This is a genomic window from Deinococcus sp. YIM 134068, from assembly GCF_036543075.1.
Lineage (GTDB): Bacteria > Deinococcota > Deinococci > Deinococcales > Deinococcaceae > Deinococcus > Deinococcus lichenicola.
Map to the genome: position 1 here is coordinate 54,550 of NZ_JAZHPF010000010.1, position 56,003 is coordinate 110,552.

At 68.9% G+C, this 56,003-nt stretch carries 53 protein-coding genes, 1 tRNA gene and 1 pseudogene (2 of these 55 only partly in view); 30 read left to right on the forward strand and 25 right to left on the reverse strand.

Going from position 1 to position 56,003, the window contains the following annotated elements:
* The 3 genes from V3W47_RS11340 to V3W47_RS11350 form a co-directional block, all read left to right on the forward strand.
* Window positions 1-635 carry the 3' portion of a phage holin family protein gene (locus V3W47_RS11340; RefSeq protein ID WP_331825319.1) on the forward strand. Its footprint begins 520 nt before the window's first position, so the window shows 635 of its 1,155 coding nt (coding positions 521-1,155); its start codon lies beyond the left edge, outside the window; it ends in the stop codon at window positions 633-635.
* 1 nt (window position 636) lies between these two features.
* Window positions 637-1,467, forward strand: a complete 831-nt coding sequence (locus tag V3W47_RS11345; RefSeq protein WP_331825320.1) for a hypothetical protein — start codon at window positions 637-639, stop codon at window positions 1,465-1,467.
* A gap of 143 nt (window positions 1,468-1,610) precedes the next feature.
* Complete coding sequence (locus tag V3W47_RS11350; RefSeq protein ID WP_331825321.1) at window positions 1,611-1,997, forward strand: Fur family transcriptional regulator; 387 nt, start codon at window positions 1,611-1,613, stop codon at window positions 1,995-1,997.
* 22 nt (window positions 1,998-2,019) lie between these two features.
* On the opposite strand, the gene V3W47_RS11355 is transcribed toward V3W47_RS11350, so the two are convergent.
* Entirely contained in the window at window positions 2,020-2,688 is a 669-nt protein-coding gene (locus V3W47_RS11355) for a response regulator transcription factor (protein ID WP_102127617.1), read from the reverse strand.
* Between the two features lie 196 nt (window positions 2,689-2,884).
* On the opposite strand from V3W47_RS11355, the gene V3W47_RS11360 reads away from it, so the two are divergent.
* Window positions 2,885-3,244 carry an MmcQ/YjbR family DNA-binding protein gene (locus tag V3W47_RS11360; protein ID WP_331825322.1) on the forward strand — a complete coding sequence of 120 codons (360 nt, stop codon included), beginning with the start codon at window positions 2,885-2,887 and terminating at the stop codon, window positions 3,242-3,244.
* A 108-nt stretch (window positions 3,245-3,352) separates the two neighbouring features.
* Here the strand turns inward: V3W47_RS11360 and alaS are convergent, their stop codons facing one another.
* Both alaS and V3W47_RS11370 read right to left on the reverse strand, forming a co-directional pair.
* Window positions 3,353-6,013 carry an alanine--tRNA ligase gene (gene alaS / locus V3W47_RS11365; RefSeq protein ID WP_331825323.1) on the reverse strand — a complete coding sequence of 887 codons (2,661 nt, stop codon included), beginning with the start codon at window positions 6,011-6,013 and terminating at the stop codon, window positions 3,353-3,355.
* A gap of 365 nt (window positions 6,014-6,378) precedes the next feature.
* Entirely contained in the window at window positions 6,379-7,413 is a 1,035-nt protein-coding gene (locus V3W47_RS11370) for an AfsR/SARP family transcriptional regulator (protein WP_331825324.1), read from the reverse strand.
* On the opposite strand from V3W47_RS11370, the gene V3W47_RS11375 reads away from it, so the two are divergent.
* From V3W47_RS11375 to V3W47_RS11385, 3 genes are all read left to right on the forward strand, one after another.
* Window positions 7,414-7,647 (forward strand): hypothetical protein, encoded by a 234-nt coding sequence (locus V3W47_RS11375; RefSeq protein WP_331825325.1) that lies wholly within the window; start codon window positions 7,414-7,416, stop codon window positions 7,645-7,647. It abuts the gene before it with no gap.
* A gap of 88 nt (window positions 7,648-7,735) precedes the next feature.
* Window positions 7,736-9,256 (forward strand): amidohydrolase, encoded by a 1,521-nt coding sequence (locus V3W47_RS11380; RefSeq protein WP_331825326.1) that lies wholly within the window; start codon window positions 7,736-7,738, stop codon window positions 9,254-9,256.
* Between the two features lie 170 nt (window positions 9,257-9,426).
* Window positions 9,427-9,960 (forward strand): GNAT family N-acetyltransferase, encoded by a 534-nt coding sequence (locus V3W47_RS11385; RefSeq protein WP_331825327.1) that lies wholly within the window; start codon window positions 9,427-9,429, stop codon window positions 9,958-9,960.
* 111 nt (window positions 9,961-10,071) lie between these two features.
* Here V3W47_RS11385 and V3W47_RS11390 read toward each other — a convergent pair whose 3' ends face one another.
* From V3W47_RS11390 to V3W47_RS11420, 7 genes are all read right to left on the reverse strand, one after another.
* Window positions 10,072-10,422, reverse strand: coding sequence for a hypothetical protein (locus tag V3W47_RS11390; protein WP_331825328.1), 351 nt, complete (start codon window positions 10,420-10,422; stop codon window positions 10,072-10,074).
* Between the two features lie 81 nt (window positions 10,423-10,503).
* Entirely contained in the window at window positions 10,504-11,238 is a 735-nt protein-coding gene (locus V3W47_RS11395; protein ID WP_331825329.1) for a YebC/PmpR family DNA-binding transcriptional regulator, read from the reverse strand.
* 155 nt (window positions 11,239-11,393) lie between these two features.
* Window positions 11,394-11,876: a P-loop nucleotide/nucleoside kinase family protein gene (locus V3W47_RS11400; protein WP_331825330.1), complete on the reverse strand. Its 483-nt coding sequence runs from the start codon at window positions 11,874-11,876 to the stop codon at window positions 11,394-11,396.
* Between the two features lie 10 nt (window positions 11,877-11,886).
* Window positions 11,887-12,372, reverse strand: a complete 486-nt coding sequence (locus tag V3W47_RS11405; protein ID WP_331825331.1) for a hypothetical protein — start codon at window positions 12,370-12,372, stop codon at window positions 11,887-11,889.
* Window positions 12,373-12,464: 92 nt separating this feature from the next.
* Window positions 12,465-15,236, reverse strand: coding sequence for a valine--tRNA ligase (locus tag V3W47_RS11410; RefSeq protein ID WP_331825332.1), 2,772 nt, complete (start codon window positions 15,234-15,236; stop codon window positions 12,465-12,467).
* A 430-nt stretch (window positions 15,237-15,666) separates the two neighbouring features.
* On the reverse strand, window positions 15,667-16,188 hold the full coding sequence (locus V3W47_RS11415; protein WP_331825333.1) for a DUF4388 domain-containing protein: 522 nt from the start codon (window positions 16,186-16,188) through the stop codon (window positions 15,667-15,669).
* Between the two features lie 167 nt (window positions 16,189-16,355).
* A complete protein-coding gene (locus V3W47_RS11420; RefSeq protein ID WP_331825334.1) occupies window positions 16,356-17,495 on the reverse strand; it encodes an NAD(P)/FAD-dependent oxidoreductase in 1,140 nt (379 codons plus the stop codon).
* Between the two features lie 536 nt (window positions 17,496-18,031).
* Here V3W47_RS11420 and V3W47_RS11425 point away from each other — a divergent pair.
* The 3 genes from V3W47_RS11425 (at window position 18,032) to V3W47_RS11435 (ending at window position 21,923) form a co-directional block, all read left to right on the forward strand.
* Window positions 18,032-18,532 (forward strand): (2Fe-2S)-binding protein, encoded by a 501-nt coding sequence (locus V3W47_RS11425; RefSeq protein ID WP_331825335.1) that lies wholly within the window; start codon window positions 18,032-18,034, stop codon window positions 18,530-18,532.
* 108 nt (window positions 18,533-18,640) lie between these two features.
* A complete protein-coding gene (locus tag V3W47_RS11430) occupies window positions 18,641-21,034 on the forward strand; it encodes a xanthine dehydrogenase family protein molybdopterin-binding subunit (RefSeq protein ID WP_331825336.1) in 2,394 nt (797 codons plus the stop codon).
* Between the two features lie 97 nt (window positions 21,035-21,131).
* The gene (locus V3W47_RS11435; RefSeq protein ID WP_331825337.1) at window positions 21,132-21,923 is read left to right on the forward strand and encodes an FAD binding domain-containing protein; all 792 of its coding nucleotides are present in this window, start codon (window positions 21,132-21,134) and stop codon (window positions 21,921-21,923) included.
* Window positions 21,924-22,034: 111 nt separating this feature from the next.
* On the opposite strand, the gene V3W47_RS11440 is transcribed toward V3W47_RS11435, so the two are convergent.
* A complete protein-coding gene (locus V3W47_RS11440) occupies window positions 22,035-22,514 on the reverse strand; it encodes an FKBP-type peptidyl-prolyl cis-trans isomerase (protein ID WP_331825338.1) in 480 nt (159 codons plus the stop codon).
* A 131-nt stretch (window positions 22,515-22,645) separates the two neighbouring features.
* Between V3W47_RS11440 and V3W47_RS11445 the strand changes: the two genes are divergently transcribed.
* Window positions 22,646-23,842, forward strand: a complete 1,197-nt coding sequence (locus V3W47_RS11445; RefSeq protein ID WP_331825339.1) for a molybdopterin molybdotransferase MoeA — start codon at window positions 22,646-22,648, stop codon at window positions 23,840-23,842.
* A gap of 10 nt (window positions 23,843-23,852) precedes the next feature.
* On the opposite strand, the gene V3W47_RS11450 is transcribed toward V3W47_RS11445, so the two are convergent.
* Window positions 23,853-24,017, reverse strand: coding sequence for a glycine zipper domain-containing protein (locus V3W47_RS11450; protein WP_331825340.1), 165 nt, complete (start codon window positions 24,015-24,017; stop codon window positions 23,853-23,855).
* Between the two features lie 123 nt (window positions 24,018-24,140).
* Window positions 24,141-24,998 carry a DUF1206 domain-containing protein gene (locus V3W47_RS11455; protein ID WP_331825341.1) on the reverse strand — a complete coding sequence of 286 codons (858 nt, stop codon included), beginning with the start codon at window positions 24,996-24,998 and terminating at the stop codon, window positions 24,141-24,143.
* A gap of 175 nt (window positions 24,999-25,173) precedes the next feature.
* On the opposite strand from V3W47_RS11455, the gene V3W47_RS11460 reads away from it, so the two are divergent.
* From V3W47_RS11460 to V3W47_RS11480, 6 genes and pseudogenes are all read left to right on the forward strand, one after another.
* A complete protein-coding gene (locus tag V3W47_RS11460) occupies window positions 25,174-26,100 on the forward strand; it encodes a helix-turn-helix domain-containing protein (RefSeq protein ID WP_331825342.1) in 927 nt (308 codons plus the stop codon).
* Window positions 26,097-27,005: an SDR family oxidoreductase gene (locus tag V3W47_RS11465; RefSeq protein ID WP_331825343.1), complete on the forward strand. Its 909-nt coding sequence runs from the start codon at window positions 26,097-26,099 to the stop codon at window positions 27,003-27,005. The genes V3W47_RS11460 and V3W47_RS11465 overlap by 4 nt, the downstream gene beginning before the upstream one ends.
* Before the next feature lie 33 nt (window positions 27,006-27,038).
* The gene (locus V3W47_RS11470) at window positions 27,039-27,818 is read left to right on the forward strand and encodes a DUF429 domain-containing protein (protein WP_331825344.1); all 780 of its coding nucleotides are present in this window, start codon (window positions 27,039-27,041) and stop codon (window positions 27,816-27,818) included.
* Window positions 27,815-28,075: pseudogene (locus V3W47_RS19745) on the forward strand (YdeI/OmpD-associated family protein); the annotation flags it as partial. The gene V3W47_RS11470 and the pseudogene V3W47_RS19745, both read left to right, overlap by 4 nt.
* Window positions 28,076-28,221: 146 nt before the next feature.
* Complete coding sequence (locus V3W47_RS19750) at window positions 28,222-28,398, forward strand: YdeI/OmpD-associated family protein (protein ID WP_503623868.1); 177 nt, start codon at window positions 28,222-28,224, stop codon at window positions 28,396-28,398.
* 69 nt (window positions 28,399-28,467) lie between these two features.
* A complete protein-coding gene (locus V3W47_RS11480) occupies window positions 28,468-29,412 on the forward strand; it encodes an aldo/keto reductase family protein (protein WP_331825346.1) in 945 nt (314 codons plus the stop codon).
* Between the two features lie 7 nt (window positions 29,413-29,419).
* On the opposite strand, the gene V3W47_RS11485 is transcribed toward V3W47_RS11480, so the two are convergent.
* From V3W47_RS11485 to V3W47_RS11495, 3 genes are all read right to left on the reverse strand, one after another.
* Window positions 29,420-29,635, reverse strand: a complete 216-nt coding sequence (locus tag V3W47_RS11485; RefSeq protein WP_331825347.1) for a DUF2795 domain-containing protein — start codon at window positions 29,633-29,635, stop codon at window positions 29,420-29,422.
* A 113-nt stretch (window positions 29,636-29,748) separates the two neighbouring features.
* On the reverse strand, window positions 29,749-31,566 hold the full coding sequence (locus tag V3W47_RS11490; RefSeq protein ID WP_331825348.1) for a RecQ family ATP-dependent DNA helicase: 1,818 nt from the start codon (window positions 31,564-31,566) through the stop codon (window positions 29,749-29,751).
* A gap of 314 nt (window positions 31,567-31,880) precedes the next feature.
* Complete coding sequence (locus tag V3W47_RS11495; RefSeq protein WP_331825349.1) at window positions 31,881-33,593, reverse strand: beta strand repeat-containing protein; 1,713 nt, start codon at window positions 33,591-33,593, stop codon at window positions 31,881-31,883.
* A gap of 337 nt (window positions 33,594-33,930) precedes the next feature.
* Between V3W47_RS11495 and V3W47_RS11500 the strand changes: the two genes are divergently transcribed.
* The 7 genes from V3W47_RS11500 to V3W47_RS11530 all read left to right on the forward strand — a co-directional run bounded on the left by V3W47_RS11500 (window position 33,931) and on the right by V3W47_RS11530 (window position 39,342).
* Complete coding sequence (locus V3W47_RS11500; RefSeq protein WP_331825350.1) at window positions 33,931-34,812, forward strand: RIO1 family regulatory kinase/ATPase domain-containing protein; 882 nt, start codon at window positions 33,931-33,933, stop codon at window positions 34,810-34,812.
* A gap of 83 nt (window positions 34,813-34,895) precedes the next feature.
* Window positions 34,896-35,477, forward strand: coding sequence for a hypothetical protein (locus tag V3W47_RS11505; protein ID WP_331825351.1), 582 nt, complete (start codon window positions 34,896-34,898; stop codon window positions 35,475-35,477).
* 9 nt (window positions 35,478-35,486) lie between these two features.
* On the forward strand, window positions 35,487-35,870 hold the full coding sequence (locus V3W47_RS11510) for a VOC family protein (protein WP_331825352.1): 384 nt from the start codon (window positions 35,487-35,489) through the stop codon (window positions 35,868-35,870).
* Window positions 35,867-36,112 carry a hypothetical protein gene (locus V3W47_RS11515; protein WP_331825353.1) on the forward strand — a complete coding sequence of 82 codons (246 nt, stop codon included), beginning with the start codon at window positions 35,867-35,869 and terminating at the stop codon, window positions 36,110-36,112. Before V3W47_RS11510 ends, V3W47_RS11515 begins: the two co-directional genes overlap by 4 nt.
* Window positions 36,113-36,204: 92 nt before the next feature.
* Entirely contained in the window at window positions 36,205-37,026 is an 822-nt protein-coding gene (locus tag V3W47_RS11520; RefSeq protein WP_331825354.1) for an HpcH/HpaI aldolase/citrate lyase family protein, read from the forward strand.
* Window positions 37,027-37,415: 389 nt separating this feature from the next.
* Window positions 37,416-38,357 (forward strand): carbohydrate kinase family protein, encoded by a 942-nt coding sequence (locus V3W47_RS11525; protein ID WP_331825355.1) that lies wholly within the window; start codon window positions 37,416-37,418, stop codon window positions 38,355-38,357.
* A gap of 37 nt (window positions 38,358-38,394) precedes the next feature.
* Entirely contained in the window at window positions 38,395-39,342 is a 948-nt protein-coding gene (locus V3W47_RS11530; protein WP_331825356.1) for a pseudouridine-5'-phosphate glycosidase, read from the forward strand.
* A gap of 56 nt (window positions 39,343-39,398) precedes the next feature.
* On the opposite strand, the gene V3W47_RS11535 is transcribed toward V3W47_RS11530, so the two are convergent.
* The gene (locus V3W47_RS11535; RefSeq protein WP_331825357.1) at window positions 39,399-40,727 is read right to left on the reverse strand and encodes a dicarboxylate/amino acid:cation symporter; all 1,329 of its coding nucleotides are present in this window, start codon (window positions 40,725-40,727) and stop codon (window positions 39,399-39,401) included.
* 308 nt (window positions 40,728-41,035) lie between these two features.
* Between V3W47_RS11535 and V3W47_RS11540 the strand changes: the two genes are divergently transcribed.
* The 6 genes from V3W47_RS11540 (at window position 41,036) to V3W47_RS11565 (ending at window position 47,657) form a co-directional block, all read left to right on the forward strand.
* Window positions 41,036-42,676, forward strand: coding sequence for an ATP-binding protein (locus V3W47_RS11540; RefSeq protein WP_331825358.1), 1,641 nt, complete (start codon window positions 41,036-41,038; stop codon window positions 42,674-42,676).
* 187 nt (window positions 42,677-42,863) lie between these two features.
* A complete protein-coding gene (locus V3W47_RS11545) occupies window positions 42,864-43,532 on the forward strand; it encodes a response regulator (RefSeq protein WP_331825359.1) in 669 nt (222 codons plus the stop codon).
* Between the two features lie 82 nt (window positions 43,533-43,614).
* On the forward strand, window positions 43,615-45,021 hold the full coding sequence (gene lpdA, locus V3W47_RS11550) for a dihydrolipoyl dehydrogenase (RefSeq protein ID WP_331825360.1): 1,407 nt from the start codon (window positions 43,615-43,617) through the stop codon (window positions 45,019-45,021).
* A gap of 137 nt (window positions 45,022-45,158) precedes the next feature.
* Window positions 45,159-45,233: transfer RNA gene (locus V3W47_RS11555), tRNA-Glu, on the forward strand.
* Between the two features lie 70 nt (window positions 45,234-45,303).
* Window positions 45,304-46,827 (forward strand): O-antigen ligase family protein, encoded by a 1,524-nt coding sequence (locus tag V3W47_RS11560; protein ID WP_331825361.1) that lies wholly within the window; start codon window positions 45,304-45,306, stop codon window positions 46,825-46,827.
* Entirely contained in the window at window positions 46,824-47,657 is an 834-nt protein-coding gene (locus V3W47_RS11565; protein WP_331825362.1) for a hypothetical protein, read from the forward strand. The genes V3W47_RS11560 and V3W47_RS11565 overlap by 4 nt, the downstream gene beginning before the upstream one ends.
* Here V3W47_RS11565 and V3W47_RS11570 read toward each other — a convergent pair.
* The 8 genes from V3W47_RS11570 to V3W47_RS11605 form a co-directional block, all read right to left on the reverse strand.
* Window positions 47,608-48,366: an SDR family oxidoreductase gene (locus tag V3W47_RS11570; protein ID WP_331825363.1), complete on the reverse strand. Its 759-nt coding sequence runs from the start codon at window positions 48,364-48,366 to the stop codon at window positions 47,608-47,610. The two genes, V3W47_RS11565 and V3W47_RS11570, sit on opposite strands and share 50 nt — an antisense overlap.
* Window positions 48,363-50,192 carry a polysaccharide biosynthesis protein gene (locus tag V3W47_RS11575; protein ID WP_331825364.1) on the reverse strand — a complete coding sequence of 610 codons (1,830 nt, stop codon included), beginning with the start codon at window positions 50,190-50,192 and terminating at the stop codon, window positions 48,363-48,365. Before V3W47_RS11575 ends, V3W47_RS11570 begins: the two co-directional genes overlap by 4 nt.
* A gap of 65 nt (window positions 50,193-50,257) precedes the next feature.
* Window positions 50,258-50,893, reverse strand: coding sequence for a sugar transferase (locus tag V3W47_RS11580; protein ID WP_331825365.1), 636 nt, complete (start codon window positions 50,891-50,893; stop codon window positions 50,258-50,260).
* Window positions 50,890-51,768, reverse strand: a complete 879-nt coding sequence (locus tag V3W47_RS11585; protein ID WP_331825366.1) for an NAD-dependent epimerase/dehydratase family protein — start codon at window positions 51,766-51,768, stop codon at window positions 50,890-50,892. The genes V3W47_RS11580 and V3W47_RS11585 overlap by 4 nt, the downstream gene beginning before the upstream one ends.
* A complete protein-coding gene (locus tag V3W47_RS11590; protein WP_331825367.1) occupies window positions 51,765-53,024 on the reverse strand; it encodes a glycosyltransferase family 4 protein in 1,260 nt (419 codons plus the stop codon). Before V3W47_RS11590 ends, V3W47_RS11585 begins: the two co-directional genes overlap by 4 nt.
* On the reverse strand, window positions 53,021-54,037 hold the full coding sequence (gene galE / locus V3W47_RS11595) for a UDP-glucose 4-epimerase GalE (protein ID WP_331825368.1): 1,017 nt from the start codon (window positions 54,035-54,037) through the stop codon (window positions 53,021-53,023). Before galE ends, V3W47_RS11590 begins: the two co-directional genes overlap by 4 nt.
* 81 nt (window positions 54,038-54,118) lie before the next feature.
* A complete protein-coding gene (locus tag V3W47_RS11600) occupies window positions 54,119-55,201 on the reverse strand; it encodes a glycosyltransferase (protein WP_331825369.1) in 1,083 nt (360 codons plus the stop codon).
* Window positions 55,198-56,003 carry the 3' portion of a glycosyltransferase gene (locus tag V3W47_RS11605; RefSeq protein WP_331825370.1) on the reverse strand. The gene runs 229 nt beyond the window's last position, so only the last 806 of its 1,035 coding nucleotides appear in the window; its start codon lies beyond the right edge, outside the window; its stop codon occupies window positions 55,198-55,200. Before V3W47_RS11605 ends, V3W47_RS11600 begins: the two co-directional genes overlap by 4 nt.

The window sequence follows — 56,003 nt, forward strand, 5'->3', positions numbered from 1 at the left end:
GGCAGGTCGGTGCGGCCTCCGGGGCCGTTATCTCCAGTGCCGTCGCCTCCGGTTCCGTCTCCCCCGGCGCGGCCTCCGACCGTCCGGTCCCGACGACCATGCCCCGCCGGGTCAGCACGACGGGCGAACTGGCGGCGGGCACCCAGGACACGCCCGATCAGAGCGACAACATGCGGAGTTCCGGCCTGCCCGATACCGGCACGCGTGGCAACGCCATCCAGCGGCAGATGGAGGAGGACCGTCAGCGCAACGTCTCCCGGCCCGGCCTGAGCACCTCTGGCTTCACCTCGGGGGAGGGCGGCGTCAACGCCAGCGACCGGGGCGAGGGGATCAAGACGCCCCTGACCGAGCAGGAGGCCGTCTCCAGCGGCACCGAGCTGCGCGGCACGGACGGGGGACAGGTGCGCCTCCCCGTGTACGAGGCCACCGAGGACGGCGAGGCGCAGGTCTACGGCAGCGGCCTGAACAAGAAGCTCGACGGCACCGAGACCCACAATGCGGGCGCGGGCGGACACGGCGGGCACGACAAGCCCGACCCCAACATCCGGAATCCGGTGGTCCTCAAGGACGCGCCCGGCATCAGCGTGAGCACCCAGCCCACGTTCCAGGACGACATGAAGAAGGAGGGGTACTGAGATGACGGGCGATTCCTACCGCAGCGAGCGCGAGGAGGCCCGCGAGCGGCTGCGCGAGAGCCTCGACGCCCTCGCCGAGCGCACCAACCTTCAGGTGCAGATGCAAAAGGAGCCGCTGAAGATGCTCGGCGGTGCCTCGGCGGTCGGTGCCCTCATCGGCGTGGTCGCCGGGCGGCAACTGCGCCGCAGCAAGAAGATTTACGTGGACGCGGGCAGCCCGGTCAAGGACCAGAAGGCCTTCCTCAAGGCCCAGCAGCGGCATCAGGGCAAGGGCGGCGGCGTCGGCGGGGCGCTCGTGGCGACGCTGGGCACGCTCGCCTTCAAGGCCCTTCAGGACCGCGTGATCACGCCGAGGCTGGAGGAACTGGCGAACAACCTGATGGAGCGTGCGGGGCAGCAGCAGGGGCAGGCTGGAACGGTACAGTCCAAGCCTACTGAGTCCAAACCCGCTCAGGCCCGTCCGGCGCTATCCCGACCCGCCCAGACTCAGGCGGCGCAGCCCCAGACGACGTCATTCCAGACATCGGGGAGCCGCCCCGCTCCCGATTGGGCCGGGAAGCCCACCCAGGGTGGCAAGGCCAACGTGCAGCCCGTCATCCCGGCCCGTCCGCCCGAGGGGGGCACGGTGAAGCCCGTCAGCACGGGCGGCGCGGCGAGCTTCCTCAAGAACCCGGCCCCGGCGGGCGGTCCTCCCGACCCGGCGAGCGCCACGGGCAGTCAGGCCCTCAACGTGACGGCGAGCGACCTGCCCAAACCGGCGGGCACGGTGGAGGCCAAAGCCCAGGGCAGCGCCATCGCCCCGGAGGAGAAGGTCAACCCGAACATCTCTTGAGCTGGCGGAGTTGCCAGTCGCCAGCCTCCAGTCGCCAGCCTCCAGTCGCCAGGAAGAGCATCAGTTCCCAACTCCCCGGAACCCACCGCGCAAAGGTGGGTTTTTTTGCTTGGGCGGCCCACGGCTCTGCTAGGTTGGGGGACATGACCGCGACCCGCAGCACCCGCCAGCGCGACGTGATCGCCCGCGTCCTCGACGGCGCGGAGGGGCCGCTCGCGGTGGGGGACGTGCTCGCGCGGGCGCAGGCGGACCTGCCGGGGCTGGGCGTCGCCACGGTGTACCGCACCCTCAAGCTCCTGACCGAGCAGGGGCGCATCCACCCCGTCACGCTGGACGGCGAGACCCGCTATGAACCCGCCGGGCGCGGCCACCACCACCACTTCTCCTGTACGGCGTGCGGGCGCGTCTACACCCTCCACACCTGCCCGGTCGCCCTGCCCAACGGCACGGTCTATCCCGGCGGTTTCATCGTGGAGGCGCACGAGGTCACGCTGTACGGACGGTGCCCGGCGTGCGCGGCCCCCGCGTGAATCAGGTTGGTGAGCGGGTTTCTCAGGGCGTCTTCAACGCGTAGCCGATACCGCGCACCGTGCGGATGATGCCGTAGCCGTCGAGGTCGCGCAGCTTGGCGCGCATGTTCGCCATATGCACGTCCACGACGTTGGAGTTGCTCGGCAGCTCGCCGTTCCAGACCTCGCGCTCGATCTCGGCGCGCGAGTAGACGCGGCCCGGCTGCCGGGCGAGGAAGGTCAGGAGGTCGAACTCCTTCGGTGAGAGCCGGACCTCGTGGCCGTTGTAGTGGCACAGCCTCTTTTGCGGGTGGATTTCCAGCGCCCCGATGGAGATGACCTCGCCGTGCTGCTGGTGCCGAAGCTGCACCTTGACGCGGGCGACCAACTCCTCCGGGTGGAAGGGCTTGGTCATGTAGTCGTCGGCACCCGCCTCCAGCAGATTCACCTTGCGGTCCACGGCGTCCATCGCGGTCAGGATGATGATGGGCACGCTGCTCGTCTTGCGGAGTCTCCGGGCGATCTCCGCCCCGTCGAAGTCGGGCAGGCCGAGGTCGAGGATGACGAGTTCGGGGCTGTTCTCGCGGGCGCTGGTCAGGCCCGTCACCCCGTCCGGGGCGGTGAGGACCTTGTACCCGGCCTGCTCCAGCTCGTACTGGACGACGCGGGTGATGTCGGGGTTGTCTTCGATCAGCAGGATACGTTGGTCCATGAGGTGTGCCTTCTCCTAGGGGGTGAGACCCGTTTCCCGCCATCGTAGGGGCGAGGGTGAGGCGGGCGGGAACTGACGCGGTTTATGTTCCTTTAATGCCAATCTGGAAAAAGAACGGTTGAGCGCGGGTTTTTTTGTTTATGAGCACAGACTTTTTCCATTGCCAACTTTGGAAAGCCGTTGGGTATGCTGCCCCATGCGTTCCATCGGCGACCTGCGGACGGCGGCGGCGGGCCTGCCGCACTCGCGCGAGACCTTCCCCTTCGACGCGACTACGCTCGTCTTCAAGGTGGGCGGCAAAATGTACGCCCTGACGAACATCCTCGCGGACCCACCGGGTCTGTCGGTCAAGGTGGCCCCGGAGCGCGGCGAGGAGTTGCGCGCCGAGTACGACGCCATCCAGCCCGGCTTCCACCTCAACAAACGCCACTGGGCCACGGTCACGCTGGACGGCACGGTGCCGGATGCGCTGCTGCGGGAGTTGCTGGCGGGCAGCCACGCGCTCGTCGTGCGCGGGATGACGCGGGCCGAGCGCGCGGAGCTGGGGCTGTCCTGAGCGGTGGGTCAGAGGCCTTCCCCGAAGAAGCGCCGCTCGGCAGGGCAGGAACAAGAGAGAAGCCGGAGCGTCCAGCCCCGGCCCCTCGCTCCGGTCGAGCCGGTACGCCTAGAACGCCGTCTCCAACGCCGAGAGCGCCGCCTCGGGGTTCTGAATGCCCGCCTGCGCCATATCGGGCCTGCCCCCGCCCTTGCCCCCGGCGGCGGCGGCGAGCCTGCCCACGAGTTGCCCCGCGTGCGCGCCCCGGCCCACCGCGTCCTTCGTCGCCTTGACCACCAATCCCCTATCGCTGGCGATCACGGCGAGATCGGCCCCGCTGCCGTCGAGGAGCTTGTCGGCGGCACCGCGTAGCTCGTTGCCCTCGATGCCGGAGAGCCGCAGCGCCGCGACCCGGAAGCCGCCCAGCTCGCGCACCTGCTGGGCCGCCCCACCCCCGCCCATCTGCGCCTCGGCGAGTTGACGACGGGCCTGGGCCGCCTTGAGCTGTGCCTGCAAGCCCGACACGCGCCCCTCCAGCCCGTCCAGACCCGTGTTGAGCAGCCCGGCCACCCGGCCCGCCGTGGTCAGCCGCTCGCGCACCCACGCGGTCGCCGCCTCGCCCGCCAGCGCTTCGATGCGCCGCACGCCCGCCGCCACGTTCTCGTCGGACACGATCACGAAGGCCCCGATGTCCCCGGTGCGGGTGACGTGCGCGCCGCCGCACAGCTCCTTGCTCGTCACGGTCTGCTCTCCGAAGGGCACGCCGCCCTCCACGCTCACGACGCGCACGGTGTCGCCGTACTTCTCCCCGAAGAGGGCCGTCGCGCCCGCCGCCCGCGCCTCCTCCAGCGGCATCTCGCGCCACGTCACGGGGAAGTTGGCGATGACCCAGCGGTTCACCAGCCGCTCGACCGACGCCACCTCGTCCGCGCTCAGGGCCGCGCCGTGCGAGAAGTCGAAGCGCAACCGGTCCGGCGCGACGAGCGACCCCGCCTGCCGCACGCCCGACCCCAGCACCGCCCGCAGCGCCGCGTGGAGGAGGTGCGTGGCCGTGTGGTGCCGCTCGGTCGCCTGACGGTCGGGGGCGACCACCGCGCGCACGCTCACGCCGGGGGTCAGGGTCCCCTCCTCCACCAGCACGTCATGGAGGAAGACGCCGCCCGCCGTCTTGCGGGTGTCGCGCACCACGCCGAGGCCGCCCTCCCACTCCAGCCGCCCCGTGTCGCCGACCTCGCCGCCGCCTTCCGCGTAGAAGGGCGTGCGGGAGAGAACGACGGTCGCCTCGCTGCCCGCCGTCAGGTGGTTCAGCCGCTCGCCCGCGCCGACGAGGGCCAGCACCTCGCCCGACGTATCCAACTCGTCATAGCCGACAAATTGAGTGGGAGCCAGCCCCTCCAGCGCCTCCTCGCCCCCGCCGAACAGCTCGGACTTGCCGTACTTGCTCCCGGCCCGCGCGAGTTCCTGCGCCTTTTCCAGGCTCTCGGCGTACCCGGCCTCGTCCACGGAGACGCCGTACTCCTCGGCGATCTCTTTGGTCAGGTCGAGGGGGAAGCCGTAGGTGTCGGAGAGGATGAAGGCTTCCTCACCGGAGAGGACCGAGCCACGCTCCAACCCTTCCAGGAGTCCGCCGATGCGACCTATCCCACTTTCCAGCGTCTTGAGGAACCGCTCCTCCTCCGCCCGGATCGCTGCCGTCACCCGCCCCTCCTCCTGCACGAGTTCGGGGTACGCGCCGCCCATGCCCTGCACGACGAGGGGCACGAGCTGGTAGAGCGTCGGCTCGCGCAGGCCGAGGAGGTAGGCGTGACGGCTCGCCCGGCGCAGAATCTTGCGGATGACGTACCCACGCCCGGTGTTGCTCAGGGCCACCCCGTCCGCCACCGTCATGCTCACGCTGCGGATGTGCTCGGCGACGACACGGTGAGAGACGCTGACCTCGCCCTCGTACGGCTTGCCGCTGAGTTCGGCCACCCGCTCCACGATGGGTTTGAAGACATCGTTGGAGTAGAAGTCGGGCACATCCTGAACGACGCTCGCCACGCGCTCCAGCCCCATGCCGGTGTCGATGTTCTTGAAGGGGAGGTCAAGCAGGACGGGCGTGCCGTCTTCCTTCGGGTCCTGGCGGTCGTACTGCGGGAAGACGAGGTTCCAGACCTCCAGAAAGCGGGCGCTCTCGCGGGTCCGCGCGTAGTCGGCCCAGGTGTCATCGCCGTAACTCGGTCCCCGGTCGTAATAAATCTCCGAGCACGGCCCACACGGCCCGTTCGGTCCCTTGAGGGGCGCGTCGGCGGGCCAGAAGTTCTCGTCCGCGCCGAAGCGGTGGATGTGGCCCTCGGGCAGGCCAATCTCGCGCGTCCAGTACCCATGCGCCTCGTCGTCGTCCTCGTAGATGGTGACGTACATGCGGGCCGGGTCCATGCCCATCCACTCGGGGCCGGTCAGGAACTCCCACGCCCAGAGAATCGCCTCGCGCTTGAAGTAGTCCCCGAACGAGAAGTTGCCCATCATCTCGAAGAGGCTGAGGTGCCGCCGCGTGCGCCCCACGTTCTCGATGTCGCCCACGCGGATGCACTTCTGCGCGGTCGTCACCCGCCTGTTCTCGCCGTGGCCGGGGAACTTGGCAGCGGCTCCCATGAACTGCGGCTTGAAGGGCTGCATCCCCGCCACCGTGAAGAGGGTCGTGGGGTCGGGGGCGATCAGCGAGTGGCTTGGCAGGCGCAGATGCCCCTTGCTCTCGAAGAATTGCAGGTACTTCTCCCGAATTTCAAAGGTGGTGAGGGGCGCGGTCATGGCGGAAAGTATAGGGGTGGGGGTCGGCGGCGAATCCGCCGGGAGCACGGTGGGGAGGGAGAGGGAGGCGAGATGATGGAGTTGGCCGCCTGGGTGTCCGCCTTCGCCTGATTGAATGACGGCGGGGATTGGAAGATTGCGTTTTTTGGGGGCCAGGCCCGCTTCACCCCCTCCCGGCCTCCCCCCTCAAGGGGGAGGAGCTAAGAAAGCCGGAGCCTCCGCTCTTTTGCTCCCTCTCCCCCGGTGGGAGAGGGCCGGGGTGAGGGGGCGACGTGACGACTCAACTGCCCAACTCCCCGCCCACAGCCAACAAGGCGGCCCGCCCACTGGCAAGCCGCCCCACCTCAACTCCTCACAACTCCTGCTCAGTCCAAGTCCACCGCCCACCACGCTTCCCTCTGCGCGGCGAGGCGGGAGCGCGGGTCGCCGAGGGTGCCGAGGGCGTGGGTGAGGCCCTGCCAGTCGGTTTCGCTCATGGGATCGATGGCGAGGGCGCGCTGGTGGAACATGGCGGCGTCCTTCGGGCGTCCGGCCTGCGTGGCGGCGCGGGCGGCGAGGCCGAGGATGCTGAACTGCTTTTGCTCCAGCCGGGCACGCACGTCGTCCACCCACGGGCTGTCGGCACCGGGGAGGAAGTTGCCGTACATGCCCACGAGTTCGCGCAGTTCCTCTAGGCCCAGGGCACCCTGCTCGGCCTGCGCGGTGAGGAGTTCGTAGCGTGACACGTCGTAGGTGGGCGTCAGGTCGGCGGCGAGGGCGTAGCGGCGGTTGGTGCTCACCACGGCCTCGTTGCTCAGGCTGCGGCGCAGGCGGTGGAGGGTGGTGTGGAAGAGGCTGCTCGCGCGGGCCTCGTCCTTTTCCGGCCACAGCGCCTCGGCGGCCTCCCAGGAGGTGACTTCCCTGTGCTCCAGCAGGTAGAAGAACAGCTCCAGCGCCTTGCGCGACACCCAGGAGACGGCGGTCCCCTGCCACATGACCTGCGCGGTGCCCAGACCCCTGGCCTCCATCACGCTCTCGCTCTGGAGGGTCAGGCCCGCGCGGCGCAAGCGGGCGTCCACGGCGGTCGTCAGGTCCTGCGGGGTGAAGGGCTTGGGAAGGTAGTCGTCGGCCCCCAGATTCATGCCCCGGCGCACGTCGCCGCGCTCGGCATGGCTGGAGAGCAGCACGAAGGGCAGGGCGTTGAGCTGCGCGTGCGTCCGCACCTGCTCCAGAAACTCCAGGCCCGTCATGTACGGCATCACCACATCGCTGATGACGAGTTCGGGGGTGAACACCTTCAGGAGATCGAGGGCCTCGACGGGATGGCGGCTGGTGCGGACCTCATGCCCGGCACGAGTGAGAATGACGCTGATGAGTTTGAGGATGGCGGCGTCGTCATCCACCACGAGGATGCGCGGCATATGCACCAACTCTACCCGGCATGTGAGAACCGTGTATGGAAAACCCGTCATTTCTCACTCGACCTTGTGTTCGGCTTTATGAGCGGTCTAGAGAACTTCTGCCCAGAGTTGCAGATGTGGCGAAAAAACCTCGTCTATGAGCCGTTCTACACCCCACTTCCGCAGAGTGAGAAGATCGTCCCCAGAAGACCCCAGCCCCCTCCCCTTGATGAGAGAAACGACACGGGCGTTTGAAGGCTCCTCCCCTCCAACCCAGGCCAAGTCTTCGTGGCGCTCGCCTGGGAAGGAGGAAGTCCCGCCACGGGTGCTCTAGGCTGAGAGGGTGACTGCACGTCCTGACCTGACCGTAATTCACGCGCGCACGCTGACCCTCGACGATGCCCAGCCGGAGGCCAGGGCCGTGCTCGTCGGGGGGGGGCGGGTGCTGGCGGTGGGCACGCGCGAGGAGGTGGCCGCCCTCGCGCCGCGCGCCGGGGTGCTCGACCACCGCGACCTGCTGCTGACGCCGGGGCTTTCGGACGCCCACATCCACCTTGTCGGGTACGGCTTCTCCCTGTCCGAACTCGGGCTACAGGGGGCGAGAAGCGTCTCCGAGGTGCAGGCGAAGCTCCTTCAGCGCACGATGAACACGCCCGCCGGAACGTGGATTCGCGGTGGCGGCTTCCTGCTCGGCGAGCTGGGCCTGAACGACTACCCGGCGGCACAGGCACTCGATGAGGTCAGCCCTCACCACCCGGTCTTGCTGTACTCGCGCGACCTGCACCTCGCCTGGGCGAACTCGCTGGCGCTGCGGTTGGCGGGCGTGACGGGGGCGACCCCGGACCCCGAGGGCGGGCGGATCGTGCGGCCCCTCGGCACCCTGCTGGAGAACGCGACCGACCTCGTGGCGCGGGCCATGCCTGCCCCCAGCGAGGCGGAGTACCTGCGGGCGGCGAGGGCCGGGGCAGATGATCTCGCCGCGCGGGGCTATGTCAGCGCGCACACGATGGCGTCGGAGGACGCTCAGGCCCCCCGCGCCCTGCAAGCGCTCGCCGCGCGGGGGGAACTGCCGCTGCGGGTGTGGGCCTCCCTCCCCCACGAGCGGCTGGACCATGCCCGAGAGCTGGGGCTGGGGCAGAGTGTTTCCAGAGAGGGGCCGGGTGGCCTCTTCCAGTGGGGCGGGGTCAAGTTCTTCGCGGACGGGGCGCTGGGCAGTCGCACCGCCTGGCTGCACGCCCCCGGCTTCGCGGACGGCAGCGGCACGGGCATTCCGCTCGACTCGCCCGCCCTCATCCGCGAGCGGGGGGCGGAGGCGCTGCGGCTGGGCCTCTCCCCCGTCACGCACGCCATCGGCGACCGGGCGAACACGGAGGTGCTGGACGCCTACGACGGCCTGCGCGACCTCGCGGCGCGGAGGGGCGTCCCCCTGCGGATCGAACACGCCCAGCACCTCCGCCCCGAGGACCTGCCGCGCTTCCGGGGCATCGCGGCGGGGGTACAGCCCATTCACCTGCTCGCGGACGGCCCCCTCATCCGCTCGCTGCTGCCGCATCTGGAGGGGGAGAGCTACGCCTTCCGCCGCCTGCGGGACGCCGGGGCCATCCTCGCCTTCGGGTCGGACGCGCCCGTCGCGCCACCGGAGTACCGCGCCAACTTCGCCGCCGCGATCACCCGCCGCGACGACGAGGGCCAGCCCCTCGCGTCGGGGGAGGCGCTGACCGAGATGGACGTGCTGTGGGCGCACACACGCGGCCCCGCCCTCGCCGCCGGGTGGGACGACGAGGGCGTTATCCGTCCCGGTGCCCGCGCGGCCTTCACGCTCTGGGACCGACTGGGGGGGAATGCGCGGGCGCTGGTGCTGTAGGCGGAGGGCCTGCCAGAGCTGGTCTTCCTGCTTCATCCGGCGCTCTGCCCTCCGGGGGACTACCCTCCGCCTGAGGTGATCTTGATGACGGTGCTGCCTCTCCTTGACGTTCCCCTCCGTTCTGCCCGCGCGGCCCGGTGGCGGCGCGGCGACTCTCAAGGATGCACCGCATGTTCAAGCTCGAAACCGCCAGGCTGGTCCTGGTCGCCACATCCCTGCAAGTGATCGAAACGCGCCTGGAGCGTGAGACCTTCACCATGCCCATCGAAGTCGGCCCGGAGACGTGGGACGTGACCTTTCCCGCCGAGTGGCCGGGCGACTCACTGGACCTCTTCCCGATGCTCGCCGAACAGCTTCGGACCGCTCCCGAGACGGTCCCGTGGGGCGGCCTCCTGATCGGGAAGGCCGACCGCGCCGTGGTCGGTGGGATAGGTTGCAAGAGCCTGCCCGACGCCTCCGGCACGGTCGAGATCGGCTACGGACTCAACCCCTCGGCCTGGGGACGCGGCCTCGCCACCGAAGCGGCGCACGCGCTGACCGACTGGGCGCTCACCCAGCCGAACGTGCGGCGCGTCACCGCCGAACGCCTGGACACGAACATCGGCCCGGTGCGAGTGCTGGAGAAGTCGGGCTTCCGGCGCGTCGGCGAGCGCCACGACGAGGAAGAGGGCGGCCTCCTGATCCTGTGGGAGCGGACGCGGTAAGCCGTTGCCGACGCGCCGCGCTCGACCCCCACATTCGAAGGAAAAGGGCGACCCAGATCAATTCCCCAGACTGCCCCCTGTTTTGGTTCGCCTCAATTCCGACCGGCGACCCTACTCGTCCTCTCCCAGCGGCTTCATCGGCTCCATCGGTTTCATCCCACCTATGCCGCCGCCATCTTCGACCTCGCTCAGCTCGATCTTCGCAGCACCGCTCAGGTCGGGGGCCTGTTCCAGCGAGCGCACCCCCTGGCGGCTGATCTCGATGTACGTCTTCCCGTCGCCCTCGATCTCCAGCACAGCACGCCCGGAGATTTGCCACAACGTCGGCGCGGCCTTCCACGCCCCGGTGGTCAGGCCGCTGCCCTGATTCTGCCCGCCCTTGTGGACCTGAACCTGGGTCTGCCCGCCCTCGTTCTCCACCGTCACCGTCGCGCCGTCGCCGAGCGTTCCCTGGTAGGCCATGCCGCAGGGTAAGGCGCAGGACCGAGCAAAGAGAAGGGCGGCGGCCTGGGAAGTCCCTTAAGCCGCCGCCCTCTGCTTGCCCTACGCCTCCACGTCCTCCGGCAGCTCCGCGTTGGAGTACACGTTCTGCACGTCGTCGAGGTCCTCGAGCGAGTCGATCAGGGTCATGAGCTTTCGCACGTCATCCCCGCTCACCGCGACCGTGTTGCTGGGGATCATGGTGATCTGCCCGCTCTCGGCCCGGAAGCCCGCCGACGCCAGCGCGTCCTGCACGGCGTAGAGGTCGTTGGGCGCGGTGCTGATCTCCAGGCCGTCCTCGGACTCCTGAATGTCGTCGGCCCCATGCTCGATGGCGGCCTCCTGGGCGGCCTCCGAGGCGTCGGGGAGGAGGATCACGCCCTTCTTCTCGAACTGCCACGCGACCGAGCCGCTGGTGCCCAGGCTTCCACCGCGCTTGTTGAACACGGCGCGAATGTCGGCCACCGTGCGGTTCACGTTGTCGGTCAGGGTCTCGATGAAGATCGCCGTGCCGCCGGGGCCGTAGCCCTCGTAGGTCACTTCCTTGTACTCGGCGGCTCCCTCGGCGGCCCCCACCGCGCGCTTGATCGCGTTCTCGATGTTGTCGGCGGGCACGGTGTCGGCCTTCGCCGCCGCGATGGCGTTTTTCAGGCTGAGGTTCGCCGCCGGGTCGCCGCTGCCGCCCGACCGCACCGCCGCCTGAATCGCGCGGATGTGTTTGGAGTACATCGCGCTCCGCTTCTTGTCGTTCGCGCCCTTCTTGCGCTTGATCTGCGCCCATTTGCTGTGACCGGCCATGTTCAATGTCTCCTTGCTGTGTCCCCTACGGGCTGTGTCCTCAAGGGCTGTGTCCCTCATGGGAAACGCGCTCTCCCGGGACGGCGGGGGCGCGTGATGCAAAGCATTCTACCGCGTCCCTCTCAGGTCGATGGCAAGCGTTCGGCAGCCTGCGCTCACTCCCCCTGCCCCCCTCCCCCATTCGCGTACCGTGCCCGCTCCTCCCCCGTCGGCGGCTCGTACCAGCCCAGCCACTCGTCCAGTTCCGCCCGCGTGACGGGGAAGGTGTTCGGCGGCAGGGCCCGGTTTCTCGCCTCCAGCCGCCGCCACAACTCCTCCAGCGGTACGTCCAGCACGTGCAATTCCACCCGGACGCCCAGCGCCTCGCCACGTGCCCGGAACTCCTCGCGCTCTGCCCGCGACCACAGCCCGTAGTCCAGCACCACGCTTACGCCGAGGGTCAGGGTCCGCGCCGCCACGCCCCACAGGAGCTGGCCCTCCAGCACGTCCCGCTTCCCGTCCGCCTCACCCGCGCCGAAGAGGGGCGTCATCCACTCGTCGGGTGTGAGGCGCAGGGCCGCGTGTTCCTCCTCCAGCCGCCGCGCCAGCGTGGTCTTGCCGGAGCCGGGCAGCCCGACGAGGAGGTGGAGGGTGGGCACATGCAGAATCCTAGAACGGCAGAAGCCCCGTCATGAGGTAGACGCTGCCCCTCCTGCCGTTCAACCCCTCCAACTTGTTGAAGCCCTCGATTCCGCCGTCAATCCGGCACAGCTCCGTACCCCCCTCCAACCGACACTCGACGGTATGTGTCTTACCGTCCAACGTCTGCATCTGACCTGATCGCAATTCGGAGGCGAGGAAGATATTGGCACGGGCGTACTCCTCCGCCTCCACCGAGGTCAGGAAGTCGTTGAGGCTGACTCCCTTTCCGGCCAGTGACTCGGTGATCTCTGGCTCATCCTCTCCGTTGACGAGCAGAACAGTCACCTCTCCTTGCACCGTGCTCAGAACGGGCAGGATGGCTTGGCAGCCCAATGCCCTCTCACGGGCACAGAGCGCCACGTAGTCCCGCGCATCCGGCGGCGTGTAGAGGTCGAGGCCGGGGCTGCACGCCGACAACAGGGCAGCGGTGAGAACGGCGTGCCTGAGCTTCATAACCCCAGGATAGGACTGCGAATCAACGGAAGGCCCCCGCCACCCTCTCCGGGCACAGGGGCCTCCTCTCCCTCACTCCTAACCCCTTCCCCTCACGCGAACTGCCCCAGCACCTCCTCCAACCGCGCCTTCTGTGCCCCGAAGTCCGCCACCCGCCGCCGCTCCTCCTCGATGACCTCGGCGGGGGCGCGGGCCACGAAACCCTCGTTGCCCAGCTTGCCCTGCGCCTGCCTGATCTGCTTGTCGAACTCGGCGAGGCGCTTGCGCTGCTTGGCGAGCCAGTCCTGCACGTCCACGGTGCCCTCCAGCGGCGCGCGGACGGTCACGCCCCGCTCCACGGCGGAGAGGGTGCGGCCCTCCAGCGTGTCCTCCAGCGTCACGCGGGCGATGCCCTCCACCACGCGGGCGTTCTGCCGCACCACGGCGGCGAGGTCGCCCTCCACCACCACGCCGAGGCGGTCTTGCGGCGCGAGGCCGAGTTCGCTCTTGAGGCTGCGGGCGGAGGCCACGGCGGCGCGCAGGGCGTCGAAGGCGCGGGTGGCCTCCGCGTCGTGCAGGGCCGGGTCGGGCTGCGGCCACGAGTGCAGGGCGAGTTGACGGCGGTGCCCCAGCGCGGCGTACAGCTCCGACGTGATGAAGGGCATGAAGGGATGCAGCAGCTTGAGGATGTGTTCCAGCACCGCCTTGAGGGTCGCCAGCGTGCCGAGCCTTCCCTCCGCGAGCGCGGGCTTGGCCGCCTCGATGTACCAGTCGCAGAACTCGTCCCAGGTGAACGAGTACAGGGTGCGGATCGCGGCCCCGATGTCGTACTCCTCAAGCTGGGCGGTCGCCTCGGCGGTCACGGCGTCCAGGCGGCTGATGATCCAGCGGTCGGCCAGCGTGGTGAGGTCGGGACGGGTGCGGAGGTGGGCGAGGGCGTCGCGGCTGCGGAGCATTTCGCCCTCCTGCGGGTCCACGGCGGCGCGCACGTAGCGGGTCAGGGCGTCGTCTCCGGTGAGGTTGGGCACCCCCTCCGCCAAACGCAGCAGGGCGAAGCGGGCCGCGTTCCACAGCTTGTTGGTGAAGTTACGCCCCTGCTCGAAGCGGCGGGGGTCGTGCCGGATGTCCTGCCCGCCCGTCGAGAGGCTGGTGAAGGCGAAGCGGCAGGCGTCCACCCCGTAGGTGTCGAAGAGTTCGAGGGGGTCGATGCCGTTGCCCTTGCTCTTGGACATCTTCTGGCCCTTCGCGTCGAGGTACAGGCCGTGAAGCATCACCGTGGAGAAGGGGACCTGCCCTGTGAAGTGATACCCCGCCATCTCCATGCGCGCCACCCAGAAGAACAGGATGTCGTACCCCGTCACGAGCACCTGCGTCGGGTAGAACTTGCGGAAGTCCTCGGCGTCGGTGTCCGGCCACCCCAGCGTCGAGAAGGGCCAGAGGTTGGAGGAAAACCACGTGTCGAACACGTCGGGGTCACGCCGGAGGGTGAGGTGCGCGTACCGGGGGTCCTGATCGCAGTCGAGGTCGGGGGTCTCGGGGTCGGGCACGTAGACGCGGCCCTCGTCGTCGTACCACGCGGGAATCTGGTGTCCCCACCAGAGCTGGCGGCTGATGTTCCAGTCGCGGATGTTCTCCAGCCAGTCGCGGTTGACCTTCGTGTACCGCTCGGGCGTGAGCCGAACCTCTCCCGCGTCCAGCCCGGCGAGCACCTGCTCGGCCATCGGCTTCATGTGGACGAACCACTGCGTAGACACGATGGGTTCCACGGGCACCTTCGTCCGCTCCGAGAGGCCGATGGCGGTGTCGTGGTCCCTCTCCTCGATGAGGTCGCCGGACTCGGTGAGGGCCGCCACCACCGCCTTGCGCGCGGCGAAGCGTTCCATGCCCCGGAAGGCTTCGGGCACGAGGTCGCCAGCGAGGTTGCCGTGCAGGTCGATCACACTGGGCCGCGCGAGGCCGTGCCGCTCCCCGATCTCGAAGTCGGTCGGGTCGTGGGCAGGCGTGATCTTCAGCGCCCCGACGCCGAACTCCCGCTCCACCGCCTCGTCCGCGATGATGGGGATGGAGCGGTCGGTGAGAGGGATGCGTGCCTGCTTGCCGATGAGGTGCGTGAAGCGCTCGTCCCCCGGATGCACGGCGATGGCCTGATCCGCGAAGATCGTCTCCGGGCGCACGGTGGCGATGCGGATTTCGCCGGGGTCTCCGTTGCTGGCGGGCGTGGTCGGGTCCTCCAGCCTGTAGCTGAGGGTCGTCATCTTCCCCTTCCGCACTTCCCGGTCGATCTCCAGTTCCGAGAGGGTCGTCTGCGCCGCCGGGTCCCAGTTCACGATGCGCTCGCCCCGGTAGGCCAGCCCCTCGTGGTACAGCCGCACGAACTGGGCGCGCACGGCGCGGGAGAGGCCCTCGTCCATCGTGAAGCGTTCGCGCGTCCAGTCCACGCTCACGCCGAGGCGAGTGAGCTGGTTCAGGATCATGCCGCCCGACTCGGCCTTCCAGTCCCACACGCGGTTCAGAAAGCCCTCGCGCCCCAGGTCGAAGCGGGTCAGGCCCTCGTTCCCCAGTTGCCGCTCCACCACCACCTGCGTGCTGATGCCCGCGTGGTCCATGCCGGGGAGGTACAGCGCCTCGAAGCCCGCCATGCGCTTGAAGCGGATCAGCGTGTCGATGAGGGTGTTGTCGAGCGCGTGCCCGAGGTGCAGGTTGCCCGTCACGTTGGGCGGCGGAATGACGATGGTGAAGGGTTCCCGACCGCTGCTCGCGTCCGCCCGGAACGGCTCGGTGCGCCAGCGGGCGGCCCACGCGGGTTCGATGGCGATGGGGTCGAAGGCTTTGGCAAGGGTGCCGGAGTTGGCCTCGGTGGTGGGGTCGTGGGTCGTGTCAGTCATGGTCGTTGTTCCTCGGCAGGAGCGGAACTCTGGGAAGGTGGAAGCGGGGGGCGTGAACGGCCAGGGTAGGGATCATGGCAACCTCCAAACGAAAACGCCTCGTCCGCCGGAACTTTCGCTCCGAGTGCGGACGAGACGAGGCACATGCCCTGATCCCGTGGTACCACCGCCGTTCCGGCCCGTATGCGGGCGCGGCGCTCGTGTGCGCGCTGACGGGCGCTCCCGGACGGCTCTACACACCCCCAGGGGGCTTCTGCCGTCACGCTCGCGGGCGACTTTCCCCGGCGGCCCTCCCGACCCCGCTCTCAGTCACGGCGCGGTCTTCCTGTGGGCGCACCTTCCGGGTACTCCTCCCGGTCACTGCAAGGCTCAGTATAGGAAAAGCCGTCCGGCGAGACTATGGGCCAGGTGGCGCAGTGGTGGGGGGCCTCTACCCCAGCTCGATCAGGCCCGCCGTCAGGAAGGGGCGCAGGGTCTCCAGTGTGGCCTGGGGCGAGCCGCCCGCCCGCTCCAGCACGGCGCGCAGGGACAGACCGTCCCCGATGTGGCTCAGGGCGACGAACTGGGCGCGCGTCACGGGTTGCGCCTGCGTCCAGCGCGGCGTGAAGCGCAGGGGCCGCTCCCAGTCGGGAAAGACGCGCAGGAGTGCGCCCCAGCCGTCCGAGTCCACGATGAGCTGGCGCAACGCCGCGTCCCGCCGCAGCGCGAGGGTCTGCTCGGGGGCCACGCCCGCCGGGTCGAAGGTGAAGGTGCCCCCGTCGAGGCTGCTCAGCAGTTGGAGCGCCGCCTCGCCCGAGAGCGCCCCCGCCCGCGCGTGAACGAGTTCGCCCGGCCCCAGCCACAGGTCGCCCCCCCGCACGTGCGTCACGCTCAGCCGCCCGCTCCGCCCGCTGGACAGCAGCATCTGCATCACCGACAGGAAGGGGAATACCGCGAGGTCGCCGCGTACCATGAGACGAGTCTAAAGGCTGATGGGCCAAAGGTCTAACCGTCTGACCGTCTAACCGTCGAAGGCCGAAAAGGTTCTGCCCACGGAGAGAAAGGCAAAAGGAGCCACGCGAACGCAGCTCCCCATAGACCGTTAGACCTTTTGACGGTTGGACAGGCGCGAGCAGCGCCTCAGTCGATGCTCGCCCGCCAGCGCCACTCGGAGGCGCGCTTCATGACGTGGGCGAGGCCGCCCGTGATGGCGAGCTTCTGGTTCCACGGAAGTTTCATCCAGCCCACGGCCATCAGGCCGCCGAGGGAGACGAACTCGCCGAGAGTGGTCGGCTCGTAGGGTTCCAGCTCCTCGCCGCGCGCCAGGCGCATGACGTTCTTGCCCGTCAGGCGGCCCTGCTGCCCGGCGTGCTGGGCGGTCGTGGGCACGGGCTTGCCGTCCTGATTGAGCGCCAGGCCCATGTCACCGATCACGAACACGTCGGGGTAGCCCTTGGCGCGCAGGGTGGCGTCCACGGCGATGCGCCCGCCCGGCCCCTTCTCCAGCCGCTCGCCCTTCACGATGTCGCGCGCCTGGATGCCGCCGGTCCAGATGATCTTGCCCGCCTGCAAGACCTTCTGCTCGCCCTCCTGCGTCTGTACCGTCACGCTGTCGGCGGTGGCCGCCATGATGCGGTGGCCGACGAGAATCTGGATGCCGTACTCGCGCAGGGTATTCTCGGCCTTCATCCGCAGGGCGTCGTCGAGGATGGGCAGAATCTTCGGCCCCGCCTCCACGAGATAAATCTGGAAGGGCGGCAGCCCGCGCTCCTTGCTCAGCAGCTCGGCCCTCTGCGCGAGTTCGGTCACGAGTTCCACGCCCGTCAGGCCCGCGCCGCCCACCACGATGTCGCGGTTGCCCGCGTAGTCGCTCGCGTAAGCGCGGTTCACGAAGGAGAAAATCTCGTCCGCGTCGGTGAGCTGCTTGAGTTCGGCGGCGTTCTCGGCGAGGCCGGGGATGCGGTAGAAGTTCGTCACCGACCCCAGGCCCACCACGAGCGTGTCGTAGGTCAGCACGCGCCCGTCCTTGAGGGTCACTTCCTTCTCGTCCACGTCCACGCCCTCCACCTGCGCCTGCTCCAGATGGACGCCCGTGCCCCTCAGCAGCGGGGCGAGCGGCAGCGTGACCGGCGTGTTGTGCGCGGCGGCCTCGTGGAGACGCGTCTCGAAGGTGTGGTAGGCGTTTTGCTCGACGAGCAGGGCCTCCAGGTCGGGCAAGGGCTTCATCTTGGTGGCTACCGCGAGGCCCGCGTAGCCGGCACCGAGGATCAGGGTCTTCATGCAGTCACTCCTGTGAACCAATTCACGAGTTGGGGTCGGGGGCGGACGGCACCCACAAAAACCCGCCGGAGGGGTCCCCCGGTCGTGCGGGCAGTCTACACGGACCACCCGCCCCGCCGCATCAGGCGGGCCTTCATCTCATCACGAGAAAGGCGGTAGTTGGGATGAGGTGAGGGGATGGGGCGGTGGAGGTGGTCACACGCCCCCTCACCCCGGCCCTCCGCTTCGCGGCTCTGCGAGTCACCCACGAGGGGAGAGGGAGAAAAAGAGCGGAGGCTCCGGCTTTCTAGCTCCTCTCCCTTGACTCGGAGAGCTGCTTGCAGAAGGGGGAGGCTGGGACTGGCACAGCTCCGCAGGAGCGGGGATGAGCGGGCATGGCCTCCCGCAACGTGCACCTCTCAACTCCCCCACCTCCCGGCCCAAGCCCGACCGCGTGCAGGCCCACACCCCTCACCGTTCAGTTCGTGATTCAATACAGGGCACACACAACCCGGCCCGGCTGCCCTGATTCGCCCCCGTCCCCCCGGAGGACATGCATGAACGTGACCGTCACCGTGAACGGCAAGCCCTACACCCGCGACGTGGAACCCCGGCTCCTGCTCGTGCATTTTCTGCGCGAGGACCTCGGTCTGACGGGCACCCACGTCGGCTGCGACACCTCGCAATGCGGTGCCTGCACCGTCCACCTGAACGGCGACGCGGTGAAGAGCTGCACCCTGCTCGCCGTGCAGGCCGACGGAATGGACGTGACCACCATCGAGGGCATCGGCACGCCCGCCGCCCTGCATCCCCTCCAGACAGGCTTCTGGGAGGAACACGGCCTCCAGTGCGGCTTCTGCACCCCCGGCATGATCATGTCGAGCGCCGAACTCCTCAAGCACAACCCCAGCCCCAGCGAGGAGGACATCCGCCTTCACCTGGAGGGCAATTACTGCCGCTGCACCGGCTACCACAACATCGTCCGGGCCGTGCAGCACGCCGCTGGGATGATGGCCGGGCAGGAGCGGCGGGAAGCGGTGGAAGCGGCGGACGATTGAAGAAGGTCGAGCCGCCGAGAGGTCGAGAAGTTGAGAAACCTGTCGCCCTCGACTCCTCGACTCCTTGACTCCTCGACAGTAAGACCCCCAACCAAAGGGAGGCACCCAATGACCGAATCCAGACCCGAGAAGTACATGGGCCAGGCCCTCAAGCGCAAGGAGGACCCGCGCTTCATCACGGGGGCCGGGAAGTACACCGACGACTTCGTGGTTCACGGGATGCTCCACGCGGCGATGGTCCGCAGTTCCTACGCGCACGCGCGCATCGGAAACATCGACAAGGGCGGGGTGGAGGGGATGCCGGGCGTGGTCGCCGTGTTCACGGGCGAGGACGTGAAGGCCGCCGGAATCGGGGCCATTCCACCGGGCTGGCTGCTGCCCGACCTGAAGATTCCCGCCCACCACGCCATCGCGCAGGGCGAGGTCAATCACGTCGGGGACATCGTGGCGGTCGTGATCGCCGAGACGCGCGCCCAGGCGGAGGACGCCGCCGCGCTGCTCGACGTGGAGTACGAGGCGCTGCCCGCCGTGGCCCTCGGCAGCGACGCGCTCGCCCAGGGTGCCGCGCAGGTCCATGACGACGTGCCCGGCAATGTCGCCTTCCGCTGGGAGATCGGGGACGAGACGGCGCTGAACGAGGCGTTCAACCGGGCACACAAGACGGTCAAGATCAAGCTCCGCAACCATCGCCTCGTGCCGAACGCGATTGAGCCGCGTGCGTCCCTGGCGCAGTTTGCGCCCGCGTCCGGGGAATACACGCTCCACACGACCTCGCAGAATCCGCACATCCACCGCCTGATCCTCGCGGCCTTCGTGATGGGCATTCCCGAACACAAGCTGCGGGTGATCAGCCCGGACGTGGGCGGGGGCTTCGGGTCCAAAATCTTCCAGTATCAGGAGGAGGTCATCGTCCTCCTCGCCGCGCAGAAGCTGGGTCGCCCGGTGAAGTGGGCGGCGCGGCGCAGCGAGGCGTTCGTCTCCGACATGCAGGGCCGCGACCACGAGTCGGAGGCGGAACTCGCCGTGGATGCGGACGGGCGGATGCTCGGGCTGCGGGTGAACACGGTCGCCAACCTCGGCGCGTACCTCACCCTCTTCGCACCCGCCGTCCCGACGTACCTGTACGGGACGCTGATGAACGGCGTCTACAAGTTCCCCGCCGTTCACGTCAAGGTGACGGGCGTGATGACGAACACCGTGCCCGTGGACGCCTACCGGGGCGCGGGCCGACCCGAGGCGACATACCTCATCGAGCGCATCGTGGACGTAATGGCGCACGAACTGGGGGTGGACCCCACCGAGTTCCGGCGCAAGAACTTCATCCAGCCCGACGAGTTCCCCTATCAGACGCCCGTGGCCCTCGTGTACGACTCCGGCGACTACGAACCCGCGCTCGACATGGCGCTGAACATGATGAACTACCCCGAGTTGCGCGCCGAGCAGGAGCGGATGAAGGGGACGAATAAGATTCTCGGCGTGGGCGTCATCTCGTACCTGGAGGCGTGCGGCCTCGCGCCGTCCGCGCTCGTCGGGCAGCTCGGCGCTCAGGCGGGACAGTGGGAGAGCAGCCTCGTCCGCGTCCACCCCACCGGCAAGGTCGAGCTGTACACTGGCTCGCATAGCCACGGGCAGGGGCACGAGACGGCCTTTCCGCAGATCGCCGCCGACGAGCTGCAAATCCCCATCGAGGACATCGACCTCATCCACGGCGACACGGGCCGGATGCCCTACGGCTGGGGCACCTACGGCTCCCGCAGCGCGGCGGTGGGCGGCAGCGCCCTGAAGATGGCCCTCGGCAAGATCACCGCGAAGGCGAAGAAGATCGCCGCGCACCTGCTGGAAGCGTCCGAGGAGGACGTGGAGCACGAGGGCGGCGTCTTCTGCATCAAGGGCGCGCCGGAGCAGGCCAAGACCTTTTTCGACGTGTCCCTGATGGCCCACCTCGCGCACAACCTCCCCGAGGGCATGGAGCCGGGGCTGGAGGCGACCGCCTTCTACGACCCCAAGAACTTCGTGTACCCCTTCGGCACCCACGTCGCGGTCGTGGAGATCGACACGGACACCGGGCACGTCAAGCTGCGCGGCTACGGCTGCGTGGACGACTGCGGCCCCCTCATCAACCCGCTGATTGCCGAGGGGCAGGTCCACGGCGGCATCGCGCAGGGGGCGGGGCAGGCGCTGTGGGAGGACGCCGCCTACGACGACGAGGGCAACTTCCTCGCCGGAACGTTCATGGAGTACGCCGTGCCCCGCGCCGACGACCTCCCGACCTTCCAGATCGATCACACCGTCACGCCCAGCCCCCACAACCCCCTCGGCGTGAAGGGCATCGGCGAGGCGGGCACCATCGCCTCCACCGCCGCCGTCGCCAACGCGGTGATGGACGCCCTGTGGCACGAGTGCCGGATCGAGCATCTGGACATGCCCTACACGAGCGAGAAGGTGTGGAAGGCGGTCCGGGACGCGCGGGCGGCAGGGATGGGGCAGGCGGCGGACGACTGAGATGAGTCGAGAAGTCTAAAGGTCGAGGAGTCAAGAAAATGCGGTGCTCTCGACTCCTCGACCCATGACCCCTCGACGCCGACCAACGGGAGGCAACATGTACCCAACCAACTTCGACTACCAGAAAGCCCACTCCGTCGACGAGGCGCTGTCCGCGATGGCCGCCAATCCCGACCTCAAGGTGATTGCTGGGGGGCACTCGCTTCTGCCCGCGATGAAGCTCCGGCTCGCGCAGCCGCCCGCGCTGCTCGACGTGTTCGGCATCGAGGAGATGAAAGGCATCCGCGAGGAGGGCGACGTGTTCGTGGTCGGGGCGATGACCACGCACGCGCAGATTCTGCGTTCTCAGCTCTCCCTCTTCCCTGAGGTGGCGGGCTACGTCGGCGACCCGATGGTCCGCAACCGGGGCACCATCGGCGGCTCGCTGGCGCACGCCGATCCCAGCGCGGACTACCCGGCGGCGGCCCTCGCCCTCGGGGTGGAGTTCGTCATCCGGGGCATGGAGGGTGAGCGCGTCGTGCCCGCCGACGAGATGTTCCTGGGCATGTTCGAGAGCGCGGTCCAGCCCGGCGAACTGCTCACCCACCTCCGCGTTCCGAGGAACGTTCAGGCCAGCGCCTACGAGAAGTTCAAGCACCCGGCGAGCCACTACGCCATCGTCGGCATCGCCCTCGCCCGTCACGCGGACGGGCAGATTCGGGCCGCCTACACGGGGGCGGGAGAGAAAGCCGCGCGTCTCACGCGGTTAGAAGAACGGTTGAACGCCGGGCAGCCTGCCGGAACGGGCCTCGTCGAATCCGCCGACCTCCTCGGCGACCGCTTCGCCAGCCCCGAGTACCGGGCGCATCTGGTGGACGTGCTCGCGGCTCGGGGGGCGGCGAGGGTGTAGCGGGGCGGCCAGCCCCCAGCTTCCAGCGACCAGCACAAAGAGGAAGGTGGGCCGCCCCAATCGGGATGGCCCACCTTCCTCTTTTCCCACTCACCACTTTCCACTCACCGCTTACTCGTGGTCGTGCATCCCCGCCGCGTGCGCGTGCCCGTGGTCCAGTTCCTCGCTCGTCGCGTCGCGGACGCTCTTGACGGTCACATCGAAGTTCAGGACCATTCCGGCGAGGGGCGGGTTGAAGTCCACCTGCACGGTGTCGCCCTCCACGGAGACGACGGTGAAGGGCAGAACGCTGCCGTCTTCCGCCTGGGCGTAGTAGGTCGCGCCGATCTCCACCTCGTCGTCGAAGTCGGCGCGGTCGAGGTCCTCCACGTTGTCCTCGTCGCGCTCGCCGTAGCCGTCTTCCGGCTGGACGGTGACGTGGAGGCTGTCGCCCGCCTTCTTGCCCTCCAGGGCGCGCTCCAGCCCCGGAATGATGTTGCTGTGGCCGTGGAGGTAGGTCAGCGGCTCGCCCGCCTCGCTCTGATCCACGACCTCGCCCTCCACCTTGAGGACGTAATCGAGTTCCACAACCTTGTCTTGCGTGATGTTCATGGACGTTCTCCGTTTCTGAGTATTTCGGGGGCCAGCTTGCCCCCGGAGTGTACCCCGCCGCCGCGCGTCGGCCTTCACGAAAGGAAAAGAGTGGGGAAGGCGCGGGCCAGCCGCCGCCCTATCCTGCCCCCATGACGCGCCCACCGCCGGACTTCCCGATGTTCGTCAGCGTGCAGGAGGCGCGGGACATGCTCGCGGCGCTGCTGCCCGACCCCGGCCAGGAGGACGTGCCGCTCTCTCAGGCGCGGGGCCGCACCCTCGCCGCGCCGCTCGCCGCCCGCGTGAGCCACCCCAGCGCGACCGAGAGTGCCCTCGACGGCATCGCCGCGCGGGAGGGGGACACGCTGGGCGCTGGCCCGGATACCCCCGTCCGCCTGCGGATAGTCGGCGAGAGCCGTGCCGGCGTTCCCTTCACGGGCACGGTCGGCCCCGGCCAGTGCGTCCTCATTTACACGGGCGCTCCCCTGCCACCCGGCACCGACGCGATCACCCCGGTGGAGCGGTTGACCCAGGACGGCAGACTTCACGTCCTCCTCACGCGGCCCGCCAGTCCCGGCGACGTGCGCCGCGAGGGCGAGGACTTCCGGGCGGGGGAACAGGTGCTGGAGGCGGGTGCCGTCCTCACCCCGCCGCGTGTGGCGCTCGCCGCCGCGCTCGGCCACGCCCGCGTTCCCGTGCGCCGCCGCCTGCGGGTCGCGCTGCTCTCCACCGGGGACGAGGTGATCGAACCCGGCGAGGCCCTGTCCCCCGGCCAGGTGTACGACTCCAACCGCTACGGCCTGGCCGCCATGCTGGAGGAGTGCGGCTGCGACGTGCTGCCCCTCGGCCACGCGCCCGACCGCCCGGAGGCGCTGCGGGAGGTCATCGCGGGGGCGGGCGGCGCGGACGTGCTGCTCACGAGCGGCGGGGTCAGCATGGGAAGGTACGACTTCATGCGCGACCTGCTGATCGACCACGGGCGGGTCGCCTTCTGGAAGGTGCGGATGCGGCCCGGCGGCCCGGCCCTCCTCGGCGGCTGGAACGGCCTGCCCGTCTTCGGGCTGCCGGGGAACCCGGTGAGCAGCCTCGTCGTCTTCCACGTCATCGTCCGCCCCGCACTCACCGGGCACCCCCTCCAAACGTTGCGGCTGCGGGCGGGCACGGCCTTTCGCACCCTGCCCGACAAGACGGCGTTCTGGCGCGCGACCCTTCGGGACGGGCAGGTCCACGACTACCCGAGGCAGAGCAGCGGCGTCCTGCGCTCGCTGAGCGACACGGGTGCCCTGGTGATCGTGCCGGAGGGGGTGCGGGTGGAGGCGGGCGACGAGGTGGAGGTCGTGTTGCTGTAGGACCAGGACTTCATTCTCGCGTCGGGCGACGGCGCGGCGTCACCGCCAGCGCGAGTCCGATGGCAAGTCCGACGGCGAGTCCTATGACGGGGCTGCCCGTGGCGACCCCCACACTCACGCCGATGGCGAAGCCGAGACCGAGCCGGAGGCCTGGCCGCTGAGAGGGTTGTCTCATGACGGTGGATACGCGGGGCGGGCCACGTGCGTTCCCCCCTTCCCCGGTCAACCACGGCACGAGCGCCTCGGCACTCACCGGGTCGACGGCGGGGAGCAGCGGTCGGCCCTCAGCCCGGCGTGCCTACCCCCGGACCTGAATCCGGCGATACCGCGCCTGCACCGCGCACCACACGCCGTAGGCGAGGGTGCCCAGGGCGACGGCACCCAGCAGGAGGTTCCCGGCGGGTTGCCCGCGCAGCCAGGTCAGGACCTCGGAGGTGCCCAGCACCGGGTTGGAGTCGCCCTGCCACGCGCCCACGAGGCAGAATACGCCGATCAGGCCCAGCAGCAACCCGCGCGCCCCGACGCCGACCTGCCCGACCCGTTGCAGGGTGCGCGTCGGCCCCGGCCCCAGGTCGCTGAAGGCCATGCGCTTCATGAATTTCGCCCCGGAGGCGGCGTAGAGCTGATTGGCCGCCACCGCCAGCAGGGCGAGGCCCGCCAGCGTCAGCAACGCCTGACCGCCGGGCAGGTCGAGGACCCGGCGGGCGGCCTCCCCCTCGCTGTTCTGGTTGCGCGGGGCGCTGCCCTGGGTCGCCAGCCGGGCCGCGAAGATCGCCACGCCCACGTTCACGGCGGCGCTCATCCCGTAGCCCACCCGCTTGACGATACCGTTCGCCCCGCTGCCCTGCCGCTCCGGGTCGAGAACCGCGCGCAGCCCCTGCCACAGCGCGTACCCGACCAGCCCGACGACGAGCAGCAGGGTCAGGAACGTGCCCAGCGGCAGGTCCTGAAGCCGCAGCAGCGCCCCCTGCGTGTCGGTGGTCGCGCCCCCCCGCCCCAGCGCGACGCTCAGCGCGAGGCCGCCCACCGTGGCATACACCACCCCCTTGCTCGCGTACCCGAAGCGGGCCAGCGCCTCGATGCCGGGGACCGCCCGCGCCGCCTCCCGTGCCGCTTCCGCCCGCAGGCGTCCGCCCACATCCTTAAGCTCTGCCATTTGGCCCAGTCTGCGTCAGGCAAGCTGATGGGGCGTGGGTGGGGGTTCGGCGTCCCTTGAGGTGGGGGGATGGTCAGCCATCAGCCGTCAGCGGTCAGCTCTCAACCGTGAACGGCAGGCGGGAGCGCACAAACGGTCAGGCACGCCTTCTCGCTCCGGCCTACGCTGGGGGGGCATGGCGACCACGGGGGGCAAAGACCGGGCCGGAGTTCTCCTCGTCCTGCTGCTGGGAGAGCTGGGCGAGGAGCGGCGGGGTGAGGACGTGGCGCACGGCGCGAACCTCAGCCGCTCGCACGCCGCGCGGCTCTTCCGGGCACGTTTCGGGGAGGGTCCCGCCGCCTTTCGCCGTCGGCTGACGCTGGAGCGGGCCGCGTGGACGCTCCGGCGCACGGCGGCGAGCGTGACGGAGGTGGCGCTGGAGGCGGGGTTCGGGTCATTGGAGGGCTTCACGCGCGCCTTTGCCCGCGCCTACGGGACCTCGCCGAGCCTGTACCGCCGCGCCGGGCTGCGCTCCCACCTCCTGCCCGCCCCCAGCGGCATCCACTTTCAACCCCTGGGCGTCGCCCTGCGAACGGAGGACCATATGGACCTGCTCGACCACCTGCTCACCTTCGACGAGGCGTTCGTCCGTCAGGCCCTCGCGCACGCCCGCACCCTGCCCGACGGGGCACTCGACACGCCGCTCGGCGAGGCACACCCCCTGACCTTCGAGACGCCCGACCGCACCCTGCGCGACCTGCTCGACAAGCTGGTGTTCAACAAGGAGGTCTGGGTCGCGGCGGTGCGCGGCGGCGAGTTGCCCCAGGAGAGCCGCGACCGCACGCCGGACGGGCTGGAGGCGCGGCTGAGCGTCGCCTTTCCCGCCTTCCGGGCGCTGGCCCGCGAGGTGCAGGCGGAGGGCCGGTGGCGGCAGACTTTCGTGGACGCCCTGTGCGAGCCGCCCGAGGTCTTCCCCTACGGCGGGATGCTCGCGCACGTCCTCACCGTGGACGCGCACCGCCGCCACGTCCTGAGCGCGTGGCTGTGGCGGCTGGGCGTGCGGCTGGACGCCGACCCGATGCTGTTCGGGCGGCGGGCGGACGTGGCCGGGGCGCGGGGATGAGCGGGCCGCTGACCGGGCGGGTGGCCGTCGTCGCCGGGGCCACGCGCGGGGCGGGCCGGGGCATCGCCGCCGAACTGGGGGCGCTGGGCGCGACCGTCCTTTGCACGGGCCGTTCCACCCGCGCGGGCCTGAGCGAGCTGGGCGTGAGCCGGGGCCGCCCCGAGACCATCGAGGAGACGGCGGACCTCGTGACGGCGGCGGGCGGCGCTGGGATTGCGGTGAGGTGCGACCACCTCAGCGAATCCGACGTGGGGGCGCTCGCGGAACGCGTCCGGGCGGAGTTCGGCGGCCTCGACGTGCTGGTGAACGACGTGTGGGGTGGCGAACGGCACAGCGAATGGGGCAGGAAGGCGTGGGAACTGGACCTCGGCAAGGCCCGCGCACTCGCCCTAGGCGGGTTGTGGTCCCACCTTGTCACCGGTCGGTATCTTCTACCGCTTCTGCGTCCCGGCGGTCTCATCGTGGAGGTCACGGACGGCGACGGCTGGACCTACCGGGGCAACCTGATCTACGACCTCACCAAAACGGGCGTGATGCGGCTCGCGCAGGGCTGGGCACATGAGTTGGAGGGCGACCCGCGCGGTATCACCAGCGTGAGCGTCACGCCCGGCTACCTCAGAAGCGAGGAAATGCTGGCCCATTTCGGGGTGGTGGAGGCCCGCTGGCGCGATGCCGTCACCCGAGACCCCAACTTCGCCGAGTCCGAGACGCCGCGCTTCGTGGGTCGGGCCATCGCCGCGCTCGCCGCCGACCCCGACAAACGCCGCTTCAACGGACGCGCCCTCGCCTCGTGGACCCTGATGGACGAGTACGGCTTCACGGACGTGGACGGTCGGAAACCGCACTGGGGCAACTGGCTCCGGGACGTGCTGAGTGGGCAGGTGATCACGCCGGATCAGGTTTGAACCCTTCCCCCACCTCTTCCGGTAACGTGTCCTATGCGCTTCATCGGTCTTGACCTCGCCTGGTCCGCCCGCAACCCCACGGGCGGGGCCGTCATCGAGGGGGACGCGGGGGGTGGGCGGCTCACGGAGACGGCCCTCCTCTCGGACGACGTGAGCGTTCTCGCCTTCGTGGACGCGCACGCGGGCGAGGGTCCGGCCATCGTCGCTATCGACGCGCCCCTCACCGTGCCCAACGTGACGGGACGGCGGCCCGCCGAGGCAGAGGTTGGGGCGGTGTTCGGGCGCTTTCAGGCGGCGGCGCATCCCACCAACAGAACGCGACTGGCGGACGCATCGGGCGTCGTTCGGGGGGAGGCACTGACTCAAGCCCTGGAGGCGCGCGGCTTCGTCCACGACCCCCGGATTCCCGCCAGGGTGCCCGTCCGCCGCGTGGTCGAGGTCTACCCACACCCGGCGACCGTCGCCCTGTTCGGCCTGACGCGAACGCTGAAGTACAAGAACAAGGGGCAGGACCGAAGTGTGCTGGAGGAGGCATGGGCCGCATTCCACCGTCACCTCGCCGCGTTGAGGGAGGCGGACCCGCCGCTCACGGGTCTCGACGCCCACCTCGCCGTGGACCCCGCCGCCCTGAAAGGCCGTGCCCTCAAGAACCACGAGGACCGCACCGACGCCATCCTGTGCGCCTACATCGCCCTGTACGCCCACCGCTGGGGGCTGGAGCGGAGCGAGGTGCTGGGCACACTGGACGGCGGCTCCATCCTCACGCCGACGCTGCCGGAACGCTGGGACGCCTCCCGCCTGGTGCCCGCGTGACCCTGCCCGACGGTGCCTTCGAGCCGAACTCGCGCGAGGAATGGCGGGCGTGGCTCGAAAGCCATCACGACACTTCAACGGGCGTCTGGCTCGTCCTCCGCAAGAAGTCGGCGGGTCCCGTCAACCTCACCGGGGACGAGGCGGTGGAGGAGGCGCTGTGCTTCGGCTGGATCGACTCCAGGCCGCGCAAGCTCGACGGCGCACGCTCCATGCTGTATTTCGCCCCCCGCAAGCCCGGCAGCGGGTGGAGCGCGGTGAACAAGGTCCGCACCCTACGGATGGCGGCGGCGGGAAGGATGACACCAGCGGGTCAGGCGAAGATCGACGCGGCGAAGGCCGACGGCTCGTGGACCCTGCTCGACGCGGTGGATGCGCTGGAAGAACCGTCCGATCTGGAGGCGGCGTGGAGGAGACGGGAGCGCGGGCGCGGTGGGACGCCTTCCCCCGCAGTGCGAAACGGGGCATCCTGGAGTGGATCGCGCAGGCGAAAACTTCTGCCACCCGTGAGCGGCGGGTGCGCGAGACGGCCATCCTCGCCGCACGGGGAGAGCGGGCGAACCAGTGGCGCAGGCGTTCCTGACAACGCCACTTCCTTAACGCCGCCTGAATCTGACGGGACGCCGCCGCCCGGCCCGATAGATTGGGCCATATGGACTACCGGAATCTCGGCAGGAGCGGCCTCAAGGTCTCGGAGGTGTCGCTGGGCGGGTGGGTCACGTTCGGGCAGACCGTGAACGACGACCGCATGGTGCGCGACATCGTGATGAAGGCCTACGAGGAGGGCGTGAACTTCTTCGATCAGGCCGACGTGTACGCGCGGGGCCGCTCCGAGGAGCTGATGGGTGCCGTGCTGCGCGAGCTGCCTCGCCACACGCTCGTCATCTCGTCGAAGGTCTTCTGGCCGATGAGCGACGACGTGAACGACCGGGGACTCTCGCGCAAGCACGTGCTGGAGAGCATCGACAAGACATTGAAACGCCTGGGCACCGACTACCTCGACATCTACTTCGCCCACCGCCACGACGAGACGGTGCCGATGGAGGAGATCGTCATGGCCTTCGATCAGGTCATCCGCGACGGCAAGGCGCTGTACTGGGGAACTTCCATGTGGCCCGCCGCGCGCATCGCCCAGGCCGTCGAGTTCGCCAGGGCGCACGGCCTCCACGCGCCCGTCACCGAGCAGCCCGAATACTCCATGCTCCGGCGCGACCGGGTGGAGAAGGAAATCCTGCCCTACACCGCAGAAGCGGGCGTGGGCCTCGTCGTGTGGAGTCCGCTGGCGATGGGCCTCCTGACCGGCAAGTACGACGAGGGCCGCCCGGAGGGGGCACGCCTGAGCGACAACGAGAACTGGGGCAAGAACTTCCTGACGGAAGAGAACATCGGGAAGGTGCGCGACCTGAGGCCCATCGCCGACGAACTGGGCATCACCCGCGCGCAACTGGCGCTGGCGTGGATTCTGCGCCAGAAGGGCGTGAGCAGCGTCATCACGGGGGCCACGCGGGTAGAGCAGATCGAGGACACCGTGAAGGCGACGGGCGTGAAGCTGAGCGAGGACGTGCTGGGCCGCATCGACGAGATTCTGACGCGCTGAGGAACGGTCAGGAGAAGGGGGAGGGGCCGCCAGTCGAGCGTGACCTCTCCCCTCTTCTTTCCTGCCCCTCCTCGTCGTTCATGCCTCCCAGCCCCTTGTTGACGGCGGCGGGCGTCTCGTCCTCCTCGTCGGGCAGGGCGTCCAGCATGGAGCGCACGTTGTCGTCGGCATCGTTCTCCCCGGTGGCGGCCACGGGGTCCTGCTTGCTCGCCGGGTAGCTCACGCCCCCAGGTGCTTTTGCAACTGAATGGGGCGGATTTTCGCCACGTCTTGCCCTCCCGCGCCGATGATGGGCCGCCCTGGCTCCCGCCACGTGCGACGGTCTTTTACGCCGGGTTAAATCTGAACCGGCTCCAGCAGCCCGTTCTCCAGCACGAAGCCCAGCGCCAGCGTCTGATACCCCGGCCCGTCGAAGAGGACCGTCACCTTGTCGCCCTCGTAGCGCATGACCTGACCCTCGCCGAAGGTGGCGTGGGCGACGCGGGTGCCGAGGGCGAAGGGCAGGTCGGCCCCGTCGCCCGCCGCCCGCACGTCTCCGGCAGCGCAGCGGTCGCAGGTGCCGCAGGGGGCGGGGTAGCCCTCCCCGAAGTAGTTGAGCAGATACTCGCGGCGGCAGCCCCCCGTCTCGGCGTAACCGCGCATCATCTCCAGCCGCGAGCGGTCGTAGGCCCGGCGGTGTTCCTGCGCCTGCGCCGCCTGCGCGACCGCCTCCGGCGCAGTCGTCCCATCGGTCGCCATCACCTCGCCGCTCGGCAGCACCTCCAGCGCCCCGACCTCCTCCAGACGGCTCACGGCGCTCAGCAGGCGGGTCTGCGAGAGGCCGGTCTCACCTTGCAACTCGGCGGGGTCCACCGGCCCCTCGTGGTCCTCCACCGCGCGCAGGACCTGTTCGACCTGATCGGCGTCCAGCAGGGCACTCCCCGCGAAGAAGCGGCGCAACCGCAGGTCGCCCGGCGTGTAGAAGAGGGTGGCCCGCGCCCACCCGCCGTCGCGGCCCGCCCGCCCGATCTCCTGGTAGTAGGCGTCCACCGAGCCGGGCAGGTCGAGGTGATGCACGAAGCGCACGTTCGGCTTGTCGATGCCCATGCCGAAGGCGGTGGTCGCCACGATCACCTCCACCTCGTCCGCCATGAAGGCCGACTGCACCTCGTCGCGGGCCGCCGCCGTCATTCCGGCGTGGTAGGCCGCCGCGCGCACCCCACGCTCCGTGAGGTCCCACGCGCATTTCTCCGCTGCCTTGCGGGTCGCCGCGTAGACGATGCCCGGCCCCTCGGCCTCCACCACCGCCGCGACCAGAGCCGCGCACTTGGCCCCCGCGTCCGCGAAGACCTCCACCCCCAGCCGGATGTTCGGGCGGTCGAAGCCACGCACGAAGACCTGCGGGTCGCGCATCCCCAGCCGCTCCACGATCTCCGCGCGCACGGGCGGGGCGGCGGTCGCGGTCAGCGCGAGGACGGTCGGGTGCCCCAGCGCCTCCACCGCCGCCCCCAGCCGCAGGTACTCGGGCCGGAAGCTGTGCCCCCACTCCGAGACGCAGTGGGCCTCGTCCACCACGAACAGGGAGGGGGAGGCCTCCCGCAGCCGCGCCAGCGTTTCCTCGCTCGCCAGTTGCTCGGGCGCGAGGAAGAGGAACTCCACCTCGCCCTCCCCGAAGGCGCTCAGCACCTCCTCGCGCTCGGCGGGCTTCAATGTGGAATTGACCAGGGCCGCCTGACCGGGCGCACTCTCCTCCAGCGCCTCCACCTGATCCCGTTGCAGGGCGATCAGGGGCGAGACCACGACCGTCGGCCCGCCGAGCGACAGCGCCGCGACTTGATAGATGGCCGATTTGCCGCTGCCCGTCGGCATGATGGCGAGGGTATCCCGGCCCTTCAGCACCGACGCGATGGCCTCCTTCTGCGCGGGGTGAAGCTGGTCGTAGCCGAAGACTTCCTGAGCGATCTTCTGTGCCCGCCGCAGGTCTCTGGTCGGGCGGGGCGCGGGGGCGTCCAGGTTGGGGGCCGGGGGCGGCGCGGGTTCAGGGGCGGCCTTCGCCTCCGACGCGGATGACGCGGCGCGGCGCGGGGGCGTGACCGGCTCGGGGGTGACGGGTTCGGGTTCGTTCGGTTCGGTGGGGTTCGGCTCGGGGAGCTGCACCCGGATACGTTTGGGCATGGCGACGTTCCTCTCTTGCGCCGCCAAGATGAACCGCCCCGCCCGCCCCCGCCTGTGCCCTTGGCTACCCTCGCGCGGAGGGTGAAGTTTGTCGGAAGGGATGGGGGGAGAGGTCAGCTCCCAGCAGACAGCTTCCAGACACCAGCAGAAAGAGACTCCGGCCATGAGGAGACGGGGCGGGTTCTCCTTCCTGAAGGACTCGGAGAAGGGGGAAGCCGAGGAAGCACCGAACAGCGTTTGCCCTGGGCACGTCAGGGCAAAGGAGCCGGAGCCTCCCCGCCCCGTCTCCCTCCCCTCCTCCCCACCTCCCCGCCTCAGTCGCTCGTGAGGTCGTTCGGCGTGTTGCCGCTCACGTCGCCGCCCGTGCGGGTGAAGGAGGCCCCGGCGCGGTTGCGGATGCCGCCGCCCGGCGCGGTGCTGCTGTTGCCCGTGACGCTGCCGCCCTCCAGGGTGAGGAAGGCCCCGTTGTAGATACCGCCGCCGCTCCCGTTCGTGGCCGTGTTGCCGCTGAGGGTGCCGCCGGAGAGGGTGAAGGTGCCGCCGGGGTTGGCCGTGGTGGGGGCGCTGATGTTCAGGCCCGCGCCTGTCCTGGCGGTGTTGCCGCTCACCTCGCCGCCCGTCATCGTGACGGTGCCGGAGGAGTACACCCGCAGGCCGCCCCCGCGCTCGCCGCCGTCGTTGCCCCGGATGACGCCGCCGCTGATCGTGCTCACGCTACCGTTCCCCACCGTGATGCCGCCGCCCTCCTGCCCGGCGCTGTTGCCCTCCACCGTGCCGCCCGTCATCGTGAGGGTCGCGCCCGACACGTCGATGCCGCCCGCCGCGATCCCCGCCCGGTTGCCGCGCACGACCGCCGTGCCGCCGAGGGTCAAGGCCCCCTGCGCGTTGTGGACGCCGATGCCGCCGCCGTACTCGCTGGCCGTGTTCCCCTCGACCGTGCCGCCCGTGAGCTGGAGGGTGCCGCCGCCGCTGATGTTGAAGGCCCCGCCGGACAGGGCCGTGTTGCCCCGGAAGGTGCCGCCGCCGACCGTCAACCTGCCGAGGCTCAGCACCGCGCCCCCACCGCTGTCGGTCCCGCCGGTGACGCGGTTGCCCTCGAAGGAGCCGCCCTCGACCGTGACGGTGACGTTCGCGTTGGACAGGAAGAGGACCCCTCCGCCACGGGTGGCGGTGTTGTCCCTGAACGTGCCGCCCCGCAGGGTCGAGGTGCCGCTGCCCCCCAGCAGGGCCACGCCCCCGGCACAGCCCCCGCTCCCCCCCGCCGTGACGGGAGCGGTGCAGGCGTTGTCCTCGAACAACCCGTCCTGGACGGTCAGCGTGCCGGTGTTGCGAAGGACGCCGCCCGTGGAGTAGGCCGTGTTGCCCCGGAAGGTGCCGCTCTCGACCGTCAGCGTGCCCCGGTTGGCGATGGCCCCGCCGGACCCCGTGCTCTCGTTCTCCAGGTCGGGGGTGGGGATGAACGCCTCGTTGGCCGTCAGCGTGACGTTCCGCAGCGTGAGGTTGGCCCCGGCGTCGTTGTAGATGCCGCCACCGTTCATGGCCCGTCCGCCCGTCACGGTGGTCCCGTCCAGGGTCAGCTCGCCCCGGTTGATGACGATGCCGCCCCAGGTGGCCTGGGAGAGCGCCTGGCTGGTGGCCCGGCTGGCGGTGGCCGCGACCTCGATGGGTTGCCCCACCCCGCCCGTCAGGGTGCCGCCCTTCACGGTCACGGTCGCGCCGCCCGCCACCTCCAGCACGCGCCCGGTGCCGCCCGCGTCCAGTGTCACCCCGCCCGTGAGGAGCGTCACGTCCTTCCCCACCGTCAGGGCGCTGGTGAGCGCGACCGTCCCCTGCGCCGTGAAGCGGAGCGTGTCGCCGTCCTGCGCGGCGGCGAGGACTTCACGGAGGCTGCCCGGCCCGCTGTCGGCGAGACTGGAAACGGGCGTGCCCGCCGTGCCGCCTCCCCCACACCCGGCGAGCAGCAGGGCGAGCGACACGGCGCTCAGGGTCAGGGTGGGACGTGTGGTGGACGTGATGCGCTGGTTCATGGTGGCTCCCCTTTGCCCCCGCGCCGTACAGGGGCCGGAGGTGAGGGCAGTGTGGAAGGGGCCGCATGACCGCCCCGTGACCGGAACTCCCTCCCCACCGGACCTACGCCGGATGGCCTACCCCCCGCCTCCCCGCTTCCTCACGCCCGCCCCGCCTGCTACCGTGGGGCCAACACCGGAAGGAGGTGCTGCTATGACCAACCAGATCATGAACGTCAGCCTGACCGCGACCCACCGAGGAATCCTCGTCCCCGCCCCCAGGAGTGACCGTGCAGCACCAGCCTTGCCCGCAGGACCATCCGCACCAAGTCCCATGTAACACACCGCCGGGGTGCCCTTGAGCGCCCGCTGGCTGGAAGACGAACTCTCTGGCGAGGGTGCCCGCCCGGAGCGCCGCCAGAAGCACAAGACCAAAAAGCCGCTGGGCCGCCGTCGCCTCTCCGCCCTGACCGCCGAGGAGGGCAGCGAGCAGGACGACACCATCCGCCGCCTCGTGGACCTGGGGCACATCACCGAGGTCGTCGCCGAACTCAAGAGCGGCAAGGAGGCCACGGCCTATGTGGCGCGCGGGCCGAGGGGCAGCGTCCTCGTCAAGCTCTACCGCGAATTGGAGGCCCGGTCGTTCAAGCGCGACGGCGTGTACCGCGAGGGGCAGGTCATCCTCGACGCGCGGGCGAAGCGGGCGATGGAGGGCCGCAGCAAACGGGGCCTGGAGATGCTTCAGGCGGGCTGGGTCGCCGCCGAGTACGCGCACCTGTGGCACCTGTGGAACGCTGGCCTCAGCGTCCCCGAACCCCTCGTCGGCCCCAGCCCCTACGACTACACGCAGACGACCCCCGCCGTGCTGATGCGGCTGATCAGCACCGAGGACGCCCCCGCCCCCCGCCTGAGCGAGGCCGTCCTCACGCCTTCAGCGGCCCGGAGCGCCTGGAATCAAGCTCTGGACGGCATGGCCCACCTGCTTCGGCTGGGCTACGCGCACGGCGACTACAGCACCTACAACCTCCTGTGGTGGGAGAACACCGTGATCATCATCGACTTTCCCCAACTGACCACCCGGCAGAACCCCAACTTCGGGGACCTGCTCCGCCGCGACGCCGAGAGCCTGGCGACGAGCTTTCGCAAGCACGGCGTCGTTGAAAACGGCGAGGCCACCTTGCGCGAGGTGCAGCGGCGGGCGCTGGGACCGGCCCCGGTGGCGCGGGTGGTGCTGCCTTAAGAGCGGTCAGCTCTCAGCTTTCAGCCGTCAGCGGGGGCACGCCTCGGCTGAAAGCTGACGGCTGATCGCTTTAAGCTCTGCCCATGTCCGAGGTCAACATCTCCACGGTGAACGGCACGCCGGACGAGGAACGGGTACGGTCGGCCCTGCTGGACCTGATGCGCCAACACGACCTGAGCCGCTGGACCTGGGCAACGGACGTGCGGATAGACCGGGACCTTCCCGCTCTGGGGCAATGCTCACGGGAGGATGGAAGGCATGTCGTCCGCCTACGTTCTGCTAAACAGCCTGCGAACGTTGAAGGCAGTGCGCCTCCCCGGATCAACTGGCATGGGTTGCTTACCGTCTACGTCCATGAGCAACTTCACGCCTACCTCGACCTGAAAGACGACCAAGTACAGCAGGCTGTGGAGGAGTTACGCCACCTCTACCCGAGCGTTCCCGGCGGCGGCGAGGAGGGAGCGCGCAGCGAGTTCAGCACCTACCTGCACCTGATTCTCTGCACGCTGGAATTGGAGGGCGTCTCGTCCCTCATCGGTGAGGCAACCTACCGTGAGATCAAGGCTGAACCGAGGTTCTATCGCTTCATCTACCGCACCGTCCTGCGGGATACGGACGCTCTGCGTGACCTGATTCGCCGACACGGGTTGAACCTCAGCGCGTAGGCTCTCCCCATGCGCGCCCTCGAGACCTGCCTGTACGTGGACGATCTGGAGGCCGCCGAGGCGTTCTACTCGGGCGTGCTTGGGCTGACGCTCTCCGGCAAGGTGGCCGGGCGGCATCTCTTCTACCGGCTGGACGACTCCATGCTCCTGATCTTCGACCCGGCGCTGAGCGGGCAGCCGGGCGACGTGCCGCCTCACGCGGGCAAGCCGGGCGGCCACGCCTGCCTCGCCATCGGTCGTCAGGAGACAGACGCCTGGCAGACGCGACTGGAGGGGCACGGCCTGACCGTCACCCGTTACGCCTGGGGCAGCCGGGGCGAGAGCCTGTACTTCACGGACCCGGCGGGCAACGTGCTGGAATTGGCACCGCCGAGCATCTGGGGGCTGGAATGAGCGAGGAGTTTGAGTTTATTACGGCACGCGACCCGGAAAGCGACTCGATGAATCTGGAGGTCTACCGGCCCGCCTTTCATCAGTTGCTGAATATTCGGGAGACGGCGGACGGCGAGTACATCGTGCAGGACTGGTCCGGTCCAGAGGGCGCGACGTTCACCGCTCAGGAAACCGCGTTGATCGTCGCCCACGCCCTGCGCTTCGCTGGCCTCCGCGTTCGTAAACCGGACGGGCTACCCTGACCCTATGCCCCGCCCCCTGAAGTTCCTCCTTGCCCTCTTCCCCTTCCTGCTCGCGTCAAGCGCGGCCAAACGCCGCAAGCCGGAGACGCCGCGTGAGCGTTAGGCCCCTGCGTTCGGTGCTGTACGTGCCGGGCGACAAGCCGCGCGCCATCGAGAAGGCCCGCACGCTCGGCGCGGACGCGGTGATTCTGGACCTGGAGGACGCGGTGGCCCCCGAACACAAGGACGCGGCGCGGGAGAACGTGCGCGCGGCGCTGGGGACCCGCTGGCCCATGCTCGTCCTCGTGCGGGTGAACGGGCTGGGCACCCCCTGGGAACACGCCGACCGCGAGATGAGCCTGACGGCGGGCGCGGCGGGCCTCGTGCTGCCGAAGGTGGAGGACGCCCGCGTGGTGCGCGACCTCAGCCTCGGCCTCCCCCTGTGGCCGATGATCGAGACGCCCCTCGGCGTGCTGCGTGCCGCTGAGATCGCCGCCGTGCCGGGCGTTGCGGGTCTGCTGGTGGGCGCGAACGACCTCGCCCGCGCGTTGCGGACCCGATCACATCCCGACCGCCTGCCCCTCCTCCACGCGCTCTCGGCGGTGGTGCTGGCCGCCCGCGCCCACAGCAAGCTGTCCCTCGATGCTGTCTATAACGACGTGCGCGACCCGGACGGCTTCGCCCGCGAGTGCGCGCAGGGCCGGACGCTCGGTTTCGCGGGGAAGACGGTCATTCACCCCGACCAGATCGCTCCCACCAACGCCGCCTATGGCGTAACCGACGCGGAGGCCGAGGAAGCCCGCGCGCTGCTGACGGTGTGGGAACAGGCCCGCCAGGAGGGGAAGAGCGTGACCACCCACCGGGGTTCCCTGGTGGAGGGGATGCACGCGGACGAGGCGCGGGAGACGCTGGCGCTGTGGGAGGAGCAGGGGTAGGACGGGGTAGGACGGCAGAGTCGTCACGTCGCCCCCTCACCCCAGCCCTCTGCTTCGCAGCTCTCCGAGTCACCCACGAGGGGAGAGGGAGAAAAGATGCCTGTGCTTCTGCTCTCTTAAAAACCGTCACTTTCAACGGCCAATTCTTGCCCGTGAGCCGACGCCCCATCCCACCACGCCTTGCTCGCGGAGCTTCCTGGGTGGGCCTTCCCAACAGAGCGCAACAAGATCAGACGTTGCCACGTGGAGGACCTTTCCTCCAGCATGGTCAACGGGCCTTTGCCGAGCACAGCGCCGCTCCCCCTGCCCCTCTGGGGGAGGAGGTTGGGGGGTGGGGCAAACTGTGGCAAGACGCCATGCCCACCAAATCCCTCTACCCTGCATAAGCCATGCCCGCCCCCGACCCTCCCCACATCCTCGTCGTCGGCGGCGCGAACGTAGACATCAAGGCCCGCACCCTCTCCCCCATCGTCCTTGCGACAAGCAACCCCGGCACGACCACGCAGAGGCCGGGCGGCGTGGCCCGCAACGTGGCCGAGAATCTGGCCCGTCTCGGCGTAAGCACGCGGCTCATCACGGCGATTGGGCGCGATGCCCTCGGCGAACTGCTGCTGAGCGAGACGGCGACGGCGGGCGTGGATGTTCGGGCCGTTCTCCAGGTGGACGCCCCGACGGGCACCTACACGGCGGTTCTCGACAGCCGGGGTGAACTCCTCGTGGCCGTGGCGGCGATGGACGTGCTCGACACCCTGACCCCCTCTGCGTTGGACGAACGCCTGAACCTTATGCACGGCGCAGCTTGGGTCGTGGCGGACGGGAACCTGAGCGCCGAGACGCTGACCCACCTGCTCCTGCGGGCGCGGGAGGCGGGCGTCCCCGTTGCCTTCGAGCCGGTGAGTGTGCCGAAGGCCGCGCGCCTCCTTCCGGCCCTCGCGGCGGGCATGGTGCCGAACACGGTCACGCCGAACGTGGCGGAACTGAGCGCCCTCGTAGGCCGGGACGTGCCGAATACACCGGGTGCCCTGCGCGAGGCGGCGGACGAGCTTCACGCCCTCGGCATCCACACCGTCTGGATTCGCCGGGGTGCGCGCGGCAGCCTCCTGTCCACCCCCGAGGAAGCGCACGAACTCCCCGCCCAGCCCGCCCGCGTCGCCGATGTGACGGGCGCGGGGGACGCCATGCTCGCCGCCTACCTCGCCGCCCTCCTCGCCGGGCACTCTCCGAGAGAAGCCGCCCGCCACGGCCACGCCGCCGCCGCCCTGACAGTGGAGAGCGAGTACGCCGTCTCCCCTACCCTGAGTCCCGCCGCGCTCCGCTCACGCCTCGGTTGACAGCCGTCCTCCCCCATCTTCCCGAAGGAGTTCCCCCATGCCCACCTCCCTCCCCCTCCGCCCTGAAATTGCCCGCCTCATGGACGTTCACCCTGAAGTTGCCGCCGCCCTCATTGAAGGTGGTCCAGTCGTCGCGCTGGAAAGCACCATCATCAGCCACGGGATGCCGTACCCGCAGAACGTGGAGATGGCGCGCGGCGTGGAGGCCGTCGTGCGGGAGAACGGGGCCGTGCCCGCGACGATTGCGGTGCTCGGCGGTCGGCTGAAGGTGGGCCTCACACCCGACGAGTTGGAACTCCTCGCCACCGACAGGAACGTTCAGAAGATCAGCACCCGCGACCTGCCCGTGACGGTCGCGCTCGGCAGGCACGGGGCGACGACGGTGGCGAGCACGATGCGAATCGCGTCGCTGGCGGGCATCCGCGTTTTTGCCACCGGGGGCACGGGCGGCGTCCACCGGGGCGCGGGCGAGAGCATGGATATCAGCGCCGACCTCACCGAACTCGCGCGGACGGACGTTTGTGTGGTCAGCGCCGGGGTCAAGAGCATCCTCGACATCGGCCTCACGCTGGAGGTGCTGGAGACGCAGGGCGTTCCCGCAATCACGCTCGGCTCGGAGGAGTTTCCCGCCTTCTACTCGCGCCAGAGCGGTTTCGCTTCTCCTTTGACTGTTCGGACGGAAGTCGAGGCGGCCCGCGTCCTGCACGCCAAATGGTCGCTCGGCCTGTCGGGTGGCGTCCTCCTCGCCAACCCGATTCCGGAAGGGGCCGAGATTCCCACCGCCGAGATCACCCCGCACATCGAGCAGGCGCTCGCCGACATGGACGCGCTGGGGCTGACGGGCAAGGCGACGACGCCCTATCTGCTGGGCCGGATCGTGGAGATCACGGGTGGGCGCAGCCTGACGGCCAACATCGCCCTCGTGCGGCACAACGCGGCGGTGGCGGCGCGGGTGGCGGCGGAGTATGCGGCGCTGCAAGGCTGAGGTCTAACAAGTGGAAGCGCCCCCCAACCGTCAAGGGGACGCTTCCGGGAGAGGTTCTACGCGGGCAGCGGCGTGTCGATCTGGCGGCCCTCGCCGCGCTCCTCGGCGGCCACCTCGGGGACGAGGGTGGGCAGGTCCTCACCGTTCAGGGCACGCTCCAACCGTCCCATGTCCACGGCGTTCTCGCTGCGGGCGACCACGAGGGCGGCGACCCCGTTGCCGATGAAGTTGGTGATGGCGCGGGCCTCGCTCATGAAGCGGTCGATGCCCAGGATGAGGGCCAGGCCCGCGACCGGCACGCTGCCCACGGCGCTCAGGGTGGCGGCCAGGGTGATGAAGCCGCTGCCCGTCACGCCCGCCGCGCCCTTCGACGTGAGGAGCAGAACGCCGATCAGGCCGAGCTGCTGGCCGAGGCTCAGCTCCGTGCCCGTGGCCTGCGCGATGAACATGGCGGCCATCGTGAGGTAGATGGAGGTGCCGTCGAGGTTGAACGAGTACCCGGCGGGCACGACCAGCCCGACCACGCTCCTCTGCGCCCCGGCGTGCTCCAGCTTGGCGATCAGGCGCGGCAGGGCGCTCTCGCTGGAGGAGGTGCCCAGCACGAGCAGCAGTTCCTCCTTGATATAGCGGATGAACTTGAACAGCGAGAACCCGTAGAAGCGGGCGATCAGCCCCAGCACCACGACCACGAACAGCACGCAGGTCGCGTAGAAGGCGACCATCAGGTAGCCGAGCTGCGCCAGCGACCCCACCCCGTACTTGCCGATGGTAAAGGCCATCGCCCCGAACGCGCCAACCGGTGCCAGCCGCATCACGAAGCCCAGGATCACGAAGACCGCGCTGTTGACCGCCTCGATGCCCGCCAGAATCGTCTCGCCGAGCTTGCCCAGCTTCAAGAGGGCGAAGCCGAACAGCACCGCGACGAGGAGCACCTGAAGGAGATCGCCCTCGGTGAAGGCGCTGATCATGGTGTCGGGGATGATGTGTAGCACGAAGTCCGCGACCGTGCGCTGGCCCGCCGCCTCGGTGTAGGTGGCGATGCTGCCCGTGTCGAGGGTGGCAGGGTCGATGTTCAGCCCCCGGCCCGGCCCCAGCACGTTCACGATCACCAGCCCGATCACGAGCGCAAAGGTCGTCACGACCTCGAAGTACAAGAGTGCCTTGCCGCCCACGCGCCCCACCTTCTTCGTGTCGCGCATGTGGGCGATGCCGCTCACCACGGTAGCGAAGATGATCGGCGCGATGATCATCTTGATGAGCTTGATAAAGCCGTCGCCCAGCGGCTTGAGGCCCTCCCCGACCCGTGGGAAGAGGAAGCCCAGCAACACGCCGAGCACGATGGCGATGAGAACCTGCACATACAGGCTGCGGAACACTTTCGGCATGGAAGACCTCGCGGGGAGCAAGAGAGGGTGGGCGGCGAGGGGCTAGGCCTCAGCCGGGCACGGGAACGCGGGCGGCGGGACGCGCGGAAGGGTTGTGGCAGGAGGCTGCGTGGTCATGGTTGACCAGGAGGGACTTGGACGGCCCGTCCACCAGTCTTCATCAAACCTTTAAGTTAAGGAAAGTTCGTTCCAGCGGACCAAAACGGATGCCCCGCACTGCTCGCCTTTTGTCCACAGCGTGAACCAAACCCGGCGCGGGGGTCACGCGGTCTGACAGACTGGGCGCGGTGTCCTCTCCTCCGGCTCCCGTGGTTCCCACTGCGCGTCGCCCCGGCACGTCCAGCCTGGCGCGCGAGGTCGCGCTGCCGCACACGCCGCGCTGGCTGCGGATTCAGTCGCGGGTCTTTCTCTCCATCGCCGCCGCCTTCCTGCTGTTCGCGGTGCCGCTCGCGCTTCTGGCCTCGGCCAGCCTGCGCGGGGCCATCCACCGCACGTACTCGGACCGGGCGCTGCGCGAGTCGGGGCTGATCGCCACGCTGCCACCCGTGCGCGCCGCGTTGGGCGGGGACGCGGAGGCCCGCGCGGGACTGAATCGCCTGATGAACGAACATCGCCTCCTGCTGGGGGCCGATTACGTCGTCGTGACCGATCTCTCAACCCGGCGGCTGACCCACCCCGAACCCGACCGGATCGGCGAGCCGATGGTGGGGGGCGACTTCACCAGCTTCCGGGCGGGCCGCCCCGTGACCGAGACGGTGCGGGGCACGCTGGGACCCTCCGTGCGGGCGAAGGTGCCGGTGCTGGACGGGCAGGGGCGGGTGCTGGGGCTGGTGAGCGTGGGCTTTCTGCTGCCACGCCTGGGCGAGGTGTTCGAGGAGGTGGTGCGGGTCGCGCTGCCGTGGTACGTGGGCGCGCTGGCCCTCGCGCTGGGGGGCGCGTCGGTCCTCGCCCGGCGGGTGCGGCGTGAAATGCTCGACCTCGAACCCGAACAGATCGCGGGCGGGCTGCTGCACTTCCGCACGGTGCTGGGGGCATTGGAGGAGGGCGTCCTCGTCGTGCGAGGCGGGCAGGTGTACCTGATGAACGCGCAGGCGCGGGCACTGCTGGGGGTGGGGGCGGAGGAGTTGCCCGTCGCCCTCGATACGCTCCTGCCCGGAGGAGCCACGACCCTCCTCGGCGCGGACACGTCCGACGCCCCCGTCCCGCTCACCGTGCGGGGCCGTCCCCTCCTCGTCGGCGTGCGGCCCGCCCCGGACGGCGCGGGGGTGGTGGTCGTGCGCGACCTCGCGCGGGTGCGGGCGCTGGCGGACGAACTCACCCAGTCGCGGCGCTACGCCGACCTGCTGCGGGCGCAGACCCACGAGTTCACGAACCGGCTGCACACGCTGGCGGGCCTGCTCCACCTCGGCGAGACGCGTGAGGCCCTGGCGCTGATCTACGCGCAGTCGCGGCGGGAGGCCGAACACATAGGTGCGGTGCGGGCGCTGCGGCCCGTGCGCCTCGCCGCCCTCGTGCTGGGCAAGTACGAGCGGGCCGCCGAGCGGGGCGTGACCCTCACCCTCGACCCCCACAGCGCCCTGCCCGACGGCCTGCCCGCCCCGGCCCTCGACCTGATCGAGCTGGCGGTCGGCAACTTCCTGGAGAACGCCTTCGAGGCGCTGGAGGGGCACCCGGCGGGCGAGGTCCGGCTCCTCGTCGCCGGGGACCCCGAGGGGCTGGTGGTCGAGGTGCGAGACAACGGCCCCGGCGTGCCCGCCCCCCTCGCCGGGGCGCTCACCGAGCGCGGCGTGAGCAGCAAGGGTGCGGGGCGCGGCGTCGGCCTGTCGCTCGTGCGGGGCCGGGCGAACGCGCTGGGGGCGACCCTGACCCACGACCGGGTGACGGACCCCGACGGGAGGAGCTGGACCCGCTTCACGCTGGACCTGCCCGCGCCGGGGGTGGCGGCGTGAGGGGGACCCCGCGCGGGACCTCCGACGGAGGCATGGAGCCGCCAGCTTCCAGCTCCCAGCGGTCAGAGGAGGCCGGGGCCACTCGCCCGCCTGCGCGAAGCTTGCCAAATCCACCGTTCGGAACCCGTCGTTTCTCCCACCCGTCAGTCGGGGGCCGTGAGCAGTGCCGCAGAGGCCCGGAGGCCGTGTGACCTCTCCCCCACCCGTCCGCACCCTGATCGTCGAGGACGACCCGCGCATCGCCGCCCTGCACCGCACGTTGCTGACGCAGGCGGGCGGCTTCGAGGTGCTGGGCATAGCGGAAACGCTGCGGGTCGCGCGGGCGATGGCCAAGACCCTGCGCCCCGATCTGCTGCTGCTCGACGTTCATCTCCCCGACGGGCGCGGCCTCGACCTGCTGCGGGAGCTGCGCGCCCACTCCGCGCGGCTGGACGCCATCCTGCTCACCGCCGCGAGCGACACGCCGAGCGTGGGGGACGCCCTGGCCCTGGGGGCCGCCGACTACCTCGTCAAGCCCTGCGCCCCCGAACGCTTCGCGCAGGCCCTGGGCCGGGTGCGCGAGCGGGCGGCCCTGTGGCGGCAGGGGGAGGTGCGGCAGGGCGACCTCGACGCCCTGTTCTCCCTCTCCCGGCCCACCGCGCCCGCCGCCGGACTCGACCCGGAGACCCTGCGCCTCGTGCGCGCCACGCTGCGGGACGGCCCACCCCGCACCGCGAACGAGATCGGGCAGGCCCTGGCCCTCAGCCGCGTGACGGCGTGGCGCTACCTCGAACACCTCGTGGCGGGCGGCGAGGCCACCGCCGAGACGGACACGCGCGGGGTGGGCCGCCCGGTGAAACGCTACCGGCGGGCGTAGGTCCCCCCGCCCCTCCCCTGTCACGCCTCCGGGAACGCGCCGCATTTCCCATGAGAGGTGGGTGGTAGGCTCAGAAACGGTTATGGACTCTTACGACGTAGTGGTGATTGGCGGCGGCCCCGCCGGGTACGTGGCCGCGATTCGCGCCGCGCAACTGGGCCTGAAGACCGCCTGCGTGGACGCCTTCGAGCGCGGGGGCAAGGGCAGTCTCGGCGGCACCTGCCTCAACGTGGGCTGCATCCCCAGCAAGGCCATGCTCGACTCCAGCGAACGCTTCGAGATGATCAACCACGAGGCGGCGGAACACGGCATTCAGGTGGACGGCGCGCGGGTGGACCTCGGCAAGATGCTGGGCCGCAAGGAAGCCGTCGTGGACAAGCTCACGGGCGGCGTGGCCTACCTCTTCCGCAAGAACAAGGTGACGAGCTTCCACGGCCTCGGTCGCCTCGTGCGCTCAGAAGGGGACGGCTGGGTCGTGGACGCTGCCGGAACCGAGGTCCGGGCGAGGAACGTCATCGTGGCGACGGGCAGCAGCCCCCGCGAGTTGCCGCTGGCCCCTTTCGGCGGGCACATCGTCGAGAACAGCGGCGCGCTCGCCTTCACCGAGATTCCCGCCCGGCTCGGCGTGATCGGCGCGGGCGTCATCGGCGTGGAACTCGGCAGCGTATGGCGTCGCCTGGGGGCGCGGGTGACGGTGCTGGAGGCCCTGCCCGGCTTCCTGATGGCCGCCGACGAGGCCGTGAGCAAGGAGGCCCTCAAGCAGTTCCAGAAGCAGGGCCTGGACTTCCACTTCGGGGTCAAGATCGGGGCGGTCGAGCAGAGCGACGCGGGCGTGACCGTCACCTACGAGGAGAACGGGGGGGCGGTCACGGCGGAGTTCGACAAGCTCATCGTCTCCATCGGTCGCGTGCCCCACACGGCGGGCCTGGGGGCGGAGGCGGTCGGGCTGGAGCTGGACGAGCGCGGCTTCGTGCGGGTGGATGGACACTACCGCACCAACCTCCCCGGCGTGTACGCCGTTGGCGACGTGATCGGCGGCGCGATGCTCGCCCACAAGGCCGAGGAGGAGGGCGTGGCGGTCGCCGAATCTATCGCCGGAGGAGCCGGGCACGTCAACTACGACGTGATCCCCTGGGTGATCTACACCAGCCCCGAAATTGCCTGGGCGGGCCTGACCGAGCGGCAGGCGAAGGACAAGGGCCTGAACGTCAAGACCGGCCAGTTCCCCTTCAGCGCCAACGGACGCGCGCTCGGTCACGGCGACCCGCGCGGCTTCGTGAAGGTTGTGGCGGACGCCGATACCGACCGCATCCTCGGCGTCCACATGATCGGCCCCAACGTCTCCGAACTGATCGGCGAGACGGTGACGCTGATGGAGTTCGGCGGCAGCGCGGAGGACCTCGCCCGCACCGTCCACGCCCACCCCACCCTCAGTGAGGTGGTGAAGGAGGCGGCGCTGGCGGCGGACAAGCGGTCGCTGCATATGTAGGGGAAGACGGAAGCATTCCCAGCCTCACGGCCTCACCATTGACGAACTGGGGGGGCTGGGCTATGCTTCCGGGCGTGCTGAAAAGCACCCCTTGAGAGGGCGGCGAGGCGCGGAGACAAGCGTGATGCCGTGGGTGTGGCCCCATCGTCTAACGGTTAGGACACTACCCTTTCAAGGTAGCGATACGGGTTCGAATCCCGTTGGGGTCACCACCGAAAAAGCCTCCGCCTCGGCGGGGGTTTTTGCTTGGGCCGCTCGGGCAGGGCCGCTATAGTGACGCCCGTGACGCGACCTGCCGAGGTTCCCGCGCCGCCGCGCTGGATCACGCCCTGGCTCGCCGCGCTGCCTGCCCTGTACGTGATCTCCCCGCTGGCTCTGCTGGCCCTGCCCTACTTGCGACGGCTGCCACGTCCCGTGTGGTGGGTCCTGGGCTTCTACGCGCTGAGCCAGCAGCTTCCGGCGCTGTTCTCGCCCGAGCCGCTGCTCGCCAGCCTCCTGGCCCTGGCCCGCACGGGGCTGATGTTCGGGTTGATCGGGGTGGGGGTGGCGCTGCGGGACGCCCAGCGTCTGCAACCCCTCGCCCTCGGGCTGGGCGTCGTCTATGTCACGGCGCTGGCCTCCGGTGCCCTGGGTGGCGCGGACCTCCTCGTCAGCCGCCTGTCGCACCCGTACATGACGTCCATCACGCTGGGGCTGGCAGGCGCGCTCGGCGTGTGGCTGGCCCTGTTCACCCAGGGAAGGCTGACCTGGCGAGTTCCGTTCGGCCTCCTTGCCCTGGGGGTGCTGCTGCTCTCCGGGAGCCGGGGACCGCTGGCCGCCACCCTGGTGGGGTGCGCGGCGGGCTTCGTGATCCGGCGGGGTTGGCGGCTGTTCCTCGGCGTGCTGGCGGGTGCCGTCCTGCTCGCAGGAGTCTTGTCCCTCGGGCAGCGCCTGGAGCTTGACGCGATTACCCGCCTGGGCAGCGCGGACACCACCGGGCGGGACATCGTGTGGGAAAACACCCTGAGCGTGATCCGGAGCGAGCCTTGGAGCGGGGCGGGCAGCTACCGCCTGGGCCAGCACCTGGCTGCGCCCGGTGACGCCTGCGAGTTGTGGTCGGCGCCGGACGGGCAGGCCCAGGTCTGCCCGGGGTGGGTGAGGAGGCTCGGCAGCCCGTGGCTCATCGCCCACAACGTCTCGCTGCAACAACTCGCCGAGACGGGGCCGCTGGGGTTGCTGGGCCTGTTCGTGCTCCTCGGGGCGGTCATGGGCGCGGCACTGTGTCAGCGTCATCCCCTGGGGACGGCGGTGATCTCCGGCCTGCTCGTCGCCACGGTCAACGACAACACGCTCCTCGTGCCCAGTCCCTTTTTCGCCGAGGTGTTTTGGGTCGTGGCCGGGAGCCAGCTTCTGCATCTGCGGCGGCTTGGCGTGGGCATGGGGGCACTTACTGCCGCACTGATGCTTGTGTTGTCGGCCCCGCTGCTGGCGAGTGCGCTGCCCTTCCCGCCCAGTCTGCCGCCCCGGCTCGCCCTGCTCAACGCCCCCTCCACGGTGAGCGACCCGCGCGGTTACACCGCCTTCGCCCGCTTCGACCTGCCTCCAGGCCGTTACCGGGCGTCGCTGCACAGTTGCCTGAGGAGCTGCGCCCGGATCGTCAGCCTCCCCTTCACGGTGGACGCCGAAGGTGCGCCGGGGGTTATGCTGTCCGGGTCACTGCGTCCAGTGCGGCGGCAGACCCTGGAGTTGCGGCTGCACCCTGGAACCTCCTCGTTGCGTCTCCAGCCCCTGGGAACGCGCCGCTGGACGGTGGAGGTGCGGCCTTGAGAGCGTGGCCCGTCCTCGCGTTCGTCCTGTCGCCGCTCGTTACGGGTGCCCTGCTGGTCGGCCTCGGGCAGAGAGTGGGAGGCGCGCCCGCCCTCGCCGTGGCGCCGCCCGAACAACGCTGCACTCAGCCCCCCGTTTACCGGGTGGGGTACAAGCGGGAGGACAACGGCATCCTGCCGCTAGGGGCCGGCTTCTCCTTCCAGGGAGTCGCTTGGCTGGAGGTGAACCTCTGCTCGCCCGGCACCCTCGTCCTCACCGCCGACGGCGAGGTGGCGGGCGGCGAGCCTCCGGTCCTCCACGTCGCCCTGAACTCGCGGACCCTCCTGAGCGAGAGCTTCCGGGAGCGCCGAACGCTGCGGCTGCGCATTCCCGAGGCTGGGCTTCTCACCCTGAGTTATTTCAACGACTACTACCGCTCCGAGGCCCGGGTAGCGACCCTGGAGAATTTCCGGGTCCAGGGCGCGGGGTGCCAGGGCCTCCGGGCCGTGAACGTGCCGCCGGAGACGGGGGGAGCATGGTGGCCGGACCTCAACCTCGCCTCGCTGGTCTCCAACGTCCCGATGTCCCTGACTCCCTGCGGTCCCGGCGAGCTGACCCTGCGGGTCCTGGGCCGGGCGGGCGGCGGCGCTTTTCCCAAATTGACCTTCACCCAGGAGGGCCGCACCCTGCTGGAGGTCGAAACCGGGAAGCGCCGCCGGGCCGTACGCGTGGCCGTAACGGGGGTCCCAGTCCACATCACGCTCACCAACCCCTTCTTCCGCCAGCTCGCCGACCGCAACCTCAACGTTCGCCGCCTGGAGTTCCGGCCCGACCCACCCACGTTGCCCTGAGCGCCTCCCAGCGTTCAATGTTCAGCGAGACGTCGGCGGGCAGGGCGACCGGGGCGTCGGCGCGGCGACCCTCGCGCACATCGGGACGGCGGCGCCGGGCCAGGTCATAGACGCTCTTGCGCTCGGTGACGATGTGCAAGACCTCATCGGGAATCGCGTGCGCGTGAAGCACCGCCTCGGCGACCAGCGGTGCGATGACGTCCACGTAGTCCTGCCCGGTAAAGACGTCTACGAAAGCCACCGGGTACTGGAAGTCCCGGGGACGAAAACTCGTGCGCAGGATCAGGTGATTGTGAGCGGCCCGCGCCGCCGCCTCCGCGACGAGTTTGGTCAGGGCGTAGTAGTTCACCACCGGACCCGGCGTGTCGGTCTCGCGGTAGCCACCCCGGTCGCCCGAGAACACGTAGTCGGTGGAGATGTGCACGAGCTTCGCCCCTACCTCGTCCGCCGCCCGGGCGACATGCCGGGTGCCCTCCACGTTCACCCGCCAGCAGGTCTCGCGCCCGGTCTCCGCTGTGCCCACGTTCGTGTACGCGGCGGCGTGCACGATGACCTCCGGGCGTTCCCGGGCGATTGTCTCGCGCACCTGGCCGAAATCAGTCACGTCCATCTCCCGGCTGCTGGGGGCGACCACCCCGGGGAGCAGCGCCAGCAGCTCGCGGCCCAGCCGCCCGCTTCCACCGGTGAGCAGCAGACGCGGGCCGCTCACCGCACGCCCCCAAACTTGTTCTCGGGGATGAGCTGTTCGAGGTGCTGCCGGATAGCGGCCTCGTCGTTGCGCTCGGCATGGGCGCGCAGCCGCCGCAGGTGCTGACTCAGCATGTGGGGGTTGACCTGACCCAGCCGGGCGCTGAAAATCTCGCTGTGGGTAGTGGCCCCGACCCCCTCGCCCGACGTGAGCAATTCCTCGTAGAGCTTCTCGCCGGGGCGGATGCCGCTGTACACCACGTCCACATGCTGCGCCCCGCTCAGGCGGATCACGTCGTGCGCGAGGTCGGCGATCCGCACGGGGTCGCCCATGTTCAACACGTACACCTTGCCGTTTTCCGCCAGCCCCCCGGCCTGAAGCACCAGCCGGGCCGCCTCGGGAATCGTCATGAAGTAGCGCACCATCTCCGGGTGAGTGACCGTGATCGGGCCCCCCGCGCGAATCTGCGCCATGAAGGTCGGCACCACGCTGCCCCGGCTCCCCAGCACATTGCCGAACCGCACCGACACGAAAGCCTGCGTCGTGCGTGCGCGCGCGGCCCCGGCGGACACCACCATCTCCGCGACCCGTTTGGAGGCCCCCATCACCGAGGTCGGGTTCACTGCCTTGTCGGTCGAGATGTTCACCAGCCGCCCCACCCCGTACTCCAGGCACAGCTCGACCACGTTCTGGGTGCCGATCACGTTGTTCATGATCGCCTCAGAGGGAGCTTCCTCCATCAGCGGCACATGCTTGTGCGCTGCCGCATGAAACACCACCTCGGGCCGGTAGCGGTCGAACACCGCCCGCAGCCGGGCCTCGTCGCGCACATCGCCGATGAGCCCGATCTGCTTGATGTCCGGCCAGTCGCGCGCCAGTTCCTGCTGGATCGTGAAGATGCTGTTCTCGCCCCGACCGAAGAGCAGCACCGTGCCCGGCGCGAAGGGCATGATCTGTCGCACGATCTCCGACCCAATGCTGCCCCCCGCCCCTGTAACGAGCACCACCCGTCCGCGCAAGTACCCCGCGATCTCCCCCGTGTGCAGGTGAACCGGCGGGCGGCGCAGGAGGTCTTCCAAGTTCACGTCCCGGATTTGGTTGATGCTCACGTTACCGGAAAGAATCTCGAACACTCCCGGAATGATGCGGTAGCGCAGCCCGGTCTGCCGGGCCAGGTCCACCACCCGCCGCACGAAGTCGCCCCCCGCCGACGGCACGGCAATCAAAATCTCTTGCGCGTCCTCGCGTACCGCCACCGTCACGAGTTCGTCCACCCGTCCGAAGACGGGCAGTCCCACCGCCCGGCGCCGCATCTTGCCGGGTTCGTCGTCCAGAAAGCCGATGGGGTCAAGCCCCGCTTCCGGGTGGCGCTGCATCTCGCGCGCGATCAGGGTCCCCGCCTCCCCTGCCCCCACAATCAAGACCCGGCGCCGGGTCGGCGTATCGCGCAACCGGGTGCGCTCGTGGGCCAGGCGCACCGACACCCGGGCTGCACCCATCAGCAAGAAACCCAACAGCCCCGCCATGACCGGCACGCTGCGCGGCAGGTGCAGCCAGGTCTGCAATACGAAGCCCAGCGCGAACATCACCAGCGTGGCGAGGGCCACCGCCTGAGCAAGCACCTGGAGGTCGAGCACCCCCGCCCGGCGCCACGTCTGGCGGTGCAAGCCGTAGCGAGCTTCCAGCGCGGCCATCACGAACAGCGTCAGCAGCAGGTAGCCCCCCACGTTGGGCGGAATACCCCGGGCGAGAAGCTGTGGCTGGCGGAAGGCGTAGGCGAGGAGCGCCGCCCCCCCCCACAGGCCTAGGTCGAGAAAAAATTTCAGCCGAGCATTCGCGGTCGTCATGAATCAGAGGTCCCCGAGCATCTTAAGGCTGCCACCATGTTTTTCCCGTGCGGACGTGTTCATGTCTAGTAGACCCCGCGCCCACGCAGTACGCCCCGCACCGTGTACGCGAGCACCAACACGTCCGTGAGCGGGCCAATGTTTCGGAGGTAGGTGTGGTCGCGGCGCACCTTTTCCTCGTCGGTCAGATCGTCCCGGCCCGTGACCTGCGCCAGGCCGGTGATCCCAGGGCGCAGTTGCGAGACGCCCAGAGCCTCCCGACCCAGGAGCACAAGCTCCTGGGTCAGCAGCGCGGGGCGCGGCCCCACCAGGCTCATCTCCCCGCGCAAGACGTTCAGAAGCTGGGGCAGCTCGTCGAGGCTGGTGCGGCGCAACCAGGGACCTAGCCGGGTGTAGGGACTCAGCCCCAGGCACCGCAGGTCCTCGGTGGAGAGGTGGGGGGTACCGCGCCTCATCGTCCGGAACTTGAGGATTGTGAAGGGCCGGTGCCAGCGCCCCGCCCGCCGTTGCTGGAAGAGCACCGGGCCGGGGTCGTCCACGAAGATCGCCAGCGCCACCAGCGCGAATACCGGCCACAGCACCACGAGTCCCAGCACCGCGAGCAGGCGGTCGAGCGCCAGCTTCAGCGGCTCGTACGCGGCGGCGCGGCGGCTGACGTTCCCCGTCTCTCTTATCACGGGCGTCCCGGTCACGGCCCTCACAGCCGCCCCACCTGCCGCAGGCGGGCCACCTCCTGCGCGATCCCCAGCGCGAAGGGACGCGGGGCGTACCCCAGCTCCCGGCGGGCCGGGCTGATCTCAAAGGCCTTGTCCTCCTGGAGGCGGATCACCTGCTCGTGCTTCACAGGAAAGCCCGGCACCCGCTGCAAGACCCCCACCACGGCGGCCATTGGACCCATCGGCACGAACAACATCACGCCCCGGCGCCCGACGGCGCGAAAGGCCTCGTCCACGATCTGGCGGTAGGACAGCGCCCCTGGTCCCGCGAGGTTAAACTCCCCGCGCGCGTCCCGTACGACCGCCTGCGCAATGCCCTCGGCGAGGTCCTCCACGTGGACGGGCTGCATCAGCGCGCGCCCCGTCCCGAAGACCGGGTACACCGGCACCCGGGCGATCAGTCGCAGGAGTTTGTGCATGTTGTGGTCGCGCTCGTTGCCGTAGATCATGCTGGGCCGCAGGATCGTGACCTCCAGCGGGCTGCGGCGCATCTCCTCCTCGATCTCGCGGTACAGCGCCGAGTACGAGTGGTGCCGCGAGAAGACGCCCGTCGTCGTTACGCAAAAGGCCCGGGTGACCCCCACCCCCACCAGGGCGGGCAGCATCCGCCGCGCGTGCCGGAGGTTGGCCGTCTCCAGCAGCACGTCGCCGGGCCGCACCTCACCGAGGTAGGTTGCCGGGTCGTCGAGGTCGCAAACGTGCCACGGCACCCCGAGTTCGCGCAGCGCCGCCGTGTTCGTGGTGGGCCGCACCAGGGCCAGCACGGGCCGCTGAGGTTGCCGTGCCCGCAGCCGCCGCAGGGTATGAAGGCCGGTGTTTCCGGTCGCGCCGGTCATCAGGAGACGCGGCAGCCCATTCATCCTTTCCCCCGCCGCCCGAAGGTTCCCGCCGCACGTGCGGCCAACCCAGTCAGCACGAACGCCATGCCTGTGCCCAGAGCCAGCCTGCGGGTCCGGGCGGCCCGTTCCCGGCTCTCCGCCCACAACCGCCGATACAACATATCCCACTCCTTCCAAAGACGTTCCTGCGCGAAATCGCGCGTCACCCACTTCCGGGCCTCCTCACCGAGGCGGCGGCGCAGCCCGGGGTCCCCTGCCAGCCGCGCCATCGCCTGACCCAGGGCCTCCACATTCCCCACCGGGACCCGCAGGCCCGTCTCGCCCTCGCGCACAGCGTCGCGCGCCCCTGTCGCGTCGGTCGTCACCAGGGGCAGGCCTGCCGAGGCGGCCTCCAGCGCCACCGTGGGAAAGCCCTCGCGGTAGGTGGGCAGCACCAGCACGTCCATCAGGGCGTAGTAAGGCACCACGTCCGTCACGTACCCCGCACGCAAGATGCCCCCACCCCCGGCGAGCCGCGCCTGCGTCCCCGCGTCCACCGGGTCGCCCTCCTCGAAGTCCCCCACGAGCAGCAGCGTGGCGTTCGGGAACGTCTCCCGCACCTCTACAAAGGCCGCCACCAGCTCGCGGATGCCCTTATCCCGGGTGAACCTCCCCACGAACCCGAAGACCACCCCGCCCGGACGCAGGTTCAGACGCGCGCGCACGCTCTCGACCTCTGCTGCGCCCGCGACCACTGGCCGAATGCCGTTCACGCTGCCGTGGTGAAGGGTGACGATTTTCCTGGGCGAGGTCAGCCCCAGTTCCAGCGCCCGCTCACGCAGGCTGGGACTCACCGCCACGACCCGGTGAGCGCAGCGGATGGTCAACCACTCACAGAGCCAGAGCACCTGCCGCTTGCGGCCTGTGACCGTCTCCAGCCGCAGCCCGTGCAGGGTATAGACCCGGACTGGGACCCGTCGCGCCCACGACACCAACCCGCCCACCAGCCCTGTCTTGGGATTGCCGAAGTTCACGATCTGGGGCCGCACCCGGCACATGATCCAGTGAAGGTGCCACATGGACACGAGGTCGCGCCTTAAATCAATCTCGCGGCTGACCTCCAGCGGGTACACGGCGACCCCCTCCCGGCGTCCCACCTCCTCCAGTTCGCCACCCGCCCCCCGAGTCGAGACAAAGCACGTCTCATACCCTGCTGCCTGCATCTGGGCGAGCTGGCCCCTGAGGTACCACAGGGCGCTGTGTGGAATCGTCAGGAGGTACATCAACCTGAGATTCATGCGGGCCGTTCCTCCCGCACAGTTCCGTCCTGCCCCGCCCGTAGGCGTTCCTCCCACGCCAAGGCGTCGCGGATGCCCTCCTCCAAGCTCCGCTCGGGCCGCCAACCCAGCAGCCGGGCCGCGCGGCCCGTGTCCGCGTAGGCCCCCGCCGTGTCGCCGGGCCGCCGTCCGCCCACCCGCACCGAGAGCGGCAGCTCCGTCACCGCCCGGAAGGCGTCCACGAACTCGCGCACCGTGACGCCCGACCCGGACCCCACGTTGATCACCGTGTAGCCCGGCCCCGCGCCGTTCACGTAGTCGAGCGCCGAGAGATGCGCCTGGGCGAGGTCCCAGACGTGGATGTAGTCGCGTACGGGCGTGCCGTCGCGGGTGGGGTAGTCGTTCCCGTTGATCACGAACTCGCCGCCGCCTGCGGCCACCAGCCCCGTGAGCTTCCCCAGGATGTGCGACGGGTCGGGCTTGTAGGCACCCGAACGTAACGCCGGGTCGGCGCCCACCGGGTTGAAGTACCGCAGCGCCACCGCCGACGCCCCGAACTCGGCGCACAGGTCACCCAGTACCGTCTCGAACATCAGCTTCGAGCGGGCGTAGGGACTGAGGGGTTCGGTGGGTGCATCCTCGGTCAGCCCGCGCGAGCCGTCCCCTCCCCGGTACACCGCCGCCGTCGAGCTGAAGATCACCCGCCGCACGCCCCGCCTCAGCACCTCCTCCAGCAGCGCCGTCGCCTTGCACAGGTTCTCCCGGTAGTACAGGGACGGCAGGCGCGTGGACTCCTCCACGTCGATGCGCGCCGCGAAGTGCATCAGGGTCGAGAGGTCGGGGTGTTCGGCAAAGATGCGGTCCAGCAGCGCCGCGTCCGCGATGTCCCCCACGTAGAGGGGGTGGCCCGCCGAGAACTCCGCCCGCCCCTGGACCAGCGAGTCCAGCACCACGGGTACGGCGCCCGCGTCTGCCAACGCCGACACCACCGTGCTGCCGATGTAGCCCGCGCCGCCTGTGACGAGGACCTTCACGCCCGGCCTCCCAGTTCCGCCGCCTCACGCAGCAATAAGAGGTTGTGACTGATTTCATGGGTTATGTTCTTTAACATAAGATTATCTCCCACTTCTTGATTCATAAACCTGAAGCCAGATATCAATGATAGCGTCAATTCCATAAAGCGTATCAACCCTGTTTTTAAGCCTATTCCCCATATCAAACATTTCATCACTGTTCATTCTTATAAAACTGGACATATAGTAAGCTAAGGCAAAAGGATTATGCGGCGGTACTACAAATCCATCAATACCGTTTCGGACTATTTCTGAATTGCCGCCAACATCTGTGACAACACAAGGCATAGCGGATGTAGCTGCTTCCAGTAGAGCCATAGGCAGTCCCTCATTTTGAGAGGACATGACAAAGACATTCGATTCATCCATCAACTTATATACTTCTCTGGTCAGTCCGAGAGTCACCACTCTCTCTCCCAATCCTAAGTTATTTATCAACTCATCCACTTCCTGCCTTAGTTCTCCGTCGCCAGCTATCAAAACACGAAAATCATATCCTTGTATAGAGAGAAGCTTGGCCGCCCATATGAGGTTAGGATAGTCCTTGTCCCACACTATTCTTCCAACAGCTAAGAAGGTAAATATGTTCTGCTCGCTCCTAACACGCCTTTTTGAAAGTAGACGTGAGTATATTCCGTTGGGTATTGATCTAGACTTCGATTTTAAAATTAGCTTCTTCTGCTCATATAATTCCAAAGATTTTCTGCTGACATTAGTAGTTAAATCGGGTATATTTTTTGTCAAAGTGTATACTAGTTCCCGAAGTCGACCTCCCTCTCGTGTGCTATGAGCCGTCGATATTAAAAAGTGTGTGTCACATATAGGGCGCATTAATCTAGTGAATACGTTGGCATGGAACATATGTGCATGTACAACGTCAGGGGAGAGGCGTCGTACATATAAGATGTAACTTAGGACCTCTCTATACACACAGGTGAGATTCCCAAGATTTATGCTAAATACGTCGATCTCGAGAGATTTTAGGTGTTCGGCGTATTGCTTAGGAGGAGTCAGAGAAATAACAGTCACAAAGTGACCTCTCCTCTTATACTCGATTGCCATTCTTACAACTTGAGCTTCCGCACCGCCAAAATCGAGACCTGTGATTACAAGAGCAATCTTCATAACGATATATCCTTCATAATAGAGGAAAGTTCCGTTGCAATACGTCTATGGTCAAAATATTTCATTACTACGGACCTCCCCTCATTCCCATAAATTTCTCTAAGGTAATTACTTTCGATTAAACTGGTAAGAGCATCTATCCACTCGACACTTTTACCCGCAGAAAATCCTACGCATCCCATACTCAAGACATCTCGATTCATTCCTACCGGACTTACAACTACCGGCAGGCAACAGGACATATAAGTTAGCATTTTATAGCTACATTTTGCCCTTTCCCATTCGGTATCGGCAAGTGGCATTATTCCTATAGAGGAACTTTGTAGGCCCTCGACCTCAGATTGAGGCGTCCATTTCTCAAAGAGGTATTGATTAGGTTTGATATATTTAAATATTGGCGGTGAGTCTGATATAATCTTTAACTTCCAACTACTTTTGGTTTCGAGCAAGACATGCAACTCTTTTTCAATTCCATAAACGTACTTGAGTCCACTGCTTGATCCAGACCAAACAATAACCTCTTCCCTCTGTGAGGTTGGGCCAGGTGTAAATTTAGCTGTGTTCACGGACGTTGGCAATATCACGATGCGAGGAGCCCATGCCGAAAGATGGTCGGCTATGTAAGCGTTACCGGCTATTAAAACTTCACACCTTCCAACAATTTTTTTAATTGAGCCCAATCTAGAACTAGTCCAAATAGCATCATCAACGTCAAATGCAAAGGGAATCCTTATCAAAGCTTCCCCAGAAATGAGAGTTGATATCATCTCCCTTTGTACTAAAGCAGAGGTGTAACTTCCGG

What these genes read in the sequence shown, in the direction of transcription:
- V3W47_RS11425 (WP_331825335.1), top strand. Translation starts at nt 18,032, where the DNA reads ATGAACGTGACCGTCACCGTGAACGGCAAGCCCTACACCCGCGACGTG.
- V3W47_RS11415 (WP_331825333.1), bottom strand. Translation starts at nt 16,188, where the DNA reads ATGGTACGCGGCGACCTCGCGGTATTCCCCTTCCTGTCGGTGATGCAG.
- V3W47_RS11575 (WP_331825364.1), bottom strand. Translation starts at nt 50,192, where the DNA reads ATGACGACCGCGAATGCTCGGCTGAAATTTTTTCTCGACCTAGGCCTG.
- V3W47_RS11395 (WP_331825329.1), bottom strand. Translation starts at nt 11,238, where the DNA reads ATGGCCGGTCACAGCAAATGGGCGCAGATCAAGCGCAAGAAGGGCGCG.
- V3W47_RS11350 (WP_331825321.1), top strand. Translation starts at nt 1,611, where the DNA reads ATGACCGCGACCCGCAGCACCCGCCAGCGCGACGTGATCGCCCGCGTC.
- V3W47_RS11375 (WP_331825325.1), top strand. Translation starts at nt 7,414, where the DNA reads ATGCACCAACTCTACCCGGCATGTGAGAACCGTGTATGGAAAACCCGT.
- V3W47_RS11385 (WP_331825327.1), top strand. Translation starts at nt 9,427, where the DNA reads ATGTTCAAGCTCGAAACCGCCAGGCTGGTCCTGGTCGCCACATCCCTG.
- V3W47_RS11590 (WP_331825367.1), bottom strand. Translation starts at nt 53,024, where the DNA reads ATGAATCTCAGGTTGATGTACCTCCTGACGATTCCACACAGCGCCCTG.
- V3W47_RS11405 (WP_331825331.1), bottom strand. Translation starts at nt 12,372, where the DNA reads ATGAAGCTCAGGCACGCCGTTCTCACCGCTGCCCTGTTGTCGGCGTGC.
- alaS (WP_331825323.1), bottom strand. Translation starts at nt 6,013, where the DNA reads ATGACCGCGCCCCTCACCACCTTTGAAATTCGGGAGAAGTACCTGCAA.
- V3W47_RS11370 (WP_331825324.1), bottom strand. Translation starts at nt 7,413, where the DNA reads ATGCCGCGCATCCTCGTGGTGGATGACGACGCCGCCATCCTCAAACTC.
- V3W47_RS11440 (WP_331825338.1), bottom strand. Translation starts at nt 22,514, where the DNA reads ATGAACATCACGCAAGACAAGGTTGTGGAACTCGATTACGTCCTCAAG.
- V3W47_RS11450 (WP_331825340.1), bottom strand. Translation starts at nt 24,017, where the DNA reads ATGAGACAACCCTCTCAGCGGCCAGGCCTCCGGCTCGGTCTCGGCTTC.
- V3W47_RS11410 (WP_331825332.1), bottom strand. Translation starts at nt 15,236, where the DNA reads ATGACTGACACGACCCACGACCCCACCACCGAGGCCAACTCCGGCACC.
- V3W47_RS11525 (WP_331825355.1), top strand. Translation starts at nt 37,416, where the DNA reads ATGCCCGCCCCCGACCCTCCCCACATCCTCGTCGTCGGCGGCGCGAAC.
- V3W47_RS11460 (WP_331825342.1), top strand. Translation starts at nt 25,174, where the DNA reads ATGGCGACCACGGGGGGCAAAGACCGGGCCGGAGTTCTCCTCGTCCTG.
- V3W47_RS11420 (WP_331825334.1), bottom strand. Translation starts at nt 17,495, where the DNA reads ATGAAGACCCTGATCCTCGGTGCCGGCTACGCGGGCCTCGCGGTAGCC.
- V3W47_RS11585 (WP_331825366.1), bottom strand. Translation starts at nt 51,768, where the DNA reads ATGAATGGGCTGCCGCGTCTCCTGATGACCGGCGCGACCGGAAACACC.
- V3W47_RS11445 (WP_331825339.1), top strand. Translation starts at nt 22,646, where the DNA reads ATGACGCGCCCACCGCCGGACTTCCCGATGTTCGTCAGCGTGCAGGAG.
- V3W47_RS11535 (WP_331825357.1), bottom strand. Translation starts at nt 40,727, where the DNA reads ATGCCGAAAGTGTTCCGCAGCCTGTATGTGCAGGTTCTCATCGCCATC.
- V3W47_RS11510 (WP_331825352.1), top strand. Translation starts at nt 35,487, where the DNA reads ATGCGCGCCCTCGAGACCTGCCTGTACGTGGACGATCTGGAGGCCGCC.
- V3W47_RS11345 (WP_331825320.1), top strand. Translation starts at nt 637, where the DNA reads ATGACGGGCGATTCCTACCGCAGCGAGCGCGAGGAGGCCCGCGAGCGG.
- V3W47_RS11360 (WP_331825322.1), top strand. Translation starts at nt 2,885, where the DNA reads ATGCGTTCCATCGGCGACCTGCGGACGGCGGCGGCGGGCCTGCCGCAC.
- V3W47_RS11390 (WP_331825328.1), bottom strand. Translation starts at nt 10,422, where the DNA reads ATGGCCTACCAGGGAACGCTCGGCGACGGCGCGACGGTGACGGTGGAG.
- V3W47_RS11490 (WP_331825348.1), bottom strand. Translation starts at nt 31,566, where the DNA reads ATGCCCAAACGTATCCGGGTGCAGCTCCCCGAGCCGAACCCCACCGAA.
- V3W47_RS11505 (WP_331825351.1), top strand. Translation starts at nt 34,896, where the DNA reads ATGTCCGAGGTCAACATCTCCACGGTGAACGGCACGCCGGACGAGGAA.
- V3W47_RS11355 (WP_102127617.1), bottom strand. Translation starts at nt 2,688, where the DNA reads ATGGACCAACGTATCCTGCTGATCGAAGACAACCCCGACATCACCCGC.
- V3W47_RS11435 (WP_331825337.1), top strand. Translation starts at nt 21,132, where the DNA reads ATGTACCCAACCAACTTCGACTACCAGAAAGCCCACTCCGTCGACGAG.
- lpdA (WP_331825360.1), top strand. Translation starts at nt 43,615, where the DNA reads ATGGACTCTTACGACGTAGTGGTGATTGGCGGCGGCCCCGCCGGGTAC.
- V3W47_RS11495 (WP_331825349.1), bottom strand. Translation starts at nt 33,593, where the DNA reads ATGAACCAGCGCATCACGTCCACCACACGTCCCACCCTGACCCTGAGC.
- V3W47_RS11480 (WP_331825346.1), top strand. Translation starts at nt 28,468, where the DNA reads ATGGACTACCGGAATCTCGGCAGGAGCGGCCTCAAGGTCTCGGAGGTG.
- V3W47_RS11470 (WP_331825344.1), top strand. Translation starts at nt 27,039, where the DNA reads ATGCGCTTCATCGGTCTTGACCTCGCCTGGTCCGCCCGCAACCCCACG.
- V3W47_RS11455 (WP_331825341.1), bottom strand. Translation starts at nt 24,998, where the DNA reads ATGGCAGAGCTTAAGGATGTGGGCGGACGCCTGCGGGCGGAAGCGGCA.
- V3W47_RS11430 (WP_331825336.1), top strand. Translation starts at nt 18,641, where the DNA reads ATGACCGAATCCAGACCCGAGAAGTACATGGGCCAGGCCCTCAAGCGC.
- V3W47_RS11600 (WP_331825369.1), bottom strand. Translation starts at nt 55,201, where the DNA reads ATGAAGATTGCTCTTGTAATCACAGGTCTCGATTTTGGCGGTGCGGAA.
- V3W47_RS11465 (WP_331825343.1), top strand. Translation starts at nt 26,097, where the DNA reads ATGAGCGGGCCGCTGACCGGGCGGGTGGCCGTCGTCGCCGGGGCCACG.
- V3W47_RS11530 (WP_331825356.1), top strand. Translation starts at nt 38,395, where the DNA reads ATGCCCACCTCCCTCCCCCTCCGCCCTGAAATTGCCCGCCTCATGGAC.
- V3W47_RS11515 (WP_331825353.1), top strand. Translation starts at nt 35,867, where the DNA reads ATGAGCGAGGAGTTTGAGTTTATTACGGCACGCGACCCGGAAAGCGAC.